Origin of the sequence: Glutamicibacter sp., from assembly GCF_032154645.1 — a bacterium.
GTDB lineage: Bacteria > Actinomycetota > Actinomycetes > Actinomycetales > Micrococcaceae > Glutamicibacter.
Genome location: NZ_JALDXV010000012.1, coordinates 1 through 56,258 on the forward strand (window position 1 = coordinate 1; position 56,258 = coordinate 56,258).

The following is a 56,258-nucleotide window of genomic DNA, read 5'->3' on the forward strand; positions in this document are numbered from 1 at the left end:
CGCCGTCGAGGATTGGTGAACGCAGAATAATGACGACGATTGCCTCCGCACAGGAAGCACTAAGCCACTGGCATCAGGCGCTTGCCGTTGCCACCGGCGGAAAGATCTTTACTACCCACGGGTGTTCGTGGGCATGGCAGCCGGTACGCAAGCGACTGGTATTGCTGTTCCCGGAACACGCCGAAGCAACTGGATTGCGTCCGGCCTTGGCCGAAGGCATGCGCCTCGGAGCCCGCCGAGTTGAAGCCTGGGTGAATTCAGGGGCAAATGCCTCGGAGCTCAAGGCCGTTGGCTTCAGCGACAATGCGCAGGTTTCTTGGCACGCCGGACCGCTGGCGATTCCGATGGATCGTTGGGATGGAAAGATCCGACTGGGCAACAATGTGCCGGAAGCAGTCGGTGCCGACGCAGAAGAGCTGGCGGTGACGAATCTCTGGCGAGAGGTCGACACCCCGCTGTCCAGCGGGCACCCTGCGTTGCGTCGTGTGGAGCATGCTGTGGCGCGCACCGACGACGGCGAGATTGTCGGGCGTGGATTCGCCCAACAGGGTTTGGGTGGTCAGCTGATGATTCATTCGTTGGCTGTCGGCCGCGGGTACCGCCGCCAGGGTGTAGGCACCGCACTGCTACATGGGCTGTCCCGGTCAATGGTTAATCCATTGGCGCCCGACGAAGAAGTGATTCCAGAACTACTGGCCGCTGCTACCCCTTCGAGCGCTGAATTCTTCAGCGCGAATGGGTTGAAGCTACTGGGCCGCGGGCGTCACATGGTGTTGCGTTCCTGGAAGGGTTGATTCCCCGGTGTACAAGTGCCGGAGCTGAGTTCGGCTCCGGCACGGTGCATTAACGCTTGATGCGGTAGACCAACCTGGCAAATGGTCCGGCCTGCTTCGCCTGCACCAGTTCCAATCGATCGCTGCCAATATTGCGTGGAAGCAGTGCAGCTCCCCCTCTCACAGCAGCGGGGGCAACTGTCATAGCGAGGGTGTCCAGCGCGTCAAGGTCAAGGAATTGTCCAAGGAGTTCGCCGCCGCCAAGAACCCAGATGTTCTTCTCGCCGGCGACCTCACGAATTTGCGGCAGAACGGCTGCCAGGTCTCCCGAGACAAACCGAACATCGGCGCCTTGAGGAACCGGCAGGTCACGCGTCGTAAAAACATAGGTCACGACCCCTGGATAGTATTGCTGCCATTTTTCGGGGTGGGCCAGCAAGTCTTCATTTTCCAGCAGCCATTGATAGGTATGAGACCCTTCGACGTGGACTGCAACGTTAGACGGCAGTAAGTCAGGATCCGGTTCTCCTGCGCCTGGAATTTCGAAAAGCCATCCAAGGCTGTGATTCTCATCGGCAAGGTAGCCGTTCAGCGTGACGGCCGCATCGAAAATAATCTCTCCCATGGTCCCAGCATGACACAGGGCACCGCCTTGAACGCAGTTAGAGATGAAGATTCAGCGGGGTGAATTGCGGGCTCTGGCCGGCGCGGATGATCCCGATGCTTCCGCTGGGAACCTCAACCCACGTGTGCTTGCTCCAATGTAGCTCCAAGGGTTCGGACACCACTAATTGCGCGTTCATGGGGAGCCGATCTTCACCGCCGTCGATGGTCACGAGCATGGTGGGTCCTGCTGCGTGATAGAGCGTTGGTGCTGCGGCATCCGGGGCGTCTGGACTAATCCACCGGAGCACTATTAGTTCATCTCAGTTCGAGGCGCAGATCGTCGCTCGAAAAGGGGCAGAGATGCTGTGTTCCACTCTGGCCCGTTCAACCCTGGCCACCATGCGAGAAAGCGCCGCGATTGGATCTTGTTCCAGTCCGTAGGTCAGCGCCAAATAGAAACATACTTCGGTATCCGCATTGCCCAAAATCGAGGGATAGAGTGCTGGATCTACATCGAAGGTAAGTTCTCGTTTGATGTTTGCGAAGTCCGGCACGGTCCCATTGTGCTGGAACATCCAGCCATTGTGCACGAATGGGTGGCAGTTCTGTTCAGCAATGGTTCCCCCAGGCGCCGCGCGGACATGAGCCAAGATACATCCTGATTCGATCTGTGCGGCGAGGTGGCGCAAATTCTGGCTGTCCCAAGCCGGTCCGGTCTGCCTATATTGGCCCAATGTTCCGTTGCGTCCTGCCCACGCCATACCGAAGCCGTCCCCGTTGGTGGGGAAAGCATGACGCGCGAATTGCGAAGCCAGCGGATCGCTTGGCAGATAGAGCTCTCGTGCATGCAAGCTTTGATCGATCAGCGAATGATTCGGGCGCACCAGAATGTCAGCGATTTCGATCGACGACCCAAGGTAGGCAAGCCATCTGCACATAATTTCTCTTTAGGCTCGGACAACATGCTGTGTGTAATTAACCTAAGTCCGGATGCTCGCCGCGACAATAGCCAAGTCCTTGCTTCTCTTTGTTCTCATTAGGGCGATTGGGATACGCCAGCGTGGACAAAGTCGATCCGGTTGTCAGTTATTTAGAAACAAAGGCCAGCTCGAATTCTTATTGCGTTCCGAAAAGCTTGCGGTCCCTCCTATTTGAGCTTCTTTGAGAGGCTGTGGACGGAGTCTATAGCTTCAAGACTATTGGACCTACAACAGACGAAAACTCAACGACCCCATTGTTATTGATGTGACACGTAAGCAATGAGAAAGCGGCGACACCTCACGATCGCGCGCAGGAGTGCGCGATTCAGAAGGCTTATGCCTTAGTGCTTTGCCGGCTAGGTTCTGTCGGTCGGCGAGATGCCAGTCTGTCAGCAACGTTGATTCCCTAGTCCAAGATTGCAGCTTCGAATAATCCTACGAATTTACCCTTCTTAAAACTTTCGGATGTTTAGATATCAATGTCCGTCTGGCTCGGTATAGATACTGTTAGTACGTTGAGCTGGAGGACTTACGTGAATAGAGCTACTCAGTAATGAATCAATTGTTGGCCGCGAGTATGGATTCCCGCTTGTCGCGTGAGGTCCCGGCGATTCAATTGGTAACCGGCAGGTAGCTGTCCTACACATTTCCCCTAGACTTCCGAATACATTCCGAATAAGATGGATGTATGACCATCGCAGCCGAAACCACGATAAAGACACGGCGCTCCTCGGACCTGAGCAAGCACTCAGCCGAGGTTTTCGCTGAGGCCGAAGACCACCCTGTCACAGTGACTCGCCGGGACGGTGAGGCGCTGGTGCTAATGTCGCAGCGCGAGGCGCAAGGGCGCGCCCGCCTGCTGAATTTCGCTGCTCAACTGATCTCTGTAACCCTCGACAACCAGGGCACACTTGCCGAGCGCATGAGCCAGACCTTTCCTTGGATGCTTGCCCTGTCGCCAGCCGATCGTGAAACCTGTGCGCAAGAGCTCGTCGACGCTGCGCGGGCGTCATTTTCCACCAACCAGCCGAATTTAGCGATCGCCGAATTGACATCGTGGAAGGAAACAGCCACCGCACTCGCTGCAGGACTTGGCAGCGTTGACCTGGAATGGCTTGAAGACGCCGTGACTGTGGAGCGTCCCTGATCGTGGCAGTTGCCAAGAAAGGGTCATTAGTTCCCCGTCCACCGAAAAAGTTCGAGTACGAGATCCGCTTCGCCACAGCCGATGCACAAAAGGGGTGGCGGGATCTGGTCGCGACGATCCGCAACCCCATGACCGAGACGTGGGACTTCCTCACGCGCACACCTTTGGCGACAACCCCGACAAACTACCGCTTGAAGGGTGAGCTCGGCGCGATCCAACGAGGTGGTGCGACTCATGAGAGGTGGCAGCACAAGCCGACGGCCAAGGGTACTGCGCGGATCTGGTTCTACGTTGAAGACCGCAAAGTGTACTTGGAGCAGGTGCACACCAGTCATCCGAACGTGACGAAATAATCGGACAGGTAAATCACCGGATGGGTTGCATAGTCAGGACTTGCAAAGGCCCCGCCTACCGTAGGCGGATTCTAGCGGTCGTCGCAACACCTCAAGTTTTGAGGAGTTGCGACGACCGTGTCGTTTTCACGAAAAGAGATTGCTCGACTAAAGACTGAATTTCTGGTCGAGTTCCACAAGTGTGGCAACGCGAGCGAAGCTGCTCGCAGGGTCGGCGCGCAGCGCGGTAGCGAGTACGCGTGGCTCAGGGAGGCTGGCCTGAAAGCGGCGACCCCGGGAGGTCCTGGCAGTGGACACCGTCGGGCAGAGCACCCTGCGAAATGCGAGTATCTGCGCCTGCGTGGTGCAGGGCTCAGTAACGCCGTGGCCGCTCGCAAAGTAGGGATCAACCCGCGAACGGGGCAGGACTGGTATCAAGGGATCCGGCACACAGCGAATGCGCGTATCTATCCCGATGGCCGTGTTATCGATTACAACACTGGTATGACCAGAGAACAGGCCACACTGGCCCGGCTTGAACAATCGATTGATGCCCGCTTCCTTGCTTTGGGAGAACGGGAACTGATCACGGACTTGCTTGCGGCTGGGGCATTGGTTCGTGAGATCGCGCGAAGATTGCATCGTGCTCCGTCAACGATCAGTCGCGAGGTCCGACGGAACGCTCCAGTTCAAAGCCCATATGGCGCCTACCGGGCCCAGCGCGCGGCTGTTGCTCGGCGAGAGCGCCCGAAACCACGCAAGCTTGATACGAAGCCGAGGTTGCGCGCGTACGTGATCGACAAGCTGAGCTTACGATGGTCCCCGGAACAGATCTGTCACGCTATGGAACAAGAGTTCCCTGGTGATACGGAGATGCGGTTGACTCACGAGACGATCTATCAAGCCCTGTATGTGCAGGCGCGCGGTTCGCTGCGCAAGGAAATTGCTGCCGCTGTTCGAACCTGTCGCACCCACCGTAAACCTCATCGACTCCCTGGGGAACGCACCCCGCGTTTCACGGATGGGATGATCATGATTAGCGACCGGCCAGCCGAGGTTGAAGATCGTGCCGTGCCTGGTCATTGGGAGGGAGATCTCATTGTGGGGGCGGCGAATGGTTCCGCGATCGGCACCCTCGTTGAACGCTCGTCCCGGTACCTCATGCTGGTGCATCTGCCCGGCGGGCAACACGATTCCGAGACCGTCGCGAAAGCTCTCACCGCGACGATCAGCACTCTGCCCGCACACCTGCGCGGGTCTTTGACCTGGGATCAGGGCGCGGAGATGGCGCGGCACAAATCGTTCACGATGGCCACGGACATGCCGGTCTACTTCTGTGACCCGGCCAGTCCTTGGCAGCGCGGATCGAACGAGAACACCAATGGGCTTTTGCGTCAATATTTCCCCAAAGGTACTGCTCTGAGCGTGTTCGGTCCTGAGGAACTTGAACACGTTGCCCAAGAGCTTAACGGTCGGCCACGCAAAACGCTCGGCTGGGAAAACCCAGCCGAGCGTTTCAGCAGCTATATTAAGCTTTAATAATCACCCCGGTGTTGCGACGACCGCTAGAATCCGCCCGAGACCGAGGCCTTGCTTGCTCGCTTCAGAATCCGGAGGTGGGAAACCGACGGACACGGAAGTCACGGAGCTTGCTGTCTCTTGCCAGGCCACAATCTGTCAGTGCAGGTACTTACAATTAACTGCAACACGGTTCTTCGAGCCATACTAACCAAGGGGCAGGGGGCACGCATGCGTGTACGACAGGTCTGGATCCGCTTTTACAAGTCGTTCAATTTCGACTATGAATTGAAAGCGACGCCTGGAGCGAAGCCGATGGCGTGGCAGCAGGTCGACGGCGTCTGGATGCCGCACGTGCGCATCCCTATCGAGCCCGACATTACAGCTGTGGTCGGTGCGAACGAATCCGGCAAAACTCATTTACTAGACGTCATCAAGATTGCACTCACAGGAATTGGCCTCCGCCAGCGCGACTTCTGCCGGTCTTCAACGCTGTTCTCTGTAGAACACGGCTCCCGTCGCTTCCCGGAGGTCGGTCTCACACTCGAGCTTGGCAGAGGTGAGGCAGCGGATATTGACGCCCAAGACATCCCGCGGCGTAAGAATGGCGATCTACTGTTGCTGCGTCCAGAGCCAGACGTTGTCGTAGTGGTGAATGGTGATGACGAGCGCGTCATCCTTACCGAAGAGCAGGCAACTGCGGTTCAGGACCTTTTGCCGTACCCACATGAGATGAACACTGAAATCGCATTACCGGACTCCGTCTCGATCGCAAAACTCGCCAACAACGGTGGCGGGCTAATTGCGCGAAAAAAGCGGCTCGAACTGCTCGGATTGTTCACTTCAGTGACCACCGCCGAAGATGTCACTAACTCCGCACCCAGCATTGTCCAGTTGGTAAATGGAGATCCGTCGCTCGAGTCGGCGAAGCAACAGGAGCAACAGCTCGGCATCGATCTGCTAGTGAAGATCGCTCGCATCGAGGAATCGAGTTTTCGAGAACTCCAGAGCGCAATCGCCGAAGAGCGCGAAGGCCTCGTCAATGGCCTCATCCAGGAGATGAACAACTCGATCGCTCGCCACTTGAACGTCTCGCGATGGTGGAGCCAAGATCCGGAGTTTCAGCTGCGCATTTCACCGAGGGAACACGAACTCGTGTTCACGATCCGCGACCGCACGGGGACTGACTACTCCTTCACGGAGCGGAGCCGGGGCCTGCGCTACTTCCTCAGTTACTATGTGCAACTGCTCGCCCATGATCGACCGATGTTGACCCCCGAGATCTTGCTTATGGACGAGCCTGACGCATACCTATCGGCGTCGGGTCAACAGGACCTTTTGCAGGTGCTCGAACACCATGCGCGTCCAGAGGACGATGTTCGCGAAGACCAAGTGGTGTATGTTACACACTCGCCATTCCTTATTAACCGCAACGCCGGCCACCGGGTGCGAGTAGTCGACAAGGGTGCGCGCGACGAAGGCACTAGATATGTCAAGGATGCGACTCGCAACCACTATGAGCCGCTACGCACCTCTCTCGGCGCGTTCGTCGCCGAGACCGCGTTCATCGGAGGCGACAATCTCTTCGTCGAGGGAATCGCAGATCAGGTTCTGCTTGCCGGTATGAACATGCGGTTACTGCGCGCCGGGACTGCACCCAGCTGTTGCCTCGACCTCAATCAGGTGACCATCGTCCCGGGAGGATCAAACATCCCCTATATGCTCTACTTGGCTCGCGGTCGCGATCAGGTCAGGCCCGCTTGCGTTGTCTTGGTCGACGGCGATGCTGCCGGCCAAACGGCGCTCAAGCAGATTAGGAAGGGCGGCGCGCACGGTAAGCCGACCGTTCCCGATGACCTTGTTGTGCAGCTGGCAGAGTGGTCGACCACCGCATCGCTCGATGTCACACCCGGGGTTGTCGTGCGTGAGACTGAGGATCTTGTACCTGTGCAGGTTGCCGTCTCAGCCTCCAGGCGCTATGCATGCTCGTTCCTCGGCCTAGAGGAGGACACTGCGAAACTGCTCAGCGAGGAGGGTGTCACGAGTCGGCTCAACAATAAAGACGGGAGTCTGTGGGACGCGTTGGCAGAGGCCTTCGAAGCTACCTTCAGCACGCAGATCAGCAAGGCAGGGTTCGCGAAAGAGCTTTTGGCATATCTGGGTGCTTCCGTTGGCAGTACGAGCCGCCCGCCCGGTGTTCCAGCGTTGGACAATAATTTCAGTCTCCTAATTGAGCACCTTGCCGATAAACTAAGCCTGGCGCGGGAGCGCGAATCCGAAAGTCGTCGCGACCAGCGTATGGATCGCATTATTGATACTTTCACCGCCGACCATTCGACGGGTTGCACACGGGATCAAGCTCTGACTGTTCTCAAACGCCTTGATAGCGCTGCGGATGACAGTACGGCTGGGGACGTCGTTCGTGTCGAGACCGTACGGTTGCGTCGGGAGTTCAAGCTCACAACTGAGCCCCTCAAAAACGTCGATCGCTACTCTGTGTTCATCGAACGCCTAGGCAATGTTCGCCATCTCGAACGCCTCCGCGATCAAGGAGTTCTCTCCTAACTTACTCGTTGAGAGCGACAGCGGGCCCCAGCAGTCATAGGTAGCGTTGCTTGCGCAAGTCACCCCCGTATACTCCGAGGTCGTCGCACTTCAACTTTCGCAATGAACTCGTTAAGGATGGCCGACGGTTCCACGGGCGCGGCTTACAGGTCGGGCAGGTGCATGAGGAACGTCCTTTAGTCGGATCACCGAGTCGTGCCCGTTCGCGGCAAAGCGCAAGCATGGCTTGCCTTCGCGTCCGTTGGCCTTCGGTGAGCGCGAAAAGTAGCCCGACTCGATACCTTAGATACATACACTTATTGGCAGTCGAGTCGCAATTCTATGGGGATTCGATTCGCACTCGGACTGGCCACTCCCGACCGACCTTCGCCTCGATTGGCCTCACGAAGATGGTCGAGAAAGACCTTGCCAATAGCGGCTTTCTGTTCAATAGTGAGTGGTTTCGCCGACTCACGGATCTTCTGGACATGCGCCTTGTGAGCGGTCCATCCGAACGAATCAATCAAGTCGGACACTCGGATGAGGACCTTATTGACCGGACGCCCGTCGCCACCGCTGATCTTCTCTGCGCGAGCTGGAAGGACACCCTCCCGTATGCGACGCCAAATCGTCTTGGTACTGCATCTGTGACGTTCGGCAGCAACTGCAACGTCAAGCCATTCGGCTTCCGGCATTTGTATTCTCCATCGTTGAATCGTCAGGCAGACCAGATGCGCCGCACTGCCCAGAATGGAAATACTTTCGCCCCGGGAGTCCGAATCAGAAGTCTCGAATAGTCACCGGGGCGTTACTCAACTAATTCTACCGAAGGCAACTCGAACAAGCGAAGCCACCGACACGCAAGGGTGTCAGTCCCATTCCTCGTGACCTAGCGGGGCATCGTTTAGCTCCTGACGCCGCGCCCGCCAATCCGGGAGGTACTGGTCCATTAATGCCACGAACTTCTTGCCGTGCCCCTTTTCAATCAGGTGTACGAGTTCGTGAACCACAATGTATTCGAGGCATCGCGGATCCTTTTTCGCCAGCTCAGGATTGAACCAGATTGTCCGCGAGCCGGTAACGCAGGTTCCCCACTTGGTCTTCATACGACGCACAACGTACTTCTCGGCATTGACGCCCAGAATAGGTTGCCATTTCTCCAACAATGCGGGGAGTGCGGCCTTCAACTCGCGGCGGTACCAACGGTCCAATGCCCCGAAGCGACCTGCTGCGTCGGTTCCCTTAGGCGTGATCACCCAGAGCGTGTTCCCTTTGGGCTCAACTGCATATGCGCCGCTCTGCTTGGAGACGTCGAGAATATAACGCTGCCCCCACACGTAGTGGCTCTCCCCCGAAAGCATCCTGCGTTCGCTCTGGCGCTCTGCTTCCCGAAGGTGCTTGCGCTGATTCTTGATCCACGAGAGGCGCTGCACGATTGCAATGCGGATTGCATCCTCGGTGGTCCGATGTGGAGCAGCAACACGTATCCTGCCCTGCGGCGGGTAGACCGAAATGTGCATGTTCTTGATATCTTTGCGGACGACTTCGATATCGAGTCCTGCGACCGTGAAATCGTAGTTAGTGATACTCATTGTTATTCTTCAACAGCTCGATGAGTGCGGCCAGCGATTCCTCTTCGATGCCGACAAGTTCTTTCCGCAATTCGCGTGCGAGTGCGCGTTCCTTCATTTTCCCTGCTCCTGGTGCGGCCCACCCATGCTCTTTGCTTGATTGAATCCGGTCATGCAGGGCTTTGCAATCGACAACTAAGTCCTTCGGTTGCCAAGTAAAGTCTACAAGTGCTCTACGGGCCGGCGTGTGCGCCCATTGCGGGTAAGAACGTCCGTCAGCCGCTTCGCGCATGCCAATGTTCTTCGCCACTTCAATTAGTTTGCGCAGGTACTCCGCGTAGTCGTCGGCGTCTTTCTTCTGCTTCTCGATGAGAGCATCAAGGAGTTCGGACATGTGGTCGTAGTAGCGCGGGTTCATAGCGTGTTCATCAACGATGGTCTTCCTCACGTTGTTGATGATTGTCTCCGCAGTGGCTGCACTACTGCCCTTGATCCTGGCTGGTAACGTATCGATTGCGTCAGCGTCGCGTTCGACAATTAACTCCACGAGTGTCTTGTCGAGGTCAGCGACTTGTTCGACAGGAGTAGCGTTGATATACGTGTCAAGGAGTTGGCGCATGCCAGCCTCGTATTGCTTCATGTCGATGTTCTCGCCAGCCCCGGCCTCGACTTCACTCTTGACTGCGACGTAGTGCGCAACCTCTGACTTGATCGACGCGATCTCACCCGACGTAAAGCCGACTGCTTCCATGTCGCTGGCAACGGCCCCAAACGCACGAACGAGGGTGGCAACGGATTTGTAGAGGAGGACGCGCTGGGGTTCGTTGTCCTTGATCTGCTCCACGCTTCCTGGTGTGGATGCCACAAAATAGTGCTGGTACTCGAGCGTTCCCTTGGGCGAGGCGACTGGTTCGCACAGAGCACGTACGGCGTCGAGAGCTTCGTCAAGATCTTTGCGTTCTTGTTCCGCACGGTCGTCGATCAGTCCATCAACGTCGTCGGTCTCGTATTCACCGAAAGCCTCGGAGGTATAGTCTGTGACCGTCTTGTCGAGCGACTTAAACAGATCGCGATAGTCGACGATGTAGCCGTAGGTTTTGTCGTCGCCGTCGAGTCGGTTGACTCGGCAGATCGCTTGGAATAGTCCGTGGTCGCGCATTTTCTTGTCGATATACAGGTACGTCGCGCTCGGTGCGTCGAACCCGGTTAGGAGCTTGTCGACCACGATCAGCAGGCGCATTTGGCCCGGTTCCTTGATGAACTTTCTCTTGACGTCGCTTTCGAACTCCTCGACTCTCCCGACCGCCTTGTCGGGATCCTCACCGAAGTGGTCGGCGAGCATCTGCCGGTAGATCTCGTACTTGCGAAGTTCCTCTGTGTCTCCCTCCCCTGCGTCTTCTTTGGAGATTGCAGTCGGGTTGGGTTTGTAGCTAGTGACGATCGCGACCTTGCCCCGAAAACCGCTTTTTACAAAAGCTTCGTAGAATGTGCAGGCTTGATAAACCGAGTCGCTCACCAGCATGGCGTTTCCCCGACCGCTGATCAGGCGGGGTTGAGTCTCCATATCCATGAGGATGTCCTGGACGATTTGTGCCGAACGGGGCGCAGAGGAGAAGACCTTCTGCATCGTCCCCCACTTTTTCTTCAGCCGAGCCTTCGACAGGTCAGTAAGGTTGCGGGTCTTCGCGTCGAACCACTTGTCAACCGCGGCCGTTCCCTGGAGTTGCTGTTCAACCTTACGGGCCTCGTATTTTAGGTCGAGAACGACGCCGTCTCGGACAGCCTCGTCGAACTTGTAGGTGTGGATGAACGACCCGAAGGTCTCGATGCTGGTCTTCTTATCGTTCTTCAGCAGGGGTGTACCGGTGAAGCCGATGAACATCGCTCCTGGCAACAGGTCCTTCATGACGCGGTGCATCTTGCCACTTTGCGTGCGGTGGGCTTCGTCGACGAAGACGAAGATGTTGCCCTTGGCACGGAACCCTTCGGGAATCTTTGTCCTAAGCTCCTTAGCGAATGCTTCAGCGTCCTGGTTTCGGATATTGTCGTCGTTGCCGCGGAACTTGTGAACCAAAGAGCACATCAGCGGCGGGTTGGACGTGTTGAGCATTGAGAGCGTGTCCGCGCCTGACCGGGTGCGAACGATCTTCTCGCCGACTCCTGAGAATCCGTCCTCGATCTGCACGTCCAGTTCGGTTCGATCCGTAATGACGAGAATACGAGCGTCGTGCTGGGTCTCTAGGATCCACTTTGCCAGCCACACCATCGTCAGGCTCTTGCCCGAGCCCTGGGTGTGCCAAATGATGCCACCTTCGCGCTTGGCGATGCGTGCCTGGGCTGCTTTGACTCCGAAGTATTGGTTGTGGCGCGGGGACTTCTTAACACCCGCGTCGTAGACGATGAAGTCATGGATGATCTCCAGGAAACGCTCCTTGGAGCACATTTGCGTGATCGCCAAGTCAAGGTCCGCGTTCTCCCCTTCTTCTTTCCACCGAAGCCAATACTTTTCCGGGGTATCGATCACCCCATAGTGCAGCCCCTCGACATCGTTGCCAGCGAACAACATCTGGACCGTAGTGAAGAATGGACGTACGAAATCCGCACGTTGATTTCCGATACTCTGCCGAATACCACTAGCGAGACTCACCGTGGAGCGCTTCAGCTCGATCACGCCGAGCGCGATACCATTCACATAAAGCACAAGGTCAGGCCGTTTAGCGTTCTCCCCCTTGATCGTCACTTCTTCCGCCACGACGAAATCGTTCGCTACCGGATTCGCCCAGTCGATCAGATGAACCGCTTGGGTGGCCTCGCCAACGTCAGCCTTGACTCTCGCTCCATAGCGAAGAAGCTCGTAGACCTTGCGATTCTGATCGTAGAGCGAACCGCCACCGCCAAGAGCAGCCACTGTCAGCAACTGCTGGACGGCACGCGAGACCAGTGTTTCGTCATACCCGCGACCGAACAAATACGAACGGAGCTTCGCTTCGTCGACGTTGCGATTATCGTAATACTTCAGGTTGCCGCCATAGTCGTACCCCAATTCCTCACGGAAGTGACGGACCACTCGGTCTTGTGTCTCACGTTCTTTCTGGCCAACTGCGCTCATGCCTCCTCCATCTCCTGCAGGCGGGTTCGACCAGTCAACAGCTCCTGCATCATTCCGACTTTGACAGCACGTGCTGAGGCCAATTGGCGCTCAAGAGTGAGGAGCTCATCATCTACGTCCTTGAGAACAACTACAATTGCGACCTGCTCCTCAATCGACGGGAGGTCAAGCTCAAAGTTTCGCACCATGCCCGCATTCAGGTTTGATTGAGTTCCTTGCTGTCCCAGAAGCTTTATATGTCCTTTGCGGTACTGCAAGGAATAATAGAGAAACTCCCGATCCAGTCTGGGGCCAGCATTTATCCCAAGAATGGCTTGACTTGACGCGACACGTCCAACTGCAAGACTACATTCGCCGAGCGATGCGTACATGGCATAGAGGACGACATCGGGTTCGTAAAGCTTGGCCGCGCTCGACGCCAGGCCGTCTTCAGTAAGAGTGTTTTCAGTAACCTCGATATATTTCCCATTTTTGGTCATATCCGAAATCGAGACCCAGGGAATCGATCCCCCGTAATATTTGGGGATCGAAGACGGTGGCGTGCCTCCACTTCCCATAGTTGCAATCGCACCTAGCTTCTCTTGTTCCCACTCCTCAGTAAACCCAGGGAGACGCGTACGGCCGGTAAGGAGTTCCTGCATCAAGCCCTGCTTGATATCACGCTTCTTGGCAATCAACCGCTCCAGCGCACGGATAAGGTCATCCACGGAACGCAGTGCCGTAGCGATTGCCCTCTGTTCAACAGGCGGCGGGACGGGCAGCGGGACCCTTAGGAGATTCTCTTTGGTCAGGTGAGCCAGGCTCGACTTCCCGACAATCGCGTGAAGCGTTCCTGTAGCGACGAAATACTCAAGAAAAGCTGCAGCCAGTTCGGGATCGTATCCTTGTCTGGGGCGCAAGCGGTGAAGAGTATTGAGGTAATAAGCTTCTGGAACTTCACCACGCCAGACACTGGAACGCCCTATCTCACCACCCTCGCAAACAAGCACGTCGCCTTCAATTAGACGCAAGTCACGAATGTCAGCTTCGTTCAATAACTCAACTGCCGCCACCGACGTGTCGACATATCCCCAGCGCACGCCCCGATTGTTGATGCAAACCTTTGGGACTCCTCGCGCAACAGCCGCGTCCACACGCTTTCCAAGTTGAACGAAAAACTCGTCGCCAACAGTCGACGTGCCCCACTCAATCATTCGCGGATCCCCAAGTCTGCTAGTTGGCATTCCACCTTTTCACCAAACCGAATTACCAATGCAGCCAATTCACCGACCGTCGTTTCGTACCGTTTAGCAAGCGTGCCAAGGCGTTCGATCAAAGTCTGTCCGAGCGCGGTCACTTCATCATTGATCCGCCCCTGAATCGTCACGCCCCACTTGCCGCGTATGACCAGGTCCTGCACCTCGGCCGCAGTCAGCACTGCGTACTTCGCTACAGCTTTTTCGTTCAACGCGATCGTTGCTTCCTTGACCGCGCTCTTTGCCTTCGTCTCTGCCGCGTATAGCGCAATGACCTTGGTGAGCGCGGCGATCTCCTCGCGATCTCCACCGCTGGCCTTCAAGTCCTTAATCGCAGCCTTCGCGATGGCGTTCGTGAGCTTTCCTTCGTCATCGACAGCATCCAAAAGCAATCCGCCCTCTACGGCATGTTCTTCGATGAATTCTGTAACGGCGAGTGTCGCCGAGTCTCGTTCTTCGATCAAACGATCCAGTTCGGCATGCTCCGTGGCGAAATGGCGGGCGATTATGTATTCGGGTGGGAGCAGGTCCATCACCCAGCGCTTCGCCTTGGCCCCTGTACCGAGAACGATATGGGCCTCTTCGTACTTGGTTTTATTGTTCTTGTCCTTCCACGTTCGCGCCGCGCGGGGCCGCACGGCCCCCGTCCACCCTTCCGCCGCGATCAGGGACACGTCATCATGCATAACGTCGTTCCAGAAGTTCATCAATTGCTCATACACACCGTACTCGTCGATCAATGGACGCGCCCGGAAAGCTACCAGCAGTGCCTCGGAGATGTCGTGGATGAGTTCGGCGGGCTTGGTGCCCGCTTCAATCTTCTGGAGTAGCGGGCGCTTACTCGCCCAGCACGATTTCACCATTTCAGCGGTGCCACGGTTAAAGGATGCGTACTCGACGGAGCCGGTAACTCTGTCCTGAATCGTGCTCGGTTCAACCCTCAGCTGAGAGTAGCCTTCTCGGAGCGGGGCAAAAAGTTCGTTCCGAAGACTTGGGAAGGCATCCCAGTACGGCTGGAGGGCTTCCAAGTCTCCGTTTGGAATTCCTCCGAGCACGTGCGCGCGGAGATCATGGATGTCCTCAGGCTCGGAGGAATCAATGTATCTCGGAATGTTGAGGTTGTAATCGTTTTTTGGATCCGCGATCTCGCTGATTGGCACCATACGCGAGTAGCGAGGGATCTCTTTGCTGGCGATGAATGCGTCGACGATCTTATGCATGTCGCGTGGGCGGAGCCGGTTCTTGGGTCCGTCTTTGGCAAAGCCCTTGCTGGCGTCGATCATGAAAATCCCGCTTCGTGCCTGGGCGTCCTCTTTGTCGAGCACGATGAGGCAGGCGGGAATGCCGGTGCCGTAGAAGAGGTTGGCCGGCAAGCCGATGAGCGCCTTAATATATCCGCGCTTGATCAACTCAGTACGGATTCTCGCCTCGGCGTTCCCTCGGAATAGCACGCCGTGCGGGATGACCACGATTCCCTTGCCACGTGGCCGCAGCGACTTGACCATGTGTAGTAGAAATGCATAGTCGCCGTTCTTATCCGGCGGTGTGTCAAAGCCGTCGAATCGGCCGTAAGTAGAGTCGAAACCATTGGTCCAGGTTTTGACAGAGAACGGCGGGTTTGCCACCAGATAATCGAAAGTCTGGAGGTTGCCGTTATAGGTGAATTTCGGATCCGCGAGGGTATTGCCCTGGCGGAGGTCGTGGGTCTCGTTGCCGTGGAGGATCATGTTCATCCGCGCGAGCGCCCAGGTGGCGTTATCATTCTCCTGACCATAGATCGTCAACCCGTTCGGCGCTGCATCGGCGACCTTGATCAACAGCGATCCGGAACCACAGGTCGGGTCGTACACGGTAGTCGATTTGGGAGTATCTGCCGGGATCTGGAGCAGCTGCGCCATCACGCGGGAGACCTCGGCCGGGGTGTAAAACTGGCCTTTGCTCTTGCCGGACTGGGTGGCGAAGTGCCGCATCAGGTACTCGTATGCGTCCCCCAGCAGATCGTCTCCCTCGGCTTTAGAGCCGGTGAAGTCCATGTCCTGGAAGATACCGATCAGGTTTGAGACCTTGGCTTGATGCTCTTTGCCGGAGCCGAGCTTTGCGGGATCGTCGAAGTCGGCGTTGTTGATGACACCAAGCAGGTCGTTCTCCTCGGCAAGACGCCTTACCGCGATGTTGACCTTCTCACCAACATCGGGCTTGCCTTTGAGCGAGACCAGGTAATCGAAAGATCCGTCTTCGGGGACGAATATTAGCGACGAGTTATCTGCCTTCGCCTTGTCGGAGACGTACTTCACGAACAGCAACGTGAGGACGTAGTCCTTGTACTGGCTCGCGTCCATCGAGCCACGGAGCTCGTCTGCGCTGCTCCACAACGAGGAGTACAGATCCGATTTCTTCAGCGCCACAGTTCACTCTTTCCAATTTCCAATTCTTAAGTCCCCTGACGAGAGCTGCCTTCACGAGAGCGCAGATACTGCTCAGGCTATTCATAAACCATCGCCTACGCTCGGCACCGCGGCCCCACCACTTCGGACCCATGCGTCAACCGCACTGGCCTGGAACTTCCACAGCCTTCCGACCTTGTGGGCTGGCATCGAGCGTTCGGCGATCCAGGTATAGACAGTCTCCGTGGTGACGCTCAGATGCGAGGCGATCTCGTCGGCGGAAAGCCACGGTTCTATCACTAAAGCACTCCTCGAGCCTGACAGCGCAGTATAACGGCTGTCAGACTCGATCCTACCGGAATTTGACTCGATCTGACTTGGTTTGGATCGGTTGAGCAGTTGAAACCCTCGCTTAGGCGACGAGTGAACTTCTGGACGGCGTCACTCGTGGGCCAGCGCATCGATGACGGTTGGCAGGTATTTGCGGACTTGCTCCCGGTCGCTCTCCTGTTCCTGATCGGACAGCTCGGAGTAGGTCGTTTCAATCTGCGCCTCCCACCGCGCCGCCAATTCGGCAGGCACAATCAAGGAACCGTCATCACGGCGCTCACACTGGTCATGTACGTACTTTTGCCAGTGCGCCCACCGCTCGTGCTCGATCGCGGCTAGCCTTTCAATAGTCCGTTGACTCTGAAGGATCTCTCGGATACGATCCTGCGAGTGCATCAGATCAGCGCCTGGTCAACAAGGGCCCAGTAATGCTGTCCAAGAACCGTTAGCTCACAAGCCTTCGATTCCATCGCAGCGTGCCACATGTGTGGAGCTCCGACCGGGCGGACAAGATTCACTTTGACCAGCGCCTGCAGCACCGCAAAGTCCGCGTTCTTGGCAGGATCAGGCGCAGGGGTCGAGGCGGCTTCGCTGCCTGACCGTTCGGGTTCATATGTGGGATCGAGCTGGAGCTGCGCAGCGGGATCGTCGAACAGGTACGTAAGTTTTCGCAACTGCGACAACTCGATAGGCGCGTCAGTCGACCTAAGCGAGACGAACTTCTTGACGTTTGTTTTGAACACCGGGCGCTGCGTCCAAGGACCAAGAGACTGGTCTATATGCGCGTAGACGCTGCCGGGCGTCACCTCGCCCACAAGGTTGGCGGCAGCGCCATTGAGCGCATCCACAAGCAAGTTCGTGAACACGCCCGAACCGCCGCGCTCCATGGCGTACTGCTCAGCCGTGGATGCCGTCAGGATAGTAACACCCTCCTTGATCTCTGCGACCCGGGCAGCGACAGGGTTACCACCCGCGATACCACTGTGGCAGCTGTCAAGAATGATCACTTTATTTTTCGCAGGCGAGGCATTAGCGAAAGACATCACATCCGCCAGTGATAGCCCGTCGTGCCCGTTGGCACAGTCGCTTGCGCACAGGTAACCACCGGCACCGTCAACGTATCCATGCCCTGAGAAATAGAACAACGCTATTTCTGCATCATCCTTGAACAACTCCTCGACAGCGTCACGCAACTCGTTACGTGTAACCGCCGCCCCCGGCCCCGTGCCAGTCAGCAGCAACGGTTGAGCGAAATTAAGCGTGCCGTCCGCATGATGCCCCAGCATGCTCTTCATACTGTAGGCATCGTTCACTGCACCCTGCAAAGAGCCGATCTTGTCGTAGTGGTCGATTCCAACGATAAGTGCTTTACGCATGTCGGTACCCCTCAGAGCGAATCAATGAAGCCGGAGATGTTTGCGTCGCTCCAAACCACCGTGCGGACACCAACAATGGGAGTCCGATCGTTCGAGTATGCCCAGATGCCGAGAAGCGGCTTGCCCTCTTCCTTGGCGCACTGAATCTCCCATTTCTGCCCTGAAGACGTGAGCGAGTTCTTGCTTACGAGCACAATCACTCCATGAGAGCGGCGGATGCGTGTGCGGACCTTGTCTTTCCAACCGGAATCGTAGGGTTGCTTCACAGACATGTCCGTGAACTCATACGGTGAGCGCGGTCCTAAGGACTGGCCCTTTAGAAAATCTCTCTGTCGTTCGTCTTCGATTGCAAACGCAACGAACACAACCTTTTTCTCAGCCATGATCTGATCTTTCCATTCTTTGAGCCGCGGCACCGTATATGTCGCGTCCAAGCTCAGGAACAGGCTAACGGTCACCACCGACATTTAGCGCTTGGCCAATGGCGGGTAGCCGAGTCATGTGCTAGGCATCGGTCAGACGACGATTAACGTTTCCGCTGACAAGCAGGGTGGGAATAGCTCGATCGGTTCATGAACTTCTCCCGCACGATCGGTGTCCCACACCGCGCGCAGGGGAGCCCGGCAAGACCGTAGGCATTCAAACTGCGAGCAAAATAACCGCTGCTGCCGGCCACGTCGACATAGAGAGAATCGAACGACGTCCCACCCTGGGCCAATGCGGCCGCCATGACATCTCGCGCCGCGTCGATCAGAGCTGAAATCCCGGACTTGCTCAAGGACGATGCCGGCGTCTCCCCGCGCACCTTGGCAGCCCACAGCGCCTCGTCGGCGTAGATGTTCCCGATGCCAGACACCACCGTCTGGTCCAGTAGCGCACGCTTGATCCCCACCGGCTTGCTCTTGATCCGCGAGACCACCGCAACCTGCTCGAATTGCGGATCGAACGGATCACGGGCGATGTGGGCGATCGGCGAAGGCAGGACCGCTCCGCTTTCATCGAACACAAGGTGCCCGATCTGTTATCCGAGCCGGCTCGGGCCGACGGCGCTCATCTGCTCGACGAGGACGCCGGTCAGAAGGCCGGCGATCTCGACCCTCTGGCGGAAGGTCGCCAGCTCGCCGAGGCCAACGTGGGGCGACCATCCAGGTCGACAGCATATTGAGATTGTCGGACTGCACGACTAGCGCATACTGAGACCTCTGCTGCTCATAGCCTCGGGCATCGCGAGGCGCGCGCAATCGGTAAACGACACGACGCATGCAACGGCTCCATATCGCGCAACACCCGCGGCCTCCGCACTGTCGACCGGGTCAGCAGCCAGGGCCTCGCCCTCGGCCTCGGCAAGGAGCCTGGCCTATGCGTGTCGGGCAGTGGCATCCACCAGGGCGTCGCTCCTGCGATAACTCATGTCGCGGATCGAGACGCGGAACCCGAGGCCACAGTGGCCAGAGGGCGCGGTGTTAGCAGGCAGACGCCGTACACGGCGCTGGCAGGAGAGCACAAGGCACGCACCAGCCGCGGATGCGTCTTAGCAAGGTCCCCGTTTAGGAGCTACCGGAGAGTTAGATGTCTAGGTCGACGAGACGCGTTCCGTCCCAACTCCAATTCGACGCACCGTGGAAACTGCTGGACTGGCTGATCTTCGCCCCGCTTCGTTCTTTCAGAACCTTAGTAAGAGGACCAAGCGACCACTCTGCACCTTCGAATAACACCTTGGAGTCACTTACGACATGAGCTGTGAGCATCGGGTTTGAGATGAACTCGATAGTCTCGCCGATGAGTTGGTTCAGGGTCTCGCGAGAATCGAACTGGGCGGAGGCTCGCTCGTTTTGACTCCAGTTGCTTGCTCGCTTGAAGCGAGCTGGCACCTCGAGAATGTGTTGCAGCAAGATGTGAAGCAGATAGTCTCGTCGCCGTTTGATAGCTGCCCCGTCCCAAACATCCCTGTCAAGCACGTGATTCTGTGTGACCTGCAGGCCGGACTTACCTTGGTACGTCTTCTTCTTCTCGGCGAATCCCTTGTTGCCAAGCTCCTGGTTGTGGCGGATGAGCGTGATGTTGCCGATATTATTCACGAGCTCTTGGTGCACCTCTTCAGCATCGTCGCCGAGGACTCGCACCCAGTCCGGGCTGAGCTTCTGCGGCATGATGTGCTCCAGCTGCAGATGCGTGTCGTCCCATTGGGGACGAGATTTGGTCAGTGATTCCTCTGCCAACGAAAGAAGCAGGCGGGGATAGTTCCTCGACCGCCCAAGGTTGTAGAAGTTCATGCTCCGCAGTCGCGCGCCCATCTCGTCGTCGTTCGGAACGCGGAGCGCATACTCCTGAGAGGAGAGTTGGCTGAACAAGGTGTCGGAGATGTCTTCCGAGTCATATAGCTCACCAAGCCTGGATCCCAAAACAGGGTAGAACTTGTTCTCGGCCTGAGTCATGCCGAGCACTCGGCGACGCAAGATGTAAGTGCGGAACCCCGTGAGCACGCTGACCACGTTGTCGTCGCTCAACAGCTTGTCTTCCCGTGCCGCCAGGACTTCACTCAGGTATGAGTACGCAGGGTTGACGCCGATGACGTTGAGATCCTCAATCGTCTGGTCAATGCGGTGGATGCCGGTCTGCTCGAGGCCGCAGATGATCGCATACGGGTGGGAGTATCGAACGAAGCTCTCGAAGAGCGTCTCCACGCTCCGCCCGCGCACAATCTCCTTGAAAGAGCCATACAGTTCCTTGTAGTTGCTTTCCCTGGCGACCTTGAAGCTCCTGTGCTGGTCAGCCTGCATCCAGTCGCGAATAAACTCTGAGAGTTGGCCGGGCAATCGCTTCTCGAGAGAAAGCCAGTATCCGTTGTAGAGGTCCGTCTGCTGCTGGCTACTCTTTCCCATGAGCAGATAGTTGCGAACCAGGTCTGCCAGAGAAAGCGGTTTACCGAGCGAGTTCATTGACTCGAAGATCTCTTGGGGGTTCTCCCAAGGATTGCGCTCTGGTTCGAGTTGGATAGAAATGATGCTGAACTTGGACAACCCCTTGACCAAAAGGTTCTTCTTGCGGTCGTCGCTCATCGGCTCAAGTGCCTTGCGGAAGAACTGGTAGTTTTGGTGCACCGCGGAGTTCTTGTAACTTGCGTCGATCTCGGTTCGAAGCACAAGGCGCTTGTAGGCTTCCCAGTCGGTCTCGACCTGCTTTAACTTAATCTTGTACTCGACGTCGGCGTCTGCTCGATCATTCTGAAGGTACCGGCGTTGGATCTCTGCCTGATACTTCTCATCCTGAATACTGTCACGCAGGGCCATTAACAGGAGCATAGTTGTGGTAATACGCTGCTGGCCGTCAGTAAGAACAAACTTGTCGGGGATGCCGAATCCTGAGTCCTCGACCACATAGACGATGCTGCCGAAGAAGTGTTCCGTTCGTACGTTCTCCAAATTAGAGTCTGCAACTTTCTCGACATCTGCGAGCAGGACCTTGCAATTATCGGGCGACCACTCATAGTTGCGTTGGTATGGTGGGATGAAGAATGTCACATCATTGTTCGACAATGAGTCGAGCAAGTACATCGGGCTTGCCTTCATGCAGGAGTTCCTCTTCGTGTTCTGGAGCATCAATGCTTTGAGAAGTTTGCGCGGTTAGGGTTGAACCAGCGCTCGGTGCTCCTATCCTCTCACTTCTCACCGATACTTCGAGCCCAGCCGTTGGAAGGGGAATACGTAGAATCGCCAGTAACTCCGCATAGGCATCCGCTGATGGATCTGGGCGCATGGAGTACGAGGAGAAGGACAGCCGGGACGGCGTGCCGATCCGCACGCTTGTTGGCGACGACTACCGGACGCGCTCGGCGTGCGGTGGTGACTACGAGCCGAACATCAGCTTCGGCTCCGACTAGCACGGCGTGAGGATCTCGCTCGAAGGCCCCGTTCACGGGGTACAAAGACTGCTCGACCAATTCGAGACCTGCCGCTGACTCGCGGACGGATCCTTAGCCCCTCCGGTCCTGGAGATGCTCCGGGACGGCCTTCCGAAAAGCGGCCGTCAGCGGCGGCGCAACCTCTTACATCTTCTGGACATGCCGCCCGATGCGCAGCCCACCCGAACACGTCGTTCAGGTCGGAGACGCGAACCAAGGTATTGATGACCGGACGTCCGTCACGACCAATTATCTTTTCTTTACGCGCGGGCAAGTTCCTCTGCCTAATGCGCCGCCAGATCGCCTGAGTGCTGCCGTGGTGACGGTTGGCCGCGGCCACGATGTCGACTCGATCGGTGGATCGACGAGGCTCTCCAGCGGGAAGGCGTCGCCATCGCAACGCAAAGTGTGCCGACCGTCAGGTAACATATGCCCGGTGTCCACCGCCAGCGAAACAATCGTCTTCTCGTCACCATCGAGCCGGAGCAGGTAGAAGGTTTCCGACTCGGTATTGATGACCCAGGAGCCATCGTCGTCGAGATCGTGTTGATCGCGTCGCTTCAGCAGCCGGAGGAAGTTGTGCACATTGCCCCAGTAGAAAAGCTGGCCGTGAGCTTCATCGCAGGACGAGCCATAACAGACGCCCAAGGTCTTGCCGAACATGTACTCACAGAACCCGCCGAATCGATCGCCGAGGTACGTCTTGAGCTGGCGCTCGGAGTGCCCCATGACGCAGTCAGGCGTGGGGGAGACTTGCCTCGTTGAAAATGGTCATTTCGCTTTCTCGTCGGGGAACTCGCTGAGGATCCGGACAATATTGCCGGCCGATGTGGCGTCGTAGATGCTTTCCCTCCATGCCTCATGGTTTGGTACGCGTCAGAAGAAGCGATGACGTCCGTAACTGTCTGCAACGGGACTATATATTGACGTGTAGCGGGTCGAATCAGTGGAGTCAAAGAGACAGACTCGTGTGCATTCTTCGGTCGCACTGCAAGCCCCTTGAACTAACGTTTTCGCTGGCAGGCCGGGCAAAAATAGCTAGATCGATTCATGAACCGTTCACGTACGATTAGGGCACCGCACCGCCCACACGGATGGCCTTCTAGCCCGTAGACATTTAAGCTTCGGGCAAAATATACAGATTTTACGTTCACATTAACGTACAGGGCTTCGAAACTCGTCCCACTTCTGTATTTATACAGCCCCTAGGGAAGAAACATGTCGAGAAGTATGCCCCAGCCTGCGAGTTGCAAACTTGCCCTCGCGGATTCAGAGAACATAACGGCCTTTGTCTCGCCCTGCCAGCGGGTGAAGACGGGGTTACTATGAAGGGCTAGCCTCAATCAACCCTGAAAGGCAGGGTTGATTGCGATTGATGTTAAACAGACGAGTGTTGGGATGGTGAAAATGCTCAAAGGGTCAATCCACGTCGACGTTGCGTAGGAAGCCGCAGCTACCCTTTGCTCGAAGGAAGCGCACAGGAATTGTCCACTGACCCATAATTTTTATGCAAACGTACAATCACCAAACCGCATCACTAGCGGATACCCATCTTAGACCACGGTATCAGCCCCAACCATTGCACTCAATGCAAGAAGGCCCCGCAGCTGTGAAAATCAACTACGGGGCCTAAAATGCCTAGTAAACTGGTGTTTACCAGCCGCGCTCTGCCAGTCGGTGAGGCACTGGAACGTCGGTGACGTTGATGCCAACCATGGCTTCGCCCAGACCGCGGGAGATCTTGGCCAGCTCATCTGGGTTGTCGAAGAAGGTAGTTGCCTTCACGATGGCTTCTGCGCGCTGTACCGGGTTGCCGGACTTGAAGATGCCCGAGCCGACGAACACACCGTCTGCGCCCAGCTGCATCATCATTGCAGCGTCGGCAGGGGTAGCGATGCCGCCTGCGGTGAACAGTACTACTGGCAGCTTGCCGGTTGCAGCAACTTCCTTGACCAGTTCGTATGGAGCCTGAAGTTCCTTGGCGGCTACGTACAGCTCATCTTCTGGAAGCGCAGACAGCTTGGCGATCTCTGCGCGGATCTTGCGCATGTGGCCAGTAGCGTTCGAAACGTCGCCGGTGCCTGCTTCGCCCTTCGAGCGGATCATTGCAGCACCTTCGTTGATGCGGCGCAGAGCCTCACCCAGATTGGTAGCGCCGCACACGAATGGAACAGTGAATGGCTGCTTGTCGATGTGGTTCTCGTAGTCAGCAGGCGAGAGCACCTCGGACTCATCGATGTAATCGACACCCAGGGACTGCAGGATCTGTGCCTCGACGAAGTGGCCGATACGGGCCTTGGCCATGACCGGGATCGAGACCTCGTTGATGATGCCGTCGATCATGTCTGGGTCGCTCATGCGCGATACGCCGCCCTGGGCACGGATGTCTGCAGGAACGCGCTCCAGAGCCATAACTGCAACGGCGCCTGCATCTTCTGCGATGCGGGCCTGCTCGGGAGTGACCACGTCCATGATGACGCCGCCCTTAAGCATTTCGGCCATTCCGCGCTTGACGCGATCCGAACCGACGACGGAGTTCTGGGAGTTAGACATGGGAGAACTGATTCCTTTCGACACAGCATAACCGCCGCCATTTTCCGCGCTCTGCGTTGGTGCAGAACCGGTTGGCGGCGAGGAAGTACTCAATAATCGTAGGATCTGCCTACTTTGTTACCTCGTGTGTGTCGTAACATTGTTACGATAGTAGACTTGTCTATTGGATGCTTTGATTGACGTAACAATTCCATTTCCGCGTTAGAGCATGTCAACTAGCCTTTTTCCACCATGCTGACGAATCATGGGTGCACTGGTTTAGCTCTTAGTTTCCTTAGACGCGGTGCCAGTTCTTGGACCCCAGTCCCAATTGACCCGTGAAACTGTTAGAGGTCTTGCCTGCCATGAGGCGGCATCAGGGTCGGCGATATGGATTGGCGCGAAGTGCTTGGTAGTCCGCCCGCCGTGTGCGTGGCACAGGGCGGGCGGATCTGAGTAGTTAGTTGGTCAGGACATCGCGGCGGTTGAACCTGGCCATGCCGGCGGCAGCGAGCACCAGTGATATCAACGTCAGCACAGCCAGCGGGGCCCAACTGAATTCCTCGGCAGGGACTCGCGGGATGGCACCGAACGGGGTGGAGCGAATGACGTCGTCCGAAAGCGAGAAGAGCCCGCCGAACATTGCCGCCATCACCGACAGCCCGTAGACCGCCCAGGTGATTGCCGTGGTGAAGCGCGGAAGGTAGCCGAAGGTCAGCAGCTGCAGGCCCAGCATCGAGAGCACCGCCGGCCAGAAGGCCAGGCAGGCGCCAGCCAGCTGGCCCGGATCGCCAGATCCCTGGGACGACGCCCCGGTCAGGTAGCCGGCGAGCAGCAGCATCAGCCCCGAACCCAGCACCGCGATGAGCAGGTGGGCGCCGAGCCACGTGCCGCGGGACAGGGAGCCCGCAAGTTGCTGTTCAAGCCGACCGCTTTCTTCCTCGCTGCGCGCGGCGCCAAGGCACTGGATCGCAAAGGCGCCGGCCAGCAAGGCGTTGAACACCACGAAGATGCCAAGAACACCGTCGAGCATGCTGTGCCCGGTGCCCACGAAATTGCGGGCGAAGGGGTTATCGGGATCCAGCAGCGAGCTCATGGCCTGAGCAACGGAGCCGAAGAACAATCCCGAGACGGCCGCGCCGATGAACCAGCCAATCAGCGAGGAGCGCTGCAGCCGCAGCGTTAGTCCCAGCGCGGTGGTAGTGAATCTGCTGGCGGCTGCAGGTCCCCGGCGTTCGGGCAGGATGCCTGCTCCTAAGTCTCGGGAACTGTCGATCCGCAATGCCGCCAAGCAGCCGAGCACGCCTAAGCCGGTCAGAGCGAGCAGAGGCCACCAGTTGTCCTCGCCGAAGGCGCGCATGTTCTGTGCCCAGCCAATGGGCGAAAGCCAGCTGAGCCAGCTGGGATTGATGCCGTCGGCCTGCAGGTCGGCGGCGGCGCGAATGAAGTAGAACAGGCCGATCAGCGCCACTCCCAGCGAGTTCGCTCCACGGCTGGTGGAAGCGAGCTGGCCGCAGATCGCCGCCAGGCCGATGAATGCCAGTCCGGTGCCGGCGATGGAGGCGCCCATGATCCAGCTGCCGGTCGCGGGCAGTGCAACCGACAGGCACAACAGGCTGATGAGCAGGCCGGTGAGAAGACACAGCCCCGCGGAAACCAGATAGTTCGCGCTCGGGTAGGCGTGGCGTCCCAGCGCCGTGGAGCGCAGCAATTCGGTGCGCCCGGCTTCCTCATCGGCGCGGCCGTTGCGGGTGATCAGGAAGACCACGGCGAAGGCCAGAGCGACGGCAAGCGTCATCCAGATCTTGATGACCAGGATGCCTCCCAGTGATCCCGCGGCATAGGGCAGACCGGTCATGGCTGCCACGGCCGGGGTGTTGGCCACCTGGGCGTAGGCGTCGCGCGCTTCCTGCGTGGGGAAAGCCTGCTGCTGTGAGTCGTAGACGATCGGGATCATCGAGGCCAGAACCAGAGCCCAGATGCTCAGGCGCAGCCAGTTGCGGCGAAGGATGAACCATGCGGCCGTCCCGACGCCGGCCAGCGTGCTGGTGCCGCCGGCCGAGGAGACCTGTGGCTGGATGCGTTCGGTCGCTGTATGACGCCCGTGGGCGGTGCCGGTGGTCATCGCAGCTCGCCTCCCTGGGCTGAGACCGGGGTGCGGGCCTCATCCGAATAGTGGCGTAGGAACAGGTCCTCCAGCGATGGCGGTGCGCTGATCAGGTTGCGCGGCGAATACCGCGCCAGTGCGGCTAGAACCCCTGGCAGCTGTGCCGGATCGACGCTGAAACTTGCGGTGCTGCCGGCCAGCTTCAAATCCTCAACGCCCGGGACCGCGGTAAGTTCGGCGGCGTCGCCTGAGACATCCACGGTGACTTCGGTGCGTTGCAGGTGGCGCAGGTCGGCGAGCCGGCCCGCCTCAACGGTCTGTCCGTCGCGGATGATGGTGACGGTGTCGCAGAGCTTTTCGACCTCGGCGAAGATGTGGCTGGAGAGCAGCACGCTGCGCCCCTCGTCGGCGGCTTCGCGGATGCAGGAGGTGAAGACCTGTTCCATCAGTGGGTCCAGGCCCGAGGTTGGTTCATCGAGCAGCAACAGCTCGGCGCGTGAGGAGAGCGCTGCAACCAGGGCGACCTTCTGGCGGTTGCCCTTGGAATAGCTGCGGGCCTTTTTGGACGGATCTAGATCGAAGCGTTCAAGCAGCTCGCTTCGGCGCTGCTCATCGACCTGGCCGTGAAGTTTGGACAGGATGCTGATGGCCTGGCCGCCTGTGAGGTTCGGCCAGAGGTTCACCTCGCCCGGGACATAAGCCACGCGGCGGTGCAGGGCGACGGCATCCTGCCAGGGGTCGGCGCCGAGCATCCGCGCTGCTCCCCCGTCCGCCTTCAGCAGGCCCAGCAGGATGCGGATGGTTGTGGATTTTCCTGCACCGTTCGGCCCCAGGAACCCGGCAACCTGGCCGGTTTCAACCCGCAGGTCCAATCCTGACAGGGCGGCGGTGCGCCCGAAATTCTTGTGTAGTCCGCTCACTTCAATGGCCGGAATGGTGGTGGCCATGGCGTACTCCTTTACCGAGGTTCGGCAGTTCCCGCGGACCCCGCGGGAGGGACATTGGCTGCGCCGGAGGCCAGATACTCGTTGAGATAGGCCGGGTCGGTGAACAGCCCTTCAGAATAAAGCTCCAGTGTGGGCAGGGCAATTTGCGCATAGTAGTCCTGCATCACGGTGGCGAAGTCTTCTGGATCCTGCGGCGGGTTCAGCGCGAAGTGCAACACCAGCGCCCCTAGGGACTGCAGAATCAAAAAGCGTGCCCGAGCCGGTTCATTGCGGCTGGGGACGACCAGCCCGCGCGAGACGGACCGGTCCAAAAGAACGAGCGCTTCTGCGATCAGGTGCTCGGTGAATTGAGTACCTGCCTGGGCGCCGTCGCGCACCGAACGCAGAATGTACAGGATCAGCACCCCGCCCTCCCTGGAGCTGGGCAGATGGTTGAACACCTGCTGGGGGCTTGCCTCCAGGGAATCTTCCTTCATGCGGCGGTAGCGTTCGAGCACGGTGGCGTCGCATTCTTCCCGCAGCGCCTCCTTGGATCCGAAATGATGGCGCACCAGCCCTGCGGTGACGTTGGCGCGGGTGGCGATCGCCCGCAGGGAAACATCAAATCCCTGCGCGGCGAAGGCCTCGATTGCCGCGTCGCGCAACCTGGCTCGACCTGTCAGATCCTGTTGTGCTGTACTCACGTATAGGAGGCTACCCCGATGTATAGCCGTTGGCAATGGGTATTTTTGAGCTGGTTTTAACAACCCAATTCCACGCCCGCGGCGCTGATTAAATGCACGCCGAAGCCTGCTCGAAGCTCAGCGCCAACGTGGCGTTGACCAGTCGTTCTTTGGGGTTGCCGGATGCTATGGAGGCGGACAGCGCCCCGGCGAAATGCCACCCGTGATGCCCTGCCAATGCCCGGAGGTTCCCCAGGTTTCTGTGATGCAGGACCGTGGGATTCTCGGGATAGCTGCCCAGCAGCAGGGTTCCTCGGTTGAAGCCCCGATTGACCGCCGCCTCAAGGGTCAGCGCGGTGTGGTTCAGGGTTCCCAAATCCGGGCGGGTGATCACCACGAGGCGGGCCTCCACTGCGGCGGCTAGATCGGCGATATTTGCACCGGCGGCGCACAGGGTGACCAGCAGTCCCCCAGCGCCCTCAACGAAGACCGTGTCATGGTCGAGTGCAAGCCTGCGAATCCGTTCACGGTGTTCATCGAGTGTTGGAAGTGCGTCGATCGCCGCTTGGCCCCCCGCCACCAGCGCCGCATCCACCGGGGCCATGGGCTCGCGCAGCCGCACACCCTCCGCGATGCTCAGCCGGGCCGGCTCCCCCAACCATGACGCAATGTTCTGGGCATCTCCGGGTTCCGCGGCGTCCACACCCGTCTGCGTCGGCTTGTAGACGGCCACGCTGCGTCCCTGCGCCAGCTCCCTGGCCACCAGGGCTGCCGTTGCGACGGTTTTTCCTACATCGGTATCGGTGCCGGTAATGACATAGATCATGCGCTGCGCTCCCTGGTTCTCTTGCGGCGGGTAATGACAGCTTCGGGAGTTTGAAATGAAATGAGGTGGCGCCATCCGGGGCTTGGGTCGCTCAGCTCGATGTCGGGCAGCGCCCCTGCGGCCTGACGAAGGACCACCTCGGTTTCCATGCGGGCAAGTCCCGCGCCCAGACAGCGATGCAGCCCAAACCCGAAGACCAATGAGTCGTCTCCCGACTCGGCGACTGCCCCACCGGAGAGGCGGAGCACGAGTTCTTCACCGGCGGAGAAGTTCTGGCCTGCCAGGGTGGTATCGCTGAGCACGACACGGCGCCAGGTGGGCACGGATGATGCGTGCAGCAGGACTTCATGCACCACGCTGTCGCTGGCTGCATCACCGCCTTCCGCTGCGGCGCAGCGGGACCAGCGGCCGTCGTGCAGGGCGGTGAACAGGGCGCCCTGGATGAGCATTGCGGTGGTTTCCTGACCGGCGATCCCCAGGAAATAGGCCAGCGAAACGATGCGGGCGCGGTCTACGCCCGCGTGGTGCAGGGCGGAATAGAGGTTGCCGTCATCGCGTTTTAGTGCTTCATCGACGGAGCCGCGAAGCCACGTATGGTAGCCGACGGCGCTGTGCGCAAGCTCCTGCTGCCGCCGGGCATCGGGCCAGCCCCAGAACAATTCCAGCGAGTCCCTGCTCCATCCCTTGAGCTGGTCCATGGGCGGGATCGTGGTTCCGCTCATGCGGGCCATCACCTCCGGCGGGATGACGGCGGCGAGCTCCTGCGCGAGGTCGACCTCATCGCCCCAGCGATAGCGTTCGCGAAGACCAGCGCACAGTTCACGGGTGCGTTCGGCGATGAACTCGCGCTGCTGAGCAACCTTCGCGGGGCTGAAAAAGCCGGCAACCACCCTCCTGACCGCAAGGTGCTCTGCCCCGGAGGCGCTGGCAAGCACCGGTGGCAGGGCGAAGCGTCCCCGGGCGAGGATCCGCAGCGTGGCAGGCTCCAGTTCCACCGCCGCCTGCAGGGCATTGGCAGGCGTGAATTCCTGTGCATGGCGCAGGATTTCGCGTACAAGTTGGGGGTCTTCGATGCTGCGATAGCGGTCGGTGACCAGCTGCGGAAACACCTGGTCCAGCCGCTGGGCCAGCGGGGCCGCCGCGGTGGCGGAAGGTGCAGGTGCTGGCAGTGCCGGTGCGAATGGACAACTCATGATTCGACCTCTCCTATGGTTCGGGCCACGGCTTGTACGGCGCCGGCAAGTTCGGCGGGATGCTGATGGGCGTGGGCGGTCAGGCGCAGACGCGAGATGCCGTCGGGTACGCTTGGCGGCCTGAAACAGGAAACGGCGATGCCCCGTTCTCGCAGCAGGGCTGCGGCCAAGATCGCTTGCTGCGGGGATTTCATGCGCACCGATTGCACCGCACCGGCGGCATCCTCAACCCGGCCGGCCAGATGCTCTTCGTTGGACAGCAGGCGGCGGATCATCAGCGCGTTGGCTCCAAGTCCGGTAATCCTTTCCTCGGTGGCCAGCTGCAGCGCCGCATGGGCGGCAGCCGCCGCGGCCGGGGCCAGGGCCGTGTCGAAGATGAAGGTGCGGGCGGTATTCAGCAGGTGCTCGCGCCACAATGACGCCTGCGCCCCGCCAAGCAGCACCGCTCCGCCCTGCGCCCCCAGCGCCTTGGACAGGGTGGCGGTGACCAGTACATGCTCCGCCTGAGCCAGCCCGGCTGCGTTGGCGGCCGATCCGCCCGGCACGGCGGCCAGCGAGTGCGCTTCGTCGATAAGCAGCAGGGCGCCATGGTGCGAGCACAGCTCGGCCAGCGGCTGCAGCGGTGCGGCGTCGCCGAGCACCGAATATAGGGATTCCACCACCACAAGCACCCGGGGCTTGCCCGCGGTGGATTCCGCGTTGGCACGCAATGCGGCGTTCAGGTCATCGAGGTCGTTGTGTTCAAAGTTTGACGTTGCCGCACCGGAGAGGCGTGCCCCGTCGATCAGGCTTGCGTGGGCGTGCGCATCGAGCAGCATCAGGCTTCCGGGGCCGCCCAACGCGCCCAGCACGCCGAGGTTCGCGGTGTAGCCGCTGGAAAATACCAGCGCCCTGCTCCTGCCGGTGTACCTGCTCAACGCCGCCTCCAAGTCCCGGTGGATCCCCCAGGTGCCCGAGGCCACGCGGCTGGCCGTGGCGCCGGTGCCGATGGAGCAGACGGCGTTGACCGCGGCGTGTCGCACCCGAGGGTGCGAGCTGAGCCCCAGGTAGTCGTTGGAGGCCAGGTCGAACAGTGCTTCGCGCGAGTTGTCGCTGCGCTGCATCTCCCTCGCCGTGCGCACCGCGGCGCGGGTGCTCAACCAGGCATCCCAGCTCGTGGCCGTGGCCCGTGTCCTCATCTCAACCCCCCGTAGACCTGTTCGACGGCACCGCACAGCGCGGCGCCGAGCAGCTGCAGCTGGTCGTCGGTGCAGATATAGGGCGGCATGACGTACACCAGGTCCCGGAAGGGCCGGACCCAGGCGCCGCGTTCCACCGCGGCGGCGGTCACCCGGGCGACGTCGACGGGTTGGCGCAGCTGGATTACCCCAACCCCGCCCAGTACGCGCACCGCTTTAACCTGTGGCAGGGTGCGTGCTGATGCCAGCGAACTGCGCAGCGCTCGTTCCAGCCGAGCTACCTGCTCCTGCCAAGGTGCCTGCCGTGCCGCGGCACCGCCGGTCTCGGGAGTACCGGTGAGCAGGTCCACACTGGCGCATGCGATGGAGCAGGCCAGCGGATTGCCCATAAATGTCGGGCCGTGCAGCAACGCCGACGCACCGCCTCCGGCCAGTACCTGGGCCACATGCGACGAGCAGAGCATGGCTGCCAACGAGAGGTAGCCGCCGGTCAGCGCCTTGCCCACGCACATGATGTCCGGCTCTACCTGGGCATGCTGCACCGCAAAGAGCTGTCCGGTGCGCCCGAAGCCCGTGGCGATTTCATCGGCGATCAGCAGCAGCCCATGTTTGTCGGCAAGCTCGCGCAGCACCGCAATGACGCGCGGCGGGTAGAGGTACATGCCGCCGGCACCCTGCAGCAGCGGCTCGAAGATGATCCCCGCCAGGCTCTGCGCATGTTTGGCGGCCAGGCGGCGTGCCTGGGACTCCCAGGCGTCGAGTTCTTCCTCGTCGTAGATCCAGCCTCCGCCCACCGTATGTTCCGCGGCGGGCGGGCGCGGCAGAAAAATCTGTTCGCTGCACAGCGGTGCGAAGGCCGCATGCATGCCGTCCTGCGGGTCGCAGACGCTCATCGCGGCAAAGGTGTCCCCATGGTAGCCGCCGCGCAGGGCCATAAAGCGCTGGCGTTCGGGTTTGCCGCAGGCGTCCTGATACTGCAGCGCCAGCTTCAGCGCCACCTCGACGCTGATGGACCCCGAGTCTGCGAGGAATACATGGCGCAGGTTCGGCGGAGCCAGCGACACCAGGCGTTCGGCCAGCTCGACGGCGGGTTCATGGGTCAACCCGCCGAACATGACGTGGCTGAATTTTTCGATTTGTGCGTGCGCTGCGGCGTCCAGGACAGGGTTGCGGTAGCCGTGCACCATCGACCACCATGAGGCCATGCCGTCCACGACCCGGTGTTCGGCACCGCTGCGATCTCGCAGGAGCAGCTCGGCTCCCTGCGCTCCGTTCACGGCGTAGTGCGCCCCGGCGTCCACCGCCGCATAGGGGTGCCAGAGCAGCCCTGCATCCCGGCTCAGAAGGTTACGCGTTGCAGTTTTCATGCGTTGGGATCCTCGGCGGTTCCTGCTCCGCGGCGGCGCAGGACAGGTTCGCGCAGGGCAGTGGATCCACAGCCCGCGGCCGCGCTGCCACAGCCGGCCGCCCCCGAATCCTTCGGACCGCAGCCTGTACCGCAGCCCGTGCCGCAGCCGCCGGCGTGTTCTTCTTGGGTGGTTGCTGGGCCCGCGGCATGGGTGGCTTCCCGCAGTCCTCGGGCCACCTCGGCCGGGCTGGAGGATTCTTGGCCCAGGACGACGAATCCCGCGTCGGCAATCATTTCCAGGTCCTTGGCCGCACCCTGTCCCTCACTGGTCAGGTAGTCGCCGAGGAAGATCGAGTTGGCGACTTCCAGGGCGGTGGACTGCAGGGACCTCAGGTGCATTTCGCGCCCGCCGGCGATGCGCAGCTCCTTATCGGGGCATGCCATGCGCACCAGGGCGAGGATTCTCAGGCAGGCCAGCGGGGTCAGCAGCCAGGTGCCCTCCATGGGGGTTCCGTCGAAGGGCATGAGGAAATTGACGGGGATGGATTCCGAGCCCAGATCACGCAGGGCAAAGATCGCCTCGACAAGCTGCTCCGGGGTTTCGCCCAGGCCGACGATCAGTCCGGAGCAGGAAGAGAGCCCGGCGGACTGGGCCTGCTGCACGGTGTTGACCCGGTCTTGGTAACTATGCGAGGTACAGATTTCCGGGTAGAGGGATTCGGAGGTGTTCAGGTTGTGGTTATAGGCGTCGGCCCCGGCCTCCTTGAGCCGGGCCGCCTGACCGTCCTTGAGGATGCCCAGGCAGGCGCAGACCTCAACCTGCGGGTGTTCTTCCTTGAGCTGTTCGACCATGGTGGCCACCCGGTCCACGTCACGGTCGGTCGGACCCTTGCCGGAGGCGACCATGCAGACGCGGGAGGCCCCTCCGGCAATGCCATAGCCTGCCTGGGCCACCGCTTCGTCGGGTTTGAGCCAGGTGTACTTGAGGATTTCCGCCGTGGAGCCAAGGCGCTGGGAGCAATACGTGCAGTCCTCCGGGCACAGCCCGGACTTCAGGTTGACCAGGTAATTGACCTTGACGGTGTTTCCGAAGTACTTGCGACGCAGGGTTCCTGCGGCCCCTACCAAGGACAGCGTCGCAGAATCCGGGGTTGCGAGGATTCCCAGTGCTTCGGATTCGGTGATGTGGTGGCCTGCCAAGACCTGCGCTGCGAGCTGCTCGGCGCTGACGGTGTTTGCTGGAGATGCCTCGTGGGGGTCTGCAATGTTCAAGGTCATGGGGGTGCCTTTCGAACTGGAACACCGCGAGTGCTGCTTGCCGAGCCGATGGCAGGCTCAGGGATTCGCAATTCTTGAACGGTGTTCAATGTATGTTGATTACACACCGTACACCCTGATCAGCTCATTCTTGAACACCGTTCAATGGCGTGTCTCGCACCGAAGACCTCCGCCGGGTGGCGCTCATTGCACCTGGGCGGGCCTCCGGCCCCCTGGAAGAGATTCGACCCCGCTAGCACCTGCTTTCCACGGTTTCCCGGGCATTTCCCCGTGGGTGGATCTGCGAGTTTCCCTTCGCCATTGCCACGCAGCCGGGCGGCAAATTGGCCGCGGCGCACAGGAGGGCCCGTGGGCGGCCTGCGATCACCCCTACAGCCTGCATCGATCACCCCGATAAACCGCCTTCGGGCAGCAAAAAGCGCGTTGCCGACCAGACTATTTCTGGTCGGCAACGCGCTGATGCGTTCGCCTATTCTGCTACATCGAGGGGCTCGACGAGGGCGGATTCAGCCACCTCGCCCCACGCCCCGGCGATTGCGGCGCGCACCTCGGACAGGGTCTGCGGAATCGCTTTGGTTTGCGCAATGATGGGGAAGAAGTTCCCATCCCCGCTCCAGCGCGGCACCACGTGCTGATGCAGGTGGGCGGCGATGCCCGCTCCACCGGATTCACCCTGGTTCATGCCCAGGTTAAAGCCCGACGGGTTCGACACCTTGCGCAGCACCCGCATTGAATGCTGGGTCAGCGCCGCCATTTCCGCTGTCTCCTCCACGGTGATGTCCGTGTAGTTCGGCACGTGGCGGTAGGGGCAGATCAGCAGGTGGCCTGGGTTGTACGGGAAGAGGTTCAGGATGACGAAGCAGGTTTTGCCGCGGTGGACAATCAGTGCTTCTTCATCGGTGCGCCCAGGACCGGCGCAGAAGGGGCAGGTACTCTCGTCCTTGACCTGTCCCTGGCCGCCCTTGATATAAGCCATCCGGTAAGGAGTCCACAAGCGTTGGAACGAGTCTGGGACACCGGCGAGTTCAAAATCGTCGGTGACATTCTCGTCCTGTGGGTACTGCATGCTGGTGGACTCCCTTAGCCGGTGTGCTTAGTTGTTGTTGTCGCGGTTCTTGATGGCGGTGACGATGCGTTCTACCGCCTCGTCCACAGGAACCTGGTTGTCCTGGCTGCCATCGCGGAAGCGGAAGGACACCGCATTCGCGTCAGCATCCTCGCCGCCGGCGATGAGGACAAATGGAATCTTGTCCTTGGACGCATTGCGGATCTTCTTCGGGAAGCGATCCGATGAATCATCCAGTTCCACGCGGACGCCCTGGGCCTTGAGCTTGGCGACGACCTCGGAGAGATAGTCGTTGAAGGCCTCGGCCACCGGGATGGCGCGCACCTGCACCGGCGAGAGCCACGCAGGGAAGGCGCCGGCGTAGTGCTCGGTGAGCACGCCCAGGAAGCGTTCGATCGAGCCGAACTTGGCGGCGTGGATCATCACCGGTTCCTGGCGCGAGCCGTCGGCAGCCTGGTACTCCAGACCGAAGCGTGCAGGCTGGTTGAAGTCATACTGCACGGTGCCCATCTGCCAGGTGCGGCCGATGGCGTCCTTGGCCTGGACCGAGATCTTCGGACCGTAGAAGGCGGCTCCGCCTGGATCGGCAACCAGCTCGACGCCGGACTGCGTGGCAACGCGCTCCAAAACCTCGGTGGCTTCCGCCCACTGCTCATCGGTGCCGATGAACTTGTCCGACTCTGGATCGCGGGTGGACAGCTCCAGGTAGAAGTCGTCCATGCCGAAGTCCTTGAGCAGGGAGAGCATGAAGTTCAGCAGGTGCTCAACCTCGGCCGGAGCCTGCTCCTTGGTGACGTAGGAGTGCGAGTCATCCTGGGCGAAGCCGCGCACGCGGGTCAGGCCGTGGACCACGCCCGACTTCTCGTAGCGGTAGACGTGGCCGAATTCGAACAGGCGCAGCGGCAGTTCCCGGTAGCTGCGTCCGCGGCCACGGAAGATCAGGTTGTGCATCGGGCAGTTCATGGCCTTCAGCCTGTATTCCTGACCCTGCTTGGTGATGTTGCCGTCCTCATCGCGCTCTTCGTCGATGTGCAGCGCAGGGAACATGGTGTCCGCGTAGTACGGCAGGTGCCCCGAGGTGTGGAACAACCCGTCCTTGGAGATGTGCGGGGTGCCCACATACTGGAAGCCTTCTTCTACGTGGCGGTCGCGCACGTAGTCTTCCATCTCGCGCTTGATGATGCCGCCCTTGGGGTGGAACACCGGCAGGCCCGAGCCAAGCTCATCCGGGAAGGAGAACAGGTCCAGCTCCGCACCGAGCTTACGGTGGTCGCGGCGCTCGGCCTCGGCCAGGCGCTCCTGGTAGGCCTTGAGGTCTTCCTTGGTCGGCCAGGCAGTGCCGTAGATGCGCTGCAGCTGCTTGTTCTTCTCGCTGCCCAGCCAGTAGGCGGCGGCCGAACGGGTCAGTGCGAAGGCATTCTTGATCAGCTTGGTGTTCGGCAGGTGCGGGCCGCGGCACAGGTCCTTCCACACGATGTCACCGGACTTGCGGTCCACGTTGTCGTAGATGGTGGTCTCGCCGGCGGCGACCTCGACGGTCACGCCCTCGCCGGAGGTGTCGGCGGAGTCAGCCTTGGCCAGCAGCTCCAGCTTGTACGGCTCATTGGCCATTTCAGCCTTGGCTTCTTCCGGGGTGACCTCGCGGCGGCCGAAGAGCTGGTTCTGGTTGACGATCTTGAGCATCATCTTTTCAAGCTGCTTGAGATCTTCTGGGGTGAACGGCTCGGCGACATCGAAGTCGAAGTAGAAGCCGTCGGTGATGTATGGACCGATACCGAGCTTGGCATCTGGGCGCAGCTGCTGCACGGCCTGGGCCATGACGTGGGCTGTCGAGTGGCGCAGCACCTCCAACCCCTCGGGGTCGTTGATGGTCACACGGGTGACGGTGGTACCTGCTTCCAGTGCACGGGACAGGTCGCGCAGTACGCCGTCGACGTGCATGACAACCACGTCTTTCTGATCGGCATAGTGCTGCAGACCGGTGGTTCCCGCGTCAATCTGTACCTGCTCGCCGTCGATGGTGAGAGTCAGCTGCTCGCTCATGAGATCGGGTTCTACCTTTCAATCTGGGATGGCTTCATAGCTTGTGGCATACCTTGGCCACAGCCAGCCAGAATCCAGTTTAGTTCAGCACCCGCCCTTGTGCCGTGTTCACTTAGGGTTTTAGGCGGATTGATCACCCGGGTGTGACCCGTTCAACAACTCATCGGCGGAGAGCAGGCCCGAGTAGTGCCACAGCTTGCGCTGAGAGATGGGCTGGGAGGTGGGAATCTTCCCTGCTTTTTGGTCTTCACGGAAGGCGGGGACGATCGCATCGAAGCGACGCTGCAGCTCCTGGCGCTCATCCTCGGTGAGCATCAGGTTGCTGGTGCTCAACTGTGCCAGATCGATGGCGGCGTTTCCCTGCGCATACCACTGCTGCGCGTGGGCCAGGGTCGCCTCCAGCCTCCGCTGCTCATCGTGGATGACCTGCCCAAGGTAGGCATTGATGGCGGAGGGCGATTTATCTTCGGTGCGTTCGGCTGGTTGGCCGGTGGTGTAGGTGGTAGCCGCGGGCCGCCAGACACGGTCACGCTTGTCCCTTGCCAACTCCGGGGCCTCTTCAATCATTTCAGCCTTGGCAAGTTCGCGCAGGTGGAAGCTGATCTTGTTGGGGGCAACCCCAAGCAGCTCCCCCAGGTCCGCGGCGCGGCCGGTGCCCATGGCTCCCAGGGCATCAAAAATCTGCCGACGCAGCGGATTGGCCATCGCCTTAAGCATTGGCGTTGTCAGCGTGACATTGGGCTTGGCTTTGCTCATGGAAACAGCATAACAATTACTCAAATAAAGTTGCGCAAGTTCTATTGCGCAACTTTATTTGCGCGTTTATGGTTGTTCCATGACCACGAACCCAGCACTGGAGCATCAGGCAGACGAACCACGCTTGCCTGCATTGAGGCATCAGCGGTATTACCGCACCTGGTGGATTGCAGATTCTTCGGCCCTCATGGCGGGGGCCATGTACAGCTTCACGCTGCCATTGATCCTGCTCGCTGTGACTGGGTCGCCGGCCCAGGCTGGTTTACTGGCGACCCTGGGGTTGGTTGCCAGGGCCAGCGTCACGCTGATCGGCGGCGCGGTAGTGGATCGGACCGATCGAGCCCGCTTGATGCTCATCGGGGGTCTGTGCGGGGCGCTCTTCACCGCGACCCTAGCCCTGGCAAGCGCCACCGGGTCGCTAACTGCAACGCTGCTATGCGTTGCACATGTACTCATGGAACTTCGCAGCGGCTTCTTTGGATCAACCACAAATGCAGCGCTGAAGGACATCGTCCATCCCAAACAATTGGGTCGGGCCATGGCCGCAAATCAGGGGCGCGATTCGGTGCTGATGCTCGGCTCCGCTCCCTTGGCAGGTGTCCTGCTCGGTCTCGGTGCAAGCTGCGCGTTGCTGCTGATCAGCGCCTTGCAACTGCTCGCAGCGCTGACCGGCTTCGCCCTGGGCACGCCGCTGCGGGCGGCTGAACGCGCTACCCAGGAACGTCGCGATGGTGTAAGGGCGGGCATCACGCAGCCTGTAAAGCACGGTGTCCGTGCCGGCATGAAGTGGTGCTTCTCCCGCCCCCAGCTGCGCAGTCTGCTGATCCTGATCACGCTGATCAATGTCGGCACCAACGGCTTGATGACCGCATTGACCTATGGACTGCAGCAGCGCGCAGAAGCACCGTGGGTCATCGGCCTGGTCTCAACATTCATGGGGTTGGGGATGCTGGCCGGCTCACTCATCGCCACACCGGTTATGGGCAAGTTCCGCACCGGGCCGCTGACGTGCACCTGCCTGTCAATCCTGGGTACCGCCATGGTGCTCATGAGCCTCAATACCAACTTGTACTGGCTGGGCATCATGTTGTTCCTTGCCTACTTCAGCGTTCCAGCGCTGAATGCAGGCGTTGGCGGCTACTTCATGGCCGTCATCCCTCAAGAGTTGGCGGGGCGCGCTAATTCACTGATCACCTTCATGGCGTTGGCTGCGATGCCGCTGGCGCCGCTGCTGACCGGCTTCGGACTCCAATGGGTGGGGATGGGGCAGACTCTCCTGTTCTTCGGATCTCTGGTCGCCGTTTCAGCCCTCGCTGCATGGCTCTCACCGCATGTTCGCGGCATCCCCCACCCGGATCGCTGGGTGGAAGACTCACTACAGCTCCAAGAATCTGCATTTTCGACGGAAGCTTCGCTCCTGCAGGTGTCGACTTCCAACAGCAAAGGAGAAGAGACAATGTTCAAGAATTCAAAAATTCAACAGCGCGCGGGGATAGGACATTCATCGTCGCCGCGAACGTTCAGCACCGCAGAACGACGCCACCATGAGCACTACGGCCCCACCGACACATTTCGCGCCCAACGCGAAAACCAGCACTCGAAGCTGCGCAACGAGCAGTGGATCTACCTGTAGGCTTCCACCTGCTTGGATCTGCGTCTCTCCCTGGAGGAAAGCGGCGTGCCTTTCTGGGCGTCACCGCTTATTCCCATCGATGTATGGCTTTAGCCATTGCCAACTCCTAGGCTGGAAACATGAACAAGTCGGCCCCGCCGACCATCAGCGCGATCACCCTCGGCGTGCGTGATGTCGGTGTTGCAACCAGGTTCTACACCGAGGGTCTCGGATTCGAGCTGGTCCAGCCAGCCCACCCGGAGATTGCGTTCGTCCGTGCCGGACACGGATTGATGCTGGCGCTCTGGGATGTCGAGCAAATGCCTACCGAATACGGAAACATCGGCCACAGCGACAAGGCTCCCCCGCTGTCGCTGGGACACAATGTGCATTCCGACGAAGAAGTCGAACACCACTACCGGCGAGCGCTGGATGCGGGAGCTACGTCAATTTCTGCGCCGACGGTACAGCCCTGGGGTGGGATGAGTGCGTGTGTGGCCGACCCTGATGGGTTCCGTTGGGACTTTGTGCATAATCCGTCATTTGTGATTGATGCAGACGGTCATGTTTCTTCGGTGTGAGTAGTGCAGGGTTGTTCGGTGTTATCTATCGAGCAGCTTCTCGATGGCGTTGGCGAGCTCTGTAATTGTTCGTCGTGAGTCGAGTTCGAGTGTTGCGCCCCGCCTGAGGATTGGTTCAATGCTTTGCTTATGGGCGGCGATTTGTGATTGTTGTTCGCTGGTTTTGCCGTAGTGGTTGTTTGTTCGTTCACTGACGCGCTGTAGGAGTACTCGTAGTGGTGCGCTGAGCAGGATTATGTGGTCGAAGCGGTCGTAGAATTGCCCCTGGTTTTCTACCGTTCCGCTGATGATGAGTTGTTGGTTTTTTGCTAGGAGTTCTGTCATGCGTGGTTCGTCCCATAGTCCGTTGGGCAGGGTCCACGCTCCGTAGTCGGTGTCGAGGGTTTGATGACCTCTGGTGTTGAGTTCGTTGAGGACTGTGCTCTTGCCTGTTCCGGACATGCCGGTGAGTAGAACTTTGGCCATGGTGCCAAGGTAGCAATGTTTTTTGGTGTGGTGCCTCTAGTGGGGTGTCTGCTCTTTTATGGTGTTCCGTTAGTTGGCCAGGGTTCTATTGATAGTGAGGGCCATTCGGTTAACCACCGCGCGGTTTTTGCTTCGTATACTTCGCGGGTAGCCAGAACCGGGTTCGGGATGATCTTGCGGGTGAATAGATCCTCGTATCCGTAGGGGGCGTAGGTAGTCAGGTTTCCGTCTTTATCGGAGGTGACGGCAAAGCAGCAAGTCTTGATGGCAAAGTGGTCGATTGCGTCCGTGGTGCTGGTAAATGGGGCTGCTGACACTCCGAAGTGTTGTTCGTACCAGAGGTGGACGCGTGCTTCGTTGCGGACTTCGACTTCCGCATCGATGTCATTGAAGAGTTCTTTGGCGCGGAGAATGACTGCGTCTTCGGCTTCGTAGGATGTGTCGTTGTCGAAGTAGAAAAGGTCGTAGTCTCGGATTCCTGCTTGCGGGTCTCTGCCGTCAAGTACATTCCATACAGTTTGAAATAGCGCTCCTGCTGTTAGCCACCAATCGGATACTTCAAGTTGTGGCGCTAGTTGGAGGATCTGTTGATTGATTGGGTTGTTTTGGATGCAGGCGAGAAAGAGTTGTTCGTCGTATGTTGGCACGGATTTCTTCCTCTCGTTGTTGATAGTGGATTCTACGGGCTGGGATGGGTCTATCGGCTCTGTGCTTTACGGTGCTGGGTGATGAATTCGGTTTTTCCTTCGAGGTAGGAGATTCGATCGTGTGCATGGGTGGCGGCTAGTTGTTCTTTGAGCCGTTGGTAGGCTTCTCGGTCTTGTGGGGTTCTTCGCAGGTAGTTTCTGAAGTTGAGGTAGTGCGCCCATTCGGTCTGCCCGTAGGTGATGACGTGGGCGTTGATGAGCCTGTTGTTTGCTTCGATTTCGAAGCCGTATATCGTATCGGGGCGTATGGCGTCCGCTTCTCCCCTGTAGATGAATCCGTGGCCCAGCAGCCAGCGATGTAGTTCGTCGCTGCCTGCTTCGGGGACGGTTCCGATGATGATGTCCAGGATGGGTTTGGCGCTCAATCCCGGTACCGCGGTAGAGCCGATATGTTCAATGGCTTGCACGCCCAACGGTTTGTTCCCCAGTAGGACTCTTTGTACTTCGGTGAAGGCCTGTTCCCATTTGGGTGAAGAGTTTGCTAGGCGGACTTCCGTTCTGGGCAGGCCGAGTGTTTTGTTGGCCAGTGCCTTGACGAGCGCTGGGTTGAGCCGCAGAGGTAGGTCGGTACGTATGCATGCAGGTGTCTTATGTTGCTCTGTGCCCATGAGGCTCATCCTAGGTCAGGCTCCGCGCTGGTCGAGCCCTTCTGCGTTCATGCGTTGGGCGAGTTCTCCGACGCTTTCTCCGCCGGGGACTGCGTTGCCTAGTTTCGGCCGGTAGTTGGCTCGCGGGCGGGCGGCATTGTCCAGGTAGCCGGCTTGCGGCAGGGTTTCTGGTTGGTGCAGGTCCCAGGCGTTCAGCGCCTGCAGCGAGATGCCGCGTGGGCCGGTGCGGCGGGTGACGCCATGGATGAGCAGCATACGGGTGGAGAAGAGCAGCGGTCCGGTGCGCTGCTGGGTGTCGTCGAAGAAGGTGGCGTCGATGCATCCCGTACCGTCGTCGATGGAGATGAAGACGACGCGTTTACCGCCGCGCATGGGTGGGGTTTGGGTGGCGACGCGCACGCCGGCGACCAGTACCTCGGTGCCGGAGCGCAGGTGCAGCAGCTCAATGGCCTGGGTGATGGGCAGGTGGCCTAGGAGCTTTCGGTAGGAGGTGATCAGGTGTTCGCTGACGTCTAGGTGCATGAGGTCCAGCTCGGTGCGGACTACTTCTGCTGGTTCCAGTTCGGTTCCGGTGTTTTTGATGTGTTCGATCTGGCCGAGGTCAAAGGTCAGTTGCCCGGGACCCGGACGGTATTTGGCGGGCAGGGTGGTGCGGGCCATGGATTGGGTGTGGGCGATGGTGTCTGCCCTTGAAGTTCCGGTGAGCAGGGAGTCGAAGACGCCGAGGGCTGCGAGGTTTTGGTAGGTGCGGCGGGATAGGCCTGCGCGGTCGCGGATGTCGGCGAGGGATTCGTAGGGTTGGCCGGCGACAAGGCGTTCGATCTCGCGTTCGCTCATTTGGTGGATGTCGCGGAAGGCTAGGCGGATTCCGTAGCGTCCCGGGCGTTGGGTTCCCGGGGCGCGTGGCACTACCGGTGCCGCCGGTTGAACGTATTCGAAGATGCGTTCGACTCGGTAGTGTCCGGTGGAGCGGTTGATATCCAATGGGAGGACGGGAACACCCATGCGGCGGGCTTCGGAGACCAGCAGCCGCTTGGGGTACATGCCGGGGTCGTGTTCCCAGATGCCGGCGAGGAAGGCCTCGGGGTGGTGGGCCTTGAGCCATGCGGAGTGGTAGGTGGGTACGGCGAAGGCTGCTCCGTGGGCCTTGCAGAATCCGAAGGAGCCGAAGCCTGCGAGCACCTCCCAGGTTTTGTCGATGACTTCTGGCGGGTATCCCCTTTTGCTGGCTTCGGTGCGGATGATGTTTTCGACGATCGGCTCTTTCTCCGGGTTGCCCAGATATCTGCGGTAGACATCTGCCATTCCCAGCCCGCAGCCGGTGAGGGCGTGGATGATCCTCAGTACCTGTTCGTGGAAGACGGTGACTCCGTGGGTTTCGGCGAGCGCAGGGATGAAGTTTTTGTGCAGGTACTGGGCGGGGGCGAAGCCGTGGCGGTGTTCCAGGTAGGGCTTGACCATATTTGACTGCATCGGGCCGGGGCGGAAGAGCGAGATGTCGATGATGAGGTCGTTGAATTCGCGGGGAGCCAACTTGCCTACCAGCTCGCGCTGTCCCGGGGATTCGATTTGGAAGCAGCCCAGGGTGTGGGTGGAGCGGATCAGTGTGAAGGTCGGTTCATCGTCCAGCGGCACCTTGGCCAGTTCAATGGTGCCGTCCTCGTTGATGTAGCCGTCCTCTTGGTGTCCTCCCGCGCGGGCCACGGTTTGCTTGTCGCCGTGGATGCGGGCGATCTCTTCCAGGCTGTAGGCGATGGCCGATTGCATACGCACGCCGAGCACGTCGAGCTTGATCAGTCCCATGTAGTCCATGTCGTGTTTGTCGAATTGGCTCATGGGCAGGGCGATGCCCGAGGACTGGACCGGGGTGCGGTTCAGCAGTGTGGCATCGGAGAGGATCACGCCGCAGGGGTGCATGGAAATATGCCGCGGCAGCCTGTCGAGGCGCTCGGTGGCGTCGATGAGGATGTCCAGTTGGGAGTCGTCGGTGATGCGTGCGGCAAGTTCGGCGAGTTCGGGCTTCTGGGTGAGTGCTTCTCGGAAGGATGAGGCAGAGAAGCGCCAAAGTTGTTTGGCAATCTCATCCACCTGGTCTTCTTCTATCCCCAGCGCTGTTCCAGCGTCGCGGACCGCTCCGCGGGCACGATAGGCGTTCTGCATGCTCATCAGGCTCACGCGTTCTTCACCGAAGCTGCTGAAGATTTTGCGGTAAATTTCGTGGCGTCTAGCCGATTCCACGTCGATGTCGATATCCGGCAGGGTGGTGCGGGTTTCGGAGAGGAAGCGTTCGAAGACCAGGTCGTGCTGCAGCGGGTTGACCTGGCTGATGCCCAGCAGGTGGTTGACCAGCGATGAGGCTCCGGAGCCTCTGGCGGCGACGCGCACCCCCATATCGGTGATGATCTTGACGGTTTCCGCCACGGTGAGGAAGTAGCCAGCGAAGTCCAGTCGGTTGATGATGCGCAATTCCAGTTCGAGCTGTTTTTCAACAAGGCTTTGGTCTTCATGTGGCAGCAGTCTGGGTACCGCGCTGTAGACGCGCTCCGTCAGCTCCTGCATGGCTGGCCGGTGCAGGCCTAATACTGAGGCTTCGGGGATGACCGGCTGTTTCCAGCCCAGATCGGAGGCCGGGTCGAGTGCGGCAAAGCGTGCGGTGGCTTCGGTTTCCCTCAGCAGCCGCTGCTTCCATGAACGTTCGGTGGCGCGGGCGATCGCGGCGGCAAGCTGGTGCATTTCCTGCGGAGATTTAAGCCATCCTTGGCCGTTGGGTTGGAAGGAGTGCAGGTCTTTGAGCCGGTGCAGGGCCCGGGCGGAGTCGAGCAGGTCGGCGGTGACCGCACCATCGGGGTCGACGTAGCGTACGGCGTTGCTCAGTACCGCGCGGATTCCCAGTTCGTCGGCGTAGCGTAGCATTTTTCCTGCTTCGCCAAGGCTGTAGCGGGAGCCTGCCGCCGAAAGATGCGTGGTGATTTCGACCCGAAGCATCCGGCCAATATGGTGCTTCCAGTTGGCCATCAGCGCTCGGGCCTGGGCATAGCGCCCCTGGCCGACAGCCCGCGCCACATCCGACTCCCCGCCAATGAGCACCACAAGGTTCCCATCAGCCGCCCTGTGGGCGATTTGCCGTGGGGTCAATCCAATTTTTCCTCGGGCAGCCTGATGGGCCAGGCTGATGCTTCGACAGAGCGCTGCATACCCTGCCCCCCTGCAGTGCCCTCGGGCCAGCAGGATAATCCTCCCGGTGGTTTGCCCATGGTCATCCAATACCGCAAGGTTGACACCGAGGATTGGGGTGATGTCTTCGTCGATGCAGGCCGCCACATGTTTGACCGAACCATACAGTCCGTCCCTGTCGGTGAGCGCAAGCATCGTGGCACCCTGCGCTTTGGCCGCCGCTACCAGCAGCGCAGGGTGCGAGACGCCGTAGTGGGCGCTAAATGATGAGGAAACGTTCAGGTGGGTAAAACTCATAGCAGATTTTCGAATATATGTTCGTTTTCACCTTTCATTATGCGGCCCCGCGGGTTCGAATATTCCTCCGCGCCTAGGCGCTGCGCGGCAGGTCCACATGAACTCGGATTAGCCGCCAGCGCTCGGTTTGCGGATCAAAACTCAGGTCCACACTTTGCGGATCGCCCTGCCCGCGAGCCGGGGCTAGCTGCAGCCGCCACATCTCATAGTCAGCCATTCCAGCGCCGATTCCCCGCGGAATTCTCAGGTTTTCATCCCACCATTTTCGACGCTCAAACCAACATTCGGGCTCGGCCACGAGTCGATACTCCCGCCCCAGCCACTTCACGCGCAGTGGCATTCCATTGGCGGCGCGGGTCACTTCGACCGACTCGGTAAACATGCCCATGGGTGAACTCCTTGATCGCAAAACCATTGTATTCGAACCTATGTTCGAATGACAGTTACACTAGTCATCGCGACAGACAGTTTGGTTTTGCACCATATTCACCCCTATACCGAGGCCGAGGGGTACCACTATTCAAAAGCGCTCACAATCAAGAGCGGCGCGAAGACAATAGTGGCTGTCTTCGCGCCGCTGAGAAGAACCGAATCCCTACTCGGCAATCTTGGCAATTAATGCTTCGGCTAGCTTCGCCGATGACTGGGGGTTCTGTCCGGTATAAAGATTTCCATCAACGACAACATGGGGGCGCAATGGGATGAGTCCCTTGCTGTAGCTTGCACCAAGTTCCTTCAGCCGATCCTCTAGGAGCCAAGGGGCTTTCCGCGCAAACGAATTCAACAATTCTTCTCGATTCGAAAGCGCCGTGAGTTTTCGTGTTGCGAACGGCGACCTTCCCTGTTCGTCTACCGTCGCCAGCAGGGCGGCTGGAGCATGGCATAGCAATGCCAAAAGCTTCCCAGATTCCAAGCGCGCATTAAGCTTTAGCCCGGCGACTTCATCTATCGCAAGATCCTCCATGGGACCATGACCCCCCGGGAAAGAAGACCAAGTCGTATTCAAGGATGTCAACCAAGTGCAGGTCCAGCGGCTTCGCAAGCACCGGTTCCAGCTCGCTAAGCTTAGCCCGGTACCTCCGCGTCTTCTTAGGCAGTCCGCCAGCTATGCCGAGGCTGAGTTCGTCAACAGTAGGTGGCGCAGCGCCCGGAGTTGCAAGAGAGACGTCATAGCCCTGATCCTTGAACATTTCATAGGGAACCAGAAATTCCTCGGCCCAAAAGCCTGTCGGGTGTTGCGTTCGGTCGCTCAAAGTCCAGTAATGAGCCCCGGAAAGAACCATTAGTACGCTTGTCATTAATCTAGTCTCCTTGCCTGCTTTGCGGCATATTCGGATTGCCCGCCTGTCAAAACTGCACCGAAGGCCTGGCGCACCCGCCGATCAACCTCGGACGATGTTAAAGATGGTAATTTTCCGTCAAGGTGGAGGAATGCCAAGCCGTGAGCAAGACTCCATAGTGCGGTAGGCAAGGCCTCATCCTTCGCATTTGGAAATGCCTGCCCCACGGCAGTTTCCAAGAATGCTTGAAGATTTTTTGCCGCAATGACGCGATCGTCGTTGGCGTCAGCGCATCCCTGCCCGAACATCAGCCGAAAAACGGCCGGGTGATCCAGAGCGTACCTTACGTAAACCACGGCCAGCCCGGGGATGTCTGGCGAAGAATCCCCTGTTGAACCATGCAGTTTCAACTGACTCAATAAAACCTCAAACCCGGAAGCGGCAATCGCAGATTCAAGCTGTTCGCGGTCCTTGAAATGTCGATAGGGCGCGGCGGCCGAGACTCCCACCTTGCGGGCAACCGCGCGCAGCGAGAAGGATTCACCGCTTTCGATCAGTTCCGTGGCGGCACCCACCAGCGCTGTACGTAGGTCGCCATGGTGATAGCCCGCAGGCTTTGATTGCGCGGTCACTCGATCACTCCTTCAATAAGAACCCATATGCATTCACCAGCAGTCTACACAACGATGTTGACGGTGCTTACTTTTTGACATAACCTCAAAGTAAACACCGTAAACATTGAACTTCCGACCGCGAATTATGGAGCGACAATGCAGACAATTTTGGGAAGCAGTGGGCAGATTGCCGTTGAACTGGCTAAAGAACTGCAGCGCACAATGACGCACGATCTGCGCTTAGTCAGCCGAAATCCACACCGGGTCAACGATTTAGATCAACTGCACGCTGCCAACCTCCTGGACGCGGGGCAGACCACAGCGGCCATGCGCGGCAGCGAAGTCGTATACTTCACTGCCGGACTGCCAGCCGACACAAAGCTATGGGAGCAGCAGTTTCCGTTGATGCTGCGCAACGCGCTCGACGCAGCCCGCGCGACCGGAGCAAAATTCGCCTATTTCGACAACACCTATATGTACCCGCAGGACCAGCAGGTGCAAACGGAAGAGACTGCATTTGCCCCGGTGGGTCGCAAGGGAAAGGTTCGCGCCCAGATGGCGCAGATGGTTCTCGATGAAATGCAACGCGGAGACATTCCGGTGCTCATCGCCAGGGCGCCTGAATTCTATGGGCCTGGGCGCACCCAGAGCTTCACGAACACCTTGATCATCGACAACATTGCCCATGGCAAGAATCCGCGCATCCCCGTCGCCGATCGGTATCTGCGCTCCTTGATCTGGACGCCGGATGCCAGCCGTGCCCTTGCTGCACTGGCCAATACCGACGATGCCTACGGGCAGACCTGGCACCTGCCGATAGATCAGCACCGCCTGACCTACCAACAATTCACCCAGCTGGCCGATCAGGTATTCGGCCACAAGTCGAAACCTGTCATCCTGCCACGCTGGGCGCTGCAGGCTGCAGGACTCTTCTTGCCTCAGGTGCGTGAGCTGCACGAGCTATTGCCCCGGTACGCGGCCGACAACATTTTCGACTCGTCAAAGTTCGCTTCCCGGTTCCCTGATTTCACTGTCACTACATACCGCCAGGGGCTTGAAATCATTCGAGAAGAGAAGCGCCGGGGCATCTGAAGCCGAAAGGGTGCTGCCCCGAGCCTTATCCCGGGTAGTCACATGAAAGTTCATGAGGCGCGTAGGCTAGATTCCGACGGTCTTCCCCGATAGCATCGAGGTGACCTACAACTCATATATTTCAGCAAGGGGACACGAACCAGATGCCTCATAAGGTAAAAGCAGTTATTGCACGCGCCAAGAATGCAGACGTCGAGCTCGTCGACATCATTGTGCCCGATCCAGGCCCGGGAGAAGTCGTCGTCGACGTACTGACCTGCGGCGTCTGCCATACCGACCTGCATTACAAGCTGGGCGGCATCGGCAACGATTACCCATACCTATTGGGCCATGAATCCACCGCGGTAGTCAGCCAGATCGGCGAAAACGTCACCAACGTCAAGGTCGGCGACCGCGTCATCCTCAACTGGCGTGCAGTCTGCGGCCAGTGCCGCGCCTGCGAAAAGGGCCAGCCGCAGTACTGCTTCAATACCGCCAACGCCACCCAGAAGATGACGCTCGAGGACGGCACCGAGCTCTCCCCTGCGCTGGGCATCGGGTCCTTTGCGGAGAAGACCCTGGTGGCAGCAGGCCAGTGCACCAAGGTCGACGAAGACGCCGACGCGGCGGCCGTGGGCCTGCTGGGCTGCGGCATCATGGCAGGCATCGGCGCCGCGATGAATACCGGTGAGATTCAGCGTGGCGAATCGGTAGCAGTGATCGGCTGCGGCGGCGTGGGTGCAGCGGCGATCGCCGGGGCACAGCTGGCCGGGGCCACCACCATCATCGCCGTAGACCTGAACCCGGCCAAGCTGGAAAAGGCAAAGTCTCTGGGCGCCACCCACACCGTGAACTCCGCTGAGGTCGACCCGGTGGCAGCGATCCAGGAGCTGACCGGAGGCTTCGGCGCAGACGTCGTCATCGACGCCGTGGGCCGCCCTGAAACCTACAAGCAGGCCTTCTACGCACGCGACCTAGCAGGACGCGTCGTGCTGGTCGGCGTACCGACCCCGGAAATGACCCTGGAACTGCCGCTGCTGGATGTCTTCGGCCGCGGCGGCTCGCTCAAGAGCTCCTGGTACGGCGACTGCCTGCCAAGCCGTGACTTCCCTATGCTTGTTTCCCAGTACAAGCTGGGCCGACTGGATCTTGATGCCTTCGTCACCGAACGCATCAAGCTCGACCAAATCGAGGAAGCCTTCGACAAGATGCATGAAGGCACCGTGCTGCGTTCGGTGGTTGAGGTCGCATGAGCGCACGCGTAGAGAACGTCGTCACCTCTGGAACGTTTAGCCTCGACGGCGGCACCTGGGAGGTGGATAACAATGTCTGGATCATCGGCGACGAGAACGAAGTGATGGTCATCGATCCCGCCCACGACGTCGCCAAAATCCGCGAGGCGATCGGCGAGCGCGAAGTGATGGCAGTTCTGCTCACGCACGGGCACGACGATCACATTCGGGCTGCTGCACAGTTCTCCGACGAGGTCGACGCACCGCTGTTCCTGAACCCCGAAGACCAGATGCTGTGGGACGCCGTGTACCCGGAGCGGGAGATCGACGCGGAAATCCATGAGGGCGACAGCTTCACCGTGGCAGGCACAAGCTTCACCGCGTTGCATACCCCAGGGCACTCCCCGGGATCTACCTGCTTCTATGCGGAGGACCTCGGTGTGCTGTTCAGCGGGGACACCCTGTTCAACGGCGGACCGGGAGCCACAGGACGCAGCTATTCCAGTTTTGACACGATCATCGATTCGATTCAGTCGAAGCTGCTGACGCTGCCTGCTCAGACTGTGGTGAACACCGGGCATGGAGACTCCACCAGCATCGGTGCCGAGGCACCTCATCTGCAGGAGTGGATCGCGCGCGGACACTAAGCGCCGTGGCTGATGTGCGCCGGGAGAATCTTCAGGTTCTCCCGGCACACATATTTTAAGCAGCGGTTATGACAGAATGTTCCCATGTCAGATTCAGCTCAACGCCCCCTTGCCCTGCGGCTTGCAGGGTTATTCAGTGCCTTGTTCATCATTGCAGGGGCGATACTGCTCTGGATCGACAGCAAGACCGAGTTCATCTTTTACAGCGGCTCCTATGAACCGCTGGAGAACGAGACCTTCTATTTGGGGCCCTCGACGATGCAGATCGTTGGTGAGGTTCTACTGGGACTGGGGTTCGCCGCGCTCTGCATGAGCTTGGGGCTCATCCTCGGTAAGAAAATCCAGCAGGTTACCCAGGCGCGGGCCATCTTTATCACAGGACTGGTCCTAGGCGTCCTGTTTCTGGTCGGCGGCATAGCGCTGACGGTCTGGGATCTCACCCAGGAGCGCACCTTCGGCTGGTTTGCCTATGCCCCGCTCACCAAGGCAAGCATCACTCCGTATCCGCCGACAACCTTCGCGTTGATAGCCGGCAAAATGCTGACCGGGTTGGGCTTAGGGGCATTAGGCTTTAGCACCGGACTGAAGTGGGAGTTGAAGGAGCGCGCAGCAGATCAGAATAACGACTGATGCTGCTCGAGGAGTTCGGGCCCGTTATTGCGGACGTTGCCGACGGCCGGATCCACCTCATACATGCTCCAGGTTGAGGCAACGTCAAAGGCTTCTGCACGAATTTGTTCAATCAGCTCCGGCGCATCCTCATTTTCTGGATCGAGCCAGCGTGCCATGGTGTCATGATCCAGCGGGATGGGGAGCCTGTCGTGTAGGCCGGCGAGTTCGCCCAGCACACCAGGCTCTTCAGGCGTCGGAGAGTCCATGGTCATAATCGAGGTGGACAGGATCCAGCTGCCGTCCTCGTCTTTCCACCATTCATACAGGCCTGCAAAGAAGATGAGCTTCCCGTCCTCACGGTGAACGAAGAACGGACGCTTCTTGCTGCCTTCCTTCTTCCACTCGTAATAGCCCTCCACCGGCACCGCCGCACGCCGCTTCTTCACTGCTGAACGGAATGTCGGCTTCCCGGCGGCTGTTTCGCTGCGGGCATTGAATGCGCGCACCCCCACCGATAGATCTTTGGCCCAGCCCGGCACCAGACCCCAGCGGGCCACGTGTACCTGACGGTGCAGTTGGCCGTCGATGAGCCGTTCGAGGACGATGGGAACATCGGTGGTCGGGGCGACATTCCATGATTGGCGTAGCTCGAGGTTTGCATCGGCTTCGGCCTCCGCCTCGGCCACCAGGTCGCCGATGGCCTTAGCCATCACGTAGCGTCCGCACATACTCTTGCCCCTTGAACCTCGGTGGGAATTTTGTACCAGTGTAGCCCGCCGGTCAATAGAAATCAGCGTCTCATTGTCACCGGTATGGGAACAAAGCTACAGGTCGCGTGGTTATATGAGGTATGAGTACTGAGCTAAACCTTGAAAAGTATGTTCCTGCTGCCGGCGGGGTCACCATGTTCACCACCAGCTGGTGCGGATACTGCCGCAACCTCAAGCGCCTGATGGATCAGAAAGGTGTGGCATACACCGAGGTCAATATCGAAGAAGTTGACGGCACCGCAGAAATCGTCGAGTCGTTCAATAATGGAAACCAGACTGTTCCAACTTTGATCTTCCCTGATGGCAGCGCAGCGACCAACCCTCGCATTGAGGAAGTCGTGGAACGCGTCAACGCATAGAACCCCTCACAATAAATGCCTGGCCCATCGTGATGGGGCAGGCATTTATTGGTTTCAGCGAACAGGGATGCCTGAAATCTGAATATGCTGTTGGTATTCCTCGAGCAGCGCATCAATGAATGACTCGGTGTTCAATCCTGGGACTAGATCGTCGCCGGCGCCAACGGTAGCTGGCTCCATAGGTACTTCCATGGCCTGGTACACGTCATCTAGGACCTTGCGCAATGGTATGGAATTTTCGACAACGAAGACGCTGGAAAACAGCCACGCCCCGGAAATCACACGCTGTGCTGTACCAACAAGTTTTACCGGATGAGTAATCGCCGAGGCTGCAGTGGGAACCCCGTGTACGGAGTGGTCGCCTGGGCAATATTCTCCGGGAATTGGACCGACCTCAGCCTGAACGCCCACACGGCGAAAAGCATCTGCATACAATTTGGCAAAAATCTCGAAACGAGCCTGATGCCCCATGACCGCTTCAGATTGCGGCTCGATATGGTCAACGATCAACGTTCCGCGGTGATATGCGGCAGCCCTGCCGCCGGCTTTGCGAACCAACGGGGCAAACCCATTCTCAACAGCTGCTCGACTCGCTGCTTCAAATCCTGGGAGCCGGACATCGCGTTGGCCGAAGGCAAGAGTTGGATCGGGGCGATAGAACCTGAGCAATGGCCCCCGCGAGCCCGCCTGGACTTCACGCAGCAACGAGATGCCACGATCCAGATCGGTGCCCGGATCCCCGCTGGGCTCCTCCCACAGATATGAAAGGGGGGTGTTTAATTGGGGATTCCACAAGCTCATAGTAATGAGTCTAAAACAGGTGACTCTTCCCGACTAATGTGTCGGCGATCTGCCTTGGTGCTATTGCACAAAATGCGCAGTCGATCACTTTGCGACAAGGCCCAAGACCTTCAAAGTTGTCAGCGATGGCTCAGTACCGCCGTGCTAATACTTGGCAAAATAACGAGCAACCATGCATGTTCAAGATGTGCTTGGAAAACTACAGAAATCCGGGGTCAACGATCGCTCAAATTAGGTACGCCTCGATCTTCAAAGAATCCCCAAACCATGACGGTTTAGGGATCCCCCCCAAGGCTTTCCACCCCGATGACCATCGCCAGCCCAGAGAACTCAGCTAACTTGCACGGCGTTTTCGAGTTCTAGACGTTCCTTCGCTACTTTAGAACCATATTTAAGCTCCTACTTGCGAAGGATCTTTTTGGCTAGCTCTTTCTCAAAATCAGAGATCAGTTCAGCCCTGCCCGACAGAATACTTTCGTTCAGAATGCCTGGTTCTTTAGCCTGCGTTGTCACCGCCCACCTCATTTCCATTATCGCTGTCTACTGTTAGATCTTCTACCGTGAAACCTGAGACGTTCTTGACGACCTCATGCATGAGTTGATCTGGAACTTCTCCATAATTTCCGAAAAGTACGTCGATCAGGCTAAGGCCAGCCATACGTCTTACGCTGACGTCTGACAGGGCCCTGTCATTTGCCCGCTCCAGCTGATTCCTCACACTTTCGTTCTCAATGGTCTTCATAGAAACGCCGGCACGATGCACCGATGCAGCGTATGCAAGGCCCGCCGTTGCAACAGCGAAAATACCTGCGGAAGGAGGATCTGAGCAGAGCCATCGTCAAAACAGGTCGTCCAAGGCGAAGGGTGGTAGTAATTGAGCGATAGTAAACCCGAGCAAGAAAGACAGCAAGGATGCCACGATCGGGGACTTCAGCACTTTGAACGTTTGACGCCAATCACCTGTCTTTGTCTTCATGGATCAACCGCTCCGACGTGTATCTAACAGGGATGCTGCGCACCAACTTTCTCTTGAGGTGAATACATGTCTGTGCACCTGCAAAATGGGCACGCTAAGTTTCTGAAGAAATGCAAATTCAATCGCTCAGGAAACAGTGAGCCTCAGTTCCCGTTGAGCAGAACAGGTTGAGAGCAGGAAGGCACTCCCCAAGTACTCCCGAGCACAGAATGTGGGCGATAATGAAAAGCGTGCCTTCTTCATCTACGCCTGTCATCCTCATTGGCGGCCCCTCAGGTTCGGGCAAGTCCTACCTTGCCGCTCGCTTCGGCAATCCGCATCTGCCGCTGGACGAGTTTTATCGACAGATCAGCGAAGATGGCAATCCCACTGATTTCCCACGTACCGACTATGGCGAAATCGATTGGGACCATCCAGGCACCTGGAACATAGAGGCGGCATTGAATGCGATCGATGAATTGCTGGTTCAGGGACGGACGATGGTGCCCAACTACTCCATCGCCACCTCCAGCTACAGTGGGCACCGCGAAGTCACCTGCGACGGAGGACCGATCATCGCCGAAGGTATCTTCCTCTCGGAAATCCTCGAGCCGCTGCGCGCAAAAGGCATCAACGTTCAGGCTTATTACGTAGATGAACCGGCGCTGGTGACCACCATCCGCCGGTTCATCCGCGATGTTTCTGAACGCCGCAAACCGCTACTCTTCCTGATCAAACGAGGCTATGCGTTATTTCGTGCCCACGGAGCAGGGCGTGAAGCGTACCGCACAAAGGGATTCTCCATCATCCCGAAATCAGAGCTCAAGAAGCTGCTTGCGTCTTTCGACCAGCAAGACTAGCGCGAGCGAACCGTCAGAATCTGTTCTGCTCGACCAAATGGGCCATGCTCATCGTGCAGCACAGTCGAGGTCAGGCCGATGCCGTCATCCCCGTAGCTCTGCTGTACGTCTAGGCCCAACCACTCGCCGCTTGGAATGCGATACATATGAATTTGCAGGTCCAAGTTGGGGAACATCCACGTTCCGTCTCCCGGCTGTACTCGAGGGGCAACGCCATTAGCCGTATCTACCAAACCAATGAGGCTCGCAAGGCGTGATGCGTCCTTGGCATCCACCAAAGAGTATGGGGTGCGCAGCCATGCAATGCCCCTGCCTGCTCGATGCCCGGGGGCAACTCGCAGCTCAATAGACCGGATATAGCCACCGGGCCAGAACCGGGTGATGTCTTCAGGAATGCAGTCTTCCGGCCCTGGGACCTTTGCATCTTCAATGCCTGCTACTGCTGATGAATCGCCGGTGATAACTCTCCAAGCTCGAGCAACAATGCTGGTTCGCCCTTTGGCTGTCATTTCTGCTTCGATGAGTTCGATCGTTCGTCCAGGACGCACCATACGAGTGGTCACTTCAAATTCACCAGCATGAATCAACCCGTGAATTTCAAAGCTTAGGCGGGCAATGCGCATGTCGTCACGAGGCTGAAATTTTTCCAACTCATACGTCAGAATTCCGGATGCTGGAGCCATATGCTGCTCATGCGCATTCCACGCACCCTGGGTATGCCATGACGAACGATATTTGCCGTCGCCCAAAGATTCAAAATAGAAATCTCCATTGGCGAGGATCTTGTCCAGGTCTTCTGTGAGCTGGTGCGTCATTGCTGCCCTCCTGGCACTCTTTACGACACGTAGTTAGCCTCCAGCGTATCCAACGTGTGAGACATAACACCAAATTTCAGCCAGCGGTTATCAACCAGGCGGATCATGGTGATGCGCTCGCCGAGCCTCGAAATTCGGCGCACTCAAGAACGCTGTGAACATCATTGATAGTCAAAACAACACTTTGCATCATCGTCTCAGTTCGGGCAGCACGGACATGCCACAGCGCATGAGAATAGGGAGTAACACTAGGATTTGTTACCGACAGTAATGAACGTCACGCGCAAAGTAGTGGTAGTCAATGCTAAGGTTTAATGGTTACCTCAGGGTTTTCCGATGAATATTTTGCCGGGAAACACTAGCAGTAGGATTTGTGGAACAGTCAGCAAATCGTCTGTACAACATAAATCAGCACATCCCGTTGGCGACGGGGAATGCTTCAATCGAAACGAATTCTTCATCTTCTCTTCTTCACTCAGCACGTCTCGTTCGTTGCCACTCTGCGCATCAGAACTTGATTCCTTGTTCTACTCCATTGGCCTTGGCTCATTACCGGCCGATCTCTCGGAATTTTCAGACAATTCAGCTAGTGCAGTGACATCCGTTTTGGCCGATACCGGCAAAATCAGTAATCGATTGTCCGTATCGACGGCAGGCGAATCCTTTCGAGAACTCTGCCTGAGGTAACCCATAATTTTCCGATGCGAAACTACGGATCGGTACCTAGGCCACAGTCGTGGCCGACCAATAATAAGGAAATATCATAATGGCAACTGGCACCGTAAAGTGGTTCAACTCGGAAAAGGGCTTCGGCTTCATCGCACCTTCGGACGGCTCCGCTGACGTCTTCGCACACTACAGCGCAATCCAGAGCTTCGGCTACCGTTCGCTCGAAGAGGGTCAGACTGTTGAGTACACCCTGGAAGCTGGTCCAAAGGGCCCACAGGCAACCAACATTCAGGCTAAGTAGTCTGAAATAAATGGCGTGTTTCGCATCCGCTGAGGATGCGAAACACGCCATTGTCGTATCCGGCGCGCGCTAGTCGAGTGTCAGCA

The 56,258-nt window shown here is 58.9% G+C and carries 56 protein-coding genes (1 of these 56 running past the window's edge); 16 read left to right on the plus strand and 40 right to left on the minus strand.

The features are described from left to right. On the plus strand, positions 1-794 hold a 794-nt coding region (locus RUH64_RS10960), incomplete at its 5' end, for a GNAT family N-acetyltransferase (protein WP_313813351.1). Positions 795-843: 49 nt separating this feature from the next. On the opposite strand, the gene RUH64_RS10965 is transcribed toward RUH64_RS10960, so the two are convergent. The 3 genes from RUH64_RS10965 to RUH64_RS10975 are packed head-to-tail and all read right to left on the minus strand — an operon-like array spanning position 844 to position 2,317. Then, complete coding sequence (locus RUH64_RS10965) at positions 844-1,398, minus strand: dihydrofolate reductase family protein (RefSeq protein WP_313813352.1); 555 nt, start codon at positions 1,396-1,398, stop codon at positions 844-846. 37 nt (positions 1,399-1,435) lie between these two features. Further along, positions 1,436-1,687: a hypothetical protein gene (locus RUH64_RS10970; RefSeq protein WP_313813353.1), complete on the minus strand. Its 252-nt coding sequence runs from the start codon at positions 1,685-1,687 to the stop codon at positions 1,436-1,438. Between the two features lie 12 nt (positions 1,688-1,699). Continuing rightward, entirely contained in the window at positions 1,700-2,317 is a 618-nt protein-coding gene (locus RUH64_RS10975) for a class II glutamine amidotransferase (RefSeq protein WP_313813354.1), read from the minus strand. Between the two features lie 730 nt (positions 2,318-3,047). Between RUH64_RS10975 and RUH64_RS10980 the strand changes: the two genes are divergently transcribed. The 5 genes from RUH64_RS10980 to RUH64_RS11000 all read left to right on the plus strand — a co-directional run bounded on the left by RUH64_RS10980 (position 3,048) and on the right by RUH64_RS11000 (position 8,697). Next, entirely contained in the window at positions 3,048-3,506 is a 459-nt protein-coding gene (locus RUH64_RS10980) for a prevent-host-death protein (RefSeq protein ID WP_313813355.1), read from the plus strand. Between the two features lie 2 nt (positions 3,507-3,508). Next, entirely contained in the window at positions 3,509-3,859 is a 351-nt protein-coding gene (locus RUH64_RS10985) for a hypothetical protein (protein ID WP_313813356.1), read from the plus strand. 483 nt (positions 3,860-4,342) lie between these two features. Continuing rightward, positions 4,343-5,377 carry an IS30 family transposase gene (locus tag RUH64_RS10990; RefSeq protein ID WP_313813357.1) on the plus strand — a complete coding sequence of 345 codons (1,035 nt, stop codon included), beginning with the start codon at positions 4,343-4,345 and terminating at the stop codon, positions 5,375-5,377. A 210-nt stretch (positions 5,378-5,587) separates the two neighbouring features. After that, entirely contained in the window at positions 5,588-7,921 is a 2,334-nt protein-coding gene (locus tag RUH64_RS10995) for an AAA family ATPase (RefSeq protein ID WP_313813358.1), read from the plus strand. 389 nt (positions 7,922-8,310) lie between these two features. Beyond that, the gene (locus RUH64_RS11000; RefSeq protein ID WP_313813359.1) at positions 8,311-8,697 is read left to right on the plus strand and encodes a hypothetical protein; all 387 of its coding nucleotides are present in this window, start codon (positions 8,311-8,313) and stop codon (positions 8,695-8,697) included. Between the two features lie 72 nt (positions 8,698-8,769). Here the strand turns inward: RUH64_RS11000 and RUH64_RS11005 are convergent, their stop codons facing one another. From RUH64_RS11005 to RUH64_RS11050, 10 genes are all read right to left on the minus strand, one after another. After that, complete coding sequence (locus RUH64_RS11005) at positions 8,770-9,492, minus strand: SprT family zinc-dependent metalloprotease (protein WP_313813360.1); 723 nt, start codon at positions 9,490-9,492, stop codon at positions 8,770-8,772. Then, positions 9,479-12,580: a type I restriction endonuclease subunit R gene (locus tag RUH64_RS11010; RefSeq protein WP_313813361.1), complete on the minus strand. Its 3,102-nt coding sequence runs from the start codon at positions 12,578-12,580 to the stop codon at positions 9,479-9,481. The genes RUH64_RS11005 and RUH64_RS11010 overlap by 14 nt, the downstream gene beginning before the upstream one ends. After that, the gene (locus tag RUH64_RS11015) at positions 12,577-13,773 is read right to left on the minus strand and encodes a restriction endonuclease subunit S (protein WP_313813362.1); all 1,197 of its coding nucleotides are present in this window, start codon (positions 13,771-13,773) and stop codon (positions 12,577-12,579) included. The genes RUH64_RS11010 and RUH64_RS11015 overlap by 4 nt, the downstream gene beginning before the upstream one ends. Next, entirely contained in the window at positions 13,770-16,220 is a 2,451-nt protein-coding gene (locus RUH64_RS11020) for an N-6 DNA methylase (protein ID WP_313813363.1), read from the minus strand. Before RUH64_RS11020 ends, RUH64_RS11015 begins: the two co-directional genes overlap by 4 nt. Before the next feature lie 81 nt (positions 16,221-16,301). Further along, on the minus strand, positions 16,302-16,499 hold the full coding sequence (locus RUH64_RS11025; protein ID WP_313813364.1) for a helix-turn-helix domain-containing protein: 198 nt from the start codon (positions 16,497-16,499) through the stop codon (positions 16,302-16,304). A 141-nt stretch (positions 16,500-16,640) separates the two neighbouring features. Further along, positions 16,641-16,925: a hypothetical protein gene (locus RUH64_RS11030; RefSeq protein WP_313813365.1), complete on the minus strand. Its 285-nt coding sequence runs from the start codon at positions 16,923-16,925 to the stop codon at positions 16,641-16,643. Then, a complete protein-coding gene (locus RUH64_RS11035; protein ID WP_313813366.1) occupies positions 16,925-17,905 on the minus strand; it encodes a caspase family protein in 981 nt (326 codons plus the stop codon). The genes RUH64_RS11030 and RUH64_RS11035 overlap by 1 nt, the downstream gene beginning before the upstream one ends. Positions 17,906-17,916: 11 nt before the next feature. Next, positions 17,917-18,288 carry a TIR domain-containing protein gene (locus RUH64_RS11040; RefSeq protein WP_313813367.1) on the minus strand — a complete coding sequence of 124 codons (372 nt, stop codon included), beginning with the start codon at positions 18,286-18,288 and terminating at the stop codon, positions 17,917-17,919. A gap of 143 nt (positions 18,289-18,431) precedes the next feature. Next, positions 18,432-18,911 (minus strand): zinc finger domain-containing protein, encoded by a 480-nt coding sequence (locus RUH64_RS11045; RefSeq protein ID WP_313813368.1) that lies wholly within the window; start codon positions 18,909-18,911, stop codon positions 18,432-18,434. A gap of 559 nt (positions 18,912-19,470) precedes the next feature. Then, on the minus strand, positions 19,471-21,474 hold the full coding sequence (locus RUH64_RS11050) for a DUF262 domain-containing protein (protein WP_313813369.1): 2,004 nt from the start codon (positions 21,472-21,474) through the stop codon (positions 19,471-19,473). 185 nt (positions 21,475-21,659) lie between these two features. Between RUH64_RS11050 and RUH64_RS11055 the strand changes: the two genes are divergently transcribed. Next, a complete protein-coding gene (locus RUH64_RS11055) occupies positions 21,660-21,785 on the plus strand; it encodes a hypothetical protein (protein WP_313813371.1) in 126 nt (41 codons plus the stop codon). Positions 21,786-22,055: 270 nt separating this feature from the next. On the opposite strand, the gene RUH64_RS11060 is transcribed toward RUH64_RS11055, so the two are convergent. The 14 genes from RUH64_RS11060 to RUH64_RS11125 all read right to left on the minus strand — a co-directional run bounded on the left by RUH64_RS11060 (position 22,056) and on the right by RUH64_RS11125 (position 37,742). Beyond that, positions 22,056-22,535 carry a hypothetical protein gene (locus RUH64_RS11060; RefSeq protein ID WP_313813373.1) on the minus strand — a complete coding sequence of 160 codons (480 nt, stop codon included), beginning with the start codon at positions 22,533-22,535 and terminating at the stop codon, positions 22,056-22,058. A gap of 275 nt (positions 22,536-22,810) precedes the next feature. Next, a complete protein-coding gene (locus tag RUH64_RS11065) occupies positions 22,811-22,960 on the minus strand; it encodes a zinc finger domain-containing protein (protein ID WP_396276007.1) in 150 nt (49 codons plus the stop codon). Positions 22,961-23,459: 499 nt separating this feature from the next. Continuing rightward, positions 23,460-24,359, minus strand: coding sequence for a pyridoxal 5'-phosphate synthase lyase subunit PdxS (pdxS, locus tag RUH64_RS11070; RefSeq protein ID WP_141360969.1), 900 nt, complete (start codon positions 24,357-24,359; stop codon positions 23,460-23,462). Between the two features lie 439 nt (positions 24,360-24,798). Then, entirely contained in the window at positions 24,799-26,463 is a 1,665-nt protein-coding gene (locus tag RUH64_RS11075; protein ID WP_313813377.1) for an ABC transporter permease, read from the minus strand. Further along, complete coding sequence (locus RUH64_RS11080; protein WP_313813378.1) at positions 26,460-27,392, minus strand: ABC transporter ATP-binding protein; 933 nt, start codon at positions 27,390-27,392, stop codon at positions 26,460-26,462. The genes RUH64_RS11075 and RUH64_RS11080 overlap by 4 nt, the downstream gene beginning before the upstream one ends. Before the next feature lie 11 nt (positions 27,393-27,403). Next, positions 27,404-28,075 (minus strand): TetR family transcriptional regulator, encoded by a 672-nt coding sequence (locus RUH64_RS11085; protein WP_313813380.1) that lies wholly within the window; start codon positions 28,073-28,075, stop codon positions 27,404-27,406. An 88-nt stretch (positions 28,076-28,163) separates the two neighbouring features. Continuing rightward, positions 28,164-28,880 carry a dethiobiotin synthase gene (bioD, locus tag RUH64_RS11090; RefSeq protein WP_313813381.1) on the minus strand — a complete coding sequence of 239 codons (717 nt, stop codon included), beginning with the start codon at positions 28,878-28,880 and terminating at the stop codon, positions 28,164-28,166. Continuing rightward, positions 28,877-30,073, minus strand: a complete 1,197-nt coding sequence (locus tag RUH64_RS11095; RefSeq protein ID WP_313813384.1) for a cytochrome P450 — start codon at positions 30,071-30,073, stop codon at positions 28,877-28,879. The genes bioD and RUH64_RS11095 overlap by 4 nt, the downstream gene beginning before the upstream one ends. Beyond that, entirely contained in the window at positions 30,070-31,251 is a 1,182-nt protein-coding gene (locus RUH64_RS11100; protein WP_313813385.1) for an aminotransferase class I/II-fold pyridoxal phosphate-dependent enzyme, read from the minus strand. The genes RUH64_RS11095 and RUH64_RS11100 overlap by 4 nt, the downstream gene beginning before the upstream one ends. Then, entirely contained in the window at positions 31,248-32,618 is a 1,371-nt protein-coding gene (bioA, locus tag RUH64_RS11105) for an adenosylmethionine--8-amino-7-oxononanoate transaminase (RefSeq protein ID WP_313813386.1), read from the minus strand. The genes RUH64_RS11100 and bioA overlap by 4 nt, the downstream gene beginning before the upstream one ends. After that, positions 32,615-33,877 (minus strand): biotin synthase BioB, encoded by a 1,263-nt coding sequence (gene bioB, locus RUH64_RS11110; protein WP_313813388.1) that lies wholly within the window; start codon positions 33,875-33,877, stop codon positions 32,615-32,617. Before bioB ends, bioA begins: the two co-directional genes overlap by 4 nt. A 469-nt stretch (positions 33,878-34,346) precedes the next feature. Then, positions 34,347-34,943, minus strand: a complete 597-nt coding sequence (locus RUH64_RS11115; protein ID WP_313813389.1) for an HIT domain-containing protein — start codon at positions 34,941-34,943, stop codon at positions 34,347-34,349. Positions 34,944-34,970: 27 nt separating this feature from the next. Continuing rightward, the gene (gene thrS / locus RUH64_RS11120; protein WP_313813390.1) at positions 34,971-36,986 is read right to left on the minus strand and encodes a threonine--tRNA ligase; all 2,016 of its coding nucleotides are present in this window, start codon (positions 36,984-36,986) and stop codon (positions 34,971-34,973) included. Between the two features lie 120 nt (positions 36,987-37,106). Further along, a complete protein-coding gene (locus RUH64_RS11125) occupies positions 37,107-37,742 on the minus strand; it encodes a helix-turn-helix domain-containing protein (protein WP_313813391.1) in 636 nt (211 codons plus the stop codon). A gap of 79 nt (positions 37,743-37,821) precedes the next feature. Here RUH64_RS11125 and RUH64_RS11130 point away from each other — a divergent pair, with 79 nt between their 5' ends. Next, on the plus strand, positions 37,822-39,375 hold the full coding sequence (locus RUH64_RS11130; protein WP_313813392.1) for an MFS transporter: 1,554 nt from the start codon (positions 37,822-37,824) through the stop codon (positions 39,373-39,375). Between the two features lie 119 nt (positions 39,376-39,494). Next, the gene (locus RUH64_RS11135; protein ID WP_313813393.1) at positions 39,495-39,935 is read left to right on the plus strand and encodes a VOC family protein; all 441 of its coding nucleotides are present in this window, start codon (positions 39,495-39,497) and stop codon (positions 39,933-39,935) included. A 21-nt stretch (positions 39,936-39,956) separates the two neighbouring features. Here RUH64_RS11135 and RUH64_RS11140 read toward each other — a convergent pair whose 3' ends face one another. The 8 genes from RUH64_RS11140 to RUH64_RS11175 all read right to left on the minus strand — a co-directional run bounded on the left by RUH64_RS11140 (position 39,957) and on the right by RUH64_RS11175 (position 47,098). After that, positions 39,957-40,400 carry an AAA family ATPase gene (locus RUH64_RS11140; protein WP_313813394.1) on the minus strand — a complete coding sequence of 148 codons (444 nt, stop codon included), beginning with the start codon at positions 40,398-40,400 and terminating at the stop codon, positions 39,957-39,959. A 56-nt stretch (positions 40,401-40,456) separates the two neighbouring features. After that, positions 40,457-41,047 (minus strand): nucleotidyltransferase family protein, encoded by a 591-nt coding sequence (locus RUH64_RS11145; protein ID WP_313813396.1) that lies wholly within the window; start codon positions 41,045-41,047, stop codon positions 40,457-40,459. Positions 41,048-41,097: 50 nt separating this feature from the next. Continuing rightward, positions 41,098-41,715 (minus strand): GrpB family protein, encoded by a 618-nt coding sequence (locus RUH64_RS11150; RefSeq protein WP_313813398.1) that lies wholly within the window; start codon positions 41,713-41,715, stop codon positions 41,098-41,100. 15 nt (positions 41,716-41,730) lie between these two features. Beyond that, a complete protein-coding gene (locus RUH64_RS11155) occupies positions 41,731-45,186 on the minus strand; it encodes a DNA polymerase III subunit alpha (RefSeq protein ID WP_313813402.1) in 3,456 nt (1,151 codons plus the stop codon). Positions 45,187-45,259: 73 nt separating this feature from the next. Continuing rightward, on the minus strand, positions 45,260-45,574 hold the full coding sequence (locus RUH64_RS11160; protein ID WP_313813404.1) for a DUF6504 family protein: 315 nt from the start codon (positions 45,572-45,574) through the stop codon (positions 45,260-45,262). 207 nt (positions 45,575-45,781) lie between these two features. After that, entirely contained in the window at positions 45,782-46,150 is a 369-nt protein-coding gene (locus RUH64_RS11165) for a hypothetical protein (protein WP_313813405.1), read from the minus strand. Further along, positions 46,128-46,484: a type 1 glutamine amidotransferase domain-containing protein gene (locus tag RUH64_RS11170; protein ID WP_313813406.1), complete on the minus strand. Its 357-nt coding sequence runs from the start codon at positions 46,482-46,484 to the stop codon at positions 46,128-46,130. Before RUH64_RS11170 ends, RUH64_RS11165 begins: the two co-directional genes overlap by 23 nt. Continuing rightward, a complete protein-coding gene (locus tag RUH64_RS11175; RefSeq protein ID WP_313813407.1) occupies positions 46,484-47,098 on the minus strand; it encodes a TetR/AcrR family transcriptional regulator in 615 nt (204 codons plus the stop codon). Before RUH64_RS11175 ends, RUH64_RS11170 begins: the two co-directional genes overlap by 1 nt. A 138-nt stretch (positions 47,099-47,236) precedes the next feature. Between RUH64_RS11175 and RUH64_RS11180 the strand changes: the two genes are divergently transcribed. The 4 genes from RUH64_RS11180 (at position 47,237) to RUH64_RS11195 (ending at position 50,660) form a co-directional block, all read left to right on the plus strand. Next, positions 47,237-48,172: an NAD-dependent epimerase/dehydratase family protein gene (locus RUH64_RS11180; RefSeq protein WP_313813408.1), complete on the plus strand. Its 936-nt coding sequence runs from the start codon at positions 47,237-47,239 to the stop codon at positions 48,170-48,172. Positions 48,173-48,315: 143 nt separating this feature from the next. After that, the gene (locus tag RUH64_RS11185; RefSeq protein WP_313813409.1) at positions 48,316-49,404 is read left to right on the plus strand and encodes an S-(hydroxymethyl)mycothiol dehydrogenase; all 1,089 of its coding nucleotides are present in this window, start codon (positions 48,316-48,318) and stop codon (positions 49,402-49,404) included. Then, a complete protein-coding gene (locus RUH64_RS11190) occupies positions 49,401-50,030 on the plus strand; it encodes an MBL fold metallo-hydrolase (RefSeq protein WP_313813411.1) in 630 nt (209 codons plus the stop codon). The genes RUH64_RS11185 and RUH64_RS11190 overlap by 4 nt, the downstream gene beginning before the upstream one ends. An 84-nt stretch (positions 50,031-50,114) precedes the next feature. Next, positions 50,115-50,660, plus strand: coding sequence for a hypothetical protein (locus RUH64_RS11195; protein ID WP_313813412.1), 546 nt, complete (start codon positions 50,115-50,117; stop codon positions 50,658-50,660). Here RUH64_RS11195 and RUH64_RS11200 read toward each other — a convergent pair. Beyond that, positions 50,645-51,370 (minus strand): SOS response-associated peptidase, encoded by a 726-nt coding sequence (locus RUH64_RS11200; protein WP_313813413.1) that lies wholly within the window; start codon positions 51,368-51,370, stop codon positions 50,645-50,647. The two genes, RUH64_RS11195 and RUH64_RS11200, sit on opposite strands and share 16 nt — an antisense overlap. 122 nt (positions 51,371-51,492) lie before the next feature. Between RUH64_RS11200 and RUH64_RS11205 the strand changes: the two genes are divergently transcribed. Beyond that, a complete protein-coding gene (locus tag RUH64_RS11205) occupies positions 51,493-51,771 on the plus strand; it encodes a mycoredoxin (protein ID WP_313813415.1) in 279 nt (92 codons plus the stop codon). Positions 51,772-51,825: 54 nt separating this feature from the next. On the opposite strand, the gene RUH64_RS11210 is transcribed toward RUH64_RS11205, so the two are convergent. Both RUH64_RS11210 and RUH64_RS11215 read right to left on the minus strand, forming a co-directional pair. Next, the gene (locus RUH64_RS11210) at positions 51,826-52,572 is read right to left on the minus strand and encodes a lipoyl protein ligase domain-containing protein (protein WP_313813416.1); all 747 of its coding nucleotides are present in this window, start codon (positions 52,570-52,572) and stop codon (positions 51,826-51,828) included. A 496-nt stretch (positions 52,573-53,068) separates the two neighbouring features. Then, on the minus strand, positions 53,069-53,230 hold the full coding sequence (locus tag RUH64_RS11215) for a hypothetical protein (protein ID WP_313813417.1): 162 nt from the start codon (positions 53,228-53,230) through the stop codon (positions 53,069-53,071). A 539-nt stretch (positions 53,231-53,769) separates the two neighbouring features. Here RUH64_RS11215 and RUH64_RS11220 point away from each other — a divergent pair. Further along, positions 53,770-54,387, plus strand: coding sequence for a uridine kinase (locus RUH64_RS11220; RefSeq protein ID WP_313813418.1), 618 nt, complete (start codon positions 53,770-53,772; stop codon positions 54,385-54,387). Here RUH64_RS11220 and RUH64_RS11225 read toward each other — a convergent pair. Beyond that, positions 54,384-55,202, minus strand: coding sequence for a thioesterase family protein (locus tag RUH64_RS11225; RefSeq protein WP_313813419.1), 819 nt, complete (start codon positions 55,200-55,202; stop codon positions 54,384-54,386). The two genes, RUH64_RS11220 and RUH64_RS11225, sit on opposite strands and share 4 nt — an antisense overlap. A 766-nt stretch (positions 55,203-55,968) precedes the next feature. Between RUH64_RS11225 and RUH64_RS11230 the strand changes: the two genes are divergently transcribed. After that, complete coding sequence (locus tag RUH64_RS11230) at positions 55,969-56,172, plus strand: cold-shock protein (protein WP_141360909.1); 204 nt, start codon at positions 55,969-55,971, stop codon at positions 56,170-56,172. A 69-nt stretch (positions 56,173-56,241) separates the two neighbouring features. On the opposite strand, the gene RUH64_RS11235 is transcribed toward RUH64_RS11230, so the two are convergent. Beyond that, a protein-coding gene (locus tag RUH64_RS11235; protein ID WP_313813420.1) for an MFS transporter crosses the window boundary here: on the minus strand, positions 56,242-56,258 show its end. It continues 1,249 nt past the right edge of the window; 17 of the gene's 1,266 nt are visible here — the last part of the coding sequence; its start codon lies beyond the right edge, outside the window; its stop codon occupies positions 56,242-56,244.

Excerpts from the sequence above, each read along its gene's own strand:
- RUH64_RS11125 (WP_313813391.1), bottom strand. The coding sequence starts at position 37,742 with ATGAGCAAAGCCAAGCCCAATGTCACGCTGACAACGCCAATGCTTAAG.
- RUH64_RS11035 (WP_313813366.1), bottom strand. The coding sequence starts at position 17,905 with ATGCGTAAAGCACTTATCGTTGGAATCGACCACTACGACAAGATCGGC.
- RUH64_RS11095 (WP_313813384.1), bottom strand. The coding sequence starts at position 30,073 with ATGAGTTGTCCATTCGCACCGGCACTGCCAGCACCTGCACCTTCCGCC.
- RUH64_RS11115 (WP_313813389.1), bottom strand. The coding sequence starts at position 34,943 with ATGCAGTACCCACAGGACGAGAATGTCACCGACGATTTTGAACTCGCC.
- pdxS (WP_141360969.1), bottom strand. The coding sequence starts at position 24,359 with ATGTCTAACTCCCAGAACTCCGTCGTCGGTTCGGATCGCGTCAAGCGC.
- bioD (WP_313813381.1), bottom strand. The coding sequence starts at position 28,880 with ATGATCTATGTCATTACCGGCACCGATACCGATGTAGGAAAAACCGTC.
- thrS (WP_313813390.1), bottom strand. The coding sequence starts at position 36,986 with ATGAGCGAGCAGCTGACTCTCACCATCGACGGCGAGCAGGTACAGATT.
- RUH64_RS11190 (WP_313813411.1), top strand. The coding sequence starts at position 49,401 with ATGAGCGCACGCGTAGAGAACGTCGTCACCTCTGGAACGTTTAGCCTC.
- RUH64_RS11180 (WP_313813408.1), top strand. The coding sequence starts at position 47,237 with ATGCAGACAATTTTGGGAAGCAGTGGGCAGATTGCCGTTGAACTGGCT.
- RUH64_RS11060 (WP_313813373.1), bottom strand. The coding sequence starts at position 22,535 with ATGGGGCACTCCGAGCGCCAGCTCAAGACGTACCTCGGCGATCGATTC.
- RUH64_RS11135 (WP_313813393.1), top strand. The coding sequence starts at position 39,495 with ATGAACAAGTCGGCCCCGCCGACCATCAGCGCGATCACCCTCGGCGTG.
- RUH64_RS11080 (WP_313813378.1), bottom strand. The coding sequence starts at position 27,392 with ATGGCCACCACCATTCCGGCCATTGAAGTGAGCGGACTACACAAGAAT.
- RUH64_RS11195 (WP_313813412.1), top strand. The coding sequence starts at position 50,115 with ATGTCAGATTCAGCTCAACGCCCCCTTGCCCTGCGGCTTGCAGGGTTA.
- RUH64_RS11130 (WP_313813392.1), top strand. The coding sequence starts at position 37,822 with ATGACCACGAACCCAGCACTGGAGCATCAGGCAGACGAACCACGCTTG.
- RUH64_RS11220 (WP_313813418.1), top strand. The coding sequence starts at position 53,770 with ATGAAAAGCGTGCCTTCTTCATCTACGCCTGTCATCCTCATTGGCGGC.
- RUH64_RS11230 (WP_141360909.1), top strand. The coding sequence starts at position 55,969 with ATGGCAACTGGCACCGTAAAGTGGTTCAACTCGGAAAAGGGCTTCGGC.
- RUH64_RS11205 (WP_313813415.1), top strand. The coding sequence starts at position 51,493 with ATGAGTACTGAGCTAAACCTTGAAAAGTATGTTCCTGCTGCCGGCGGG.
- RUH64_RS11075 (WP_313813377.1), bottom strand. The coding sequence starts at position 26,463 with ATGACCACCGGCACCGCCCACGGGCGTCATACAGCGACCGAACGCATC.
- RUH64_RS10965 (WP_313813352.1), bottom strand. The coding sequence starts at position 1,398 with ATGGGAGAGATTATTTTCGATGCGGCCGTCACGCTGAACGGCTACCTT.
- RUH64_RS11150 (WP_313813398.1), bottom strand. The coding sequence starts at position 41,715 with ATGGGCACAGAGCAACATAAGACACCTGCATGCATACGTACCGACCTA.
- RUH64_RS11200 (WP_313813413.1), bottom strand. The coding sequence starts at position 51,370 with ATGTGCGGACGCTACGTGATGGCTAAGGCCATCGGCGACCTGGTGGCC.
- RUH64_RS10990 (WP_313813357.1), top strand. The coding sequence starts at position 4,343 with ATGACCAGAGAACAGGCCACACTGGCCCGGCTTGAACAATCGATTGAT.
- bioB (WP_313813388.1), bottom strand. The coding sequence starts at position 33,877 with ATGACCTTGAACATTGCAGACCCCCACGAGGCATCTCCAGCAAACACC.
- RUH64_RS11015 (WP_313813362.1), bottom strand. The coding sequence starts at position 13,773 with ATGATTGAGTGGGGCACGTCGACTGTTGGCGACGAGTTTTTCGTTCAA.
- RUH64_RS11055 (WP_313813371.1), top strand. The coding sequence starts at position 21,660 with ATGGAGTACGAGGAGAAGGACAGCCGGGACGGCGTGCCGATCCGCACG.
- RUH64_RS11010 (WP_313813361.1), bottom strand. The coding sequence starts at position 12,580 with ATGAGCGCAGTTGGCCAGAAAGAACGTGAGACACAAGACCGAGTGGTC.
- RUH64_RS11100 (WP_313813385.1), bottom strand. The coding sequence starts at position 31,251 with ATGAGGACACGGGCCACGGCCACGAGCTGGGATGCCTGGTTGAGCACC.
- RUH64_RS11225 (WP_313813419.1), bottom strand. The coding sequence starts at position 55,202 with ATGACGCACCAGCTCACAGAAGACCTGGACAAGATCCTCGCCAATGGA.
- RUH64_RS11215 (WP_313813417.1), bottom strand. The coding sequence starts at position 53,230 with ATGGCTGGCCTTAGCCTGATCGACGTACTTTTCGGAAATTATGGAGAA.
- RUH64_RS11155 (WP_313813402.1), bottom strand. The coding sequence starts at position 45,186 with ATGAGTTTTACCCACCTGAACGTTTCCTCATCATTTAGCGCCCACTAC.
- RUH64_RS11210 (WP_313813416.1), bottom strand. The coding sequence starts at position 52,572 with ATGAGCTTGTGGAATCCCCAATTAAACACCCCCCTTTCATATCTGTGG.
- RUH64_RS11140 (WP_313813394.1), bottom strand. The coding sequence starts at position 40,400 with ATGGCCAAAGTTCTACTCACCGGCATGTCCGGAACAGGCAAGAGCACA.
- RUH64_RS11160 (WP_313813404.1), bottom strand. The coding sequence starts at position 45,574 with ATGGGCATGTTTACCGAGTCGGTCGAAGTGACCCGCGCCGCCAATGGA.
- RUH64_RS10995 (WP_313813358.1), top strand. The coding sequence starts at position 5,588 with ATGCGTGTACGACAGGTCTGGATCCGCTTTTACAAGTCGTTCAATTTC.
- RUH64_RS11005 (WP_313813360.1), bottom strand. The coding sequence starts at position 9,492 with ATGAGTATCACTAACTACGATTTCACGGTCGCAGGACTCGATATCGAA.
- RUH64_RS11165 (WP_313813405.1), bottom strand. The coding sequence starts at position 46,150 with ATGGAGGATCTTGCGATAGATGAAGTCGCCGGGCTAAAGCTTAATGCG.
- RUH64_RS11050 (WP_313813369.1), bottom strand. The coding sequence starts at position 21,474 with ATGAAGGCAAGCCCGATGTACTTGCTCGACTCATTGTCGAACAATGAT.
- RUH64_RS11185 (WP_313813409.1), top strand. The coding sequence starts at position 48,316 with ATGCCTCATAAGGTAAAAGCAGTTATTGCACGCGCCAAGAATGCAGAC.
- RUH64_RS11030 (WP_313813365.1), bottom strand. The coding sequence starts at position 16,925 with ATGCACTCGCAGGATCGTATCCGAGAGATCCTTCAGAGTCAACGGACT.
- RUH64_RS11000 (WP_313813359.1), top strand. The coding sequence starts at position 8,311 with ATGGTCGAGAAAGACCTTGCCAATAGCGGCTTTCTGTTCAATAGTGAG.
- RUH64_RS11040 (WP_313813367.1), bottom strand. The coding sequence starts at position 18,288 with ATGGCTGAGAAAAAGGTTGTGTTCGTTGCGTTTGCAATCGAAGACGAA.
- bioA (WP_313813386.1), bottom strand. The coding sequence starts at position 32,618 with ATGAAAACTGCAACGCGTAACCTTCTGAGCCGGGATGCAGGGCTGCTC.
- RUH64_RS10975 (WP_313813354.1), bottom strand. The coding sequence starts at position 2,317 with ATGTGCAGATGGCTTGCCTACCTTGGGTCGTCGATCGAAATCGCTGAC.
- RUH64_RS10980 (WP_313813355.1), top strand. The coding sequence starts at position 3,048 with ATGACCATCGCAGCCGAAACCACGATAAAGACACGGCGCTCCTCGGAC.
- RUH64_RS11170 (WP_313813406.1), bottom strand. The coding sequence starts at position 46,484 with ATGACAAGCGTACTAATGGTTCTTTCCGGGGCTCATTACTGGACTTTG.